Genomic DNA, 57,671 nt, shown 5'->3' with positions numbered 1-57,671 from the left:
ATCGATCTCTTTAAATAGTTCATTTATTGTGGATTCTGTGGTATTCTTATCCATAATGGTTTCTCCTTATTCTTAGGATTTGGATAGGACTGCCAATCCTAATTATAAGGAGTTTTTTTATATCCAAAAAGATGAAATTTAACATAAAATTGGGCTTGACAAATTAAAATTAACTTAATGCAATGCTACTGTATAACTATAAAAAAATAAGAGGTGAATTTGACATGAAAAAAGAAATTTTAGCAACTAATAATATCGTTCTTAACCAAAAAGCAAAAGATAAAATTGACGCAATTAAAATGGCAGGGAAAATCCTAGTTGATAACGGTTATGTAGAAGAAGAGTACATTAGTAAAATGCTAGAAAGAGAAGAATTGAGCTCTACATATATGGGCAACTATGTTGCAGTTCCGCATGGAACGGAAGAAGCAAAAACATCTGTAAAATCTTCAGGAATTTGCGTGATACAGTTCCCCGAGGGAGTTGATTTTGGAAATGGAAATATCGTTCATATTTTGATAGGTATTGCAGCAGTAAACAATGAACACTTGGATATTTTATCTAAAATCGCTATTTATTGTTCGGAAGAAGAAAACGTTCTTAAAATGGTTAAAGCTACTTCTAAGGAAGAGATCCTTTCCTTCTTTGAAGCGATAAATTAGAGTTTTTCACCCAATGTGATCGTCAAAATCATTCAAACACTGAGATTCATCGTTTATATCAGGGTACCAATAAGTTGTTTATTTTTGTGATTCATTACCATATTTTGAGATTCAGTCAAAAAAGTAGAAAACACTTACGAAATCCTGGTAAAATGTTAGCTGTTATACAAAACATTACAGGAGGTTCGGTGTTTTCAGTGCCAAACATTTTAGGTTACTAAACAAGAGATTTATGAAATTATTTCATTAATGTTAAAAATGTCTGTTATGAAGAACGGTGGACCTATTGCGGGTTTATGACCTCTTATGTTCGCGATTCTCGAACAAGAAAAGCAAGTAAAAGATCTTATGGTATTAAATAAATCTTTGTATTAATTCGAATACTCAAGTAGCAAAAAGTCTCCTATTAAAATAGTCTTTTTCTAAATTTATTTTTAATCAAGGATCTTCAATTTTTAACAACGTCTCTTCCGGATTCCTGTCTTGTTTTAGAACAAAAAGTCCTGCAACAGGTCTTTGATCAATAAAACTACTAGGATCATTTACGTTTTCTTCTAAAAATAATGAAATTTGTCGTCGACCTCCAATCGTGCAAAAATCCTAGGGGATCGACGACTCTTATAAAATTCCATTGAGCCTACACAAATCAAAGGATTGATTAAATGTAACACCTTCGCTAAAATGAAAATAACCAATAAACTATTTTAAGCCAAATACTTATCTAACAACAATTTGTGGGGTTTTTATCTTAACTAGAAGGAATTGAAACTGGGTAGAGATCACACTGCCTATCAGCCAGTCCATTTGTTTTTATCTTAACTAGAAGGAATTGAAACCCAAAATTGATTTCGGAACCGTCAATTTTTTCACCGGTTTTTATCTTAACTAGAAGGAATTGAAACATTTCAAACGGCGCTTCATAGTCGCTTATGAAGTACTGTTTTTATCTTAACTAGAAGGAATTGAAACATAAAAAACTTACACGTGCTCAGCGTATCGCAGCAAAGTTTTTATCTTAACTATGAGGAATTGAAACTCGTTCATTCCGCCACCTCCACTTCTACACCCACAGCGTTTTTATCTTAACTATGAGGAATTGAAACGATGTCGCTGTAAATACCCAGTGTCCTTTGCATTCCGTTTTTATCTTAACTACAAGGAATTAAAACACCCCCGAATCTTCGGAATCTGATCGCCGCCGTTTTTATCTTAACTATTAAGAATTGAAAACCTCTTAGATTGGCGTTCCCTGTTTCAGCTAGGTGCGTTTTTATCTTAACGATGAAGAAAAATTTTAAACCAAAAAGCACGGCCTATGCGGTCGTGCTTAATCAATTTTTATGGTCAAGGAAACGGATGTAGCGCTGAAACATCCATGAGCCAGCGATGCCTTTGTTGAAACATTTGTAATGACTGCTCCTTATTTATGTGCGATGAAACAGCTTGCACGTCTCTGTATTTTTTGCTTGCAAACGATAGAAAGAAACGAAGAAGCCCATTCTTCATTCCGATCACGGTGGCATTATCTGATGAAGCGGTATCAACAAGTTTTATAAGAACAATGTTCACCCAAGAAGAAGGTTATTAACTTTCTGGTTAATATATATTGTCTACATGAGCGCTTACTAGGCGCTCATTTTATTTACTGATAAGCGATCAGATCAGGAAATTCATTTTATTTCCAAAATTAATTGTGTCCAAACCACAAAAAATACTAAAAAGAAAAAATAATCATTACAAACAAATAATGTAAAAAATACTCCAAATTACCTATGAATGTGATAAAATGATAATTAAGGTAAAAAGTGTATAATATTCAATTATTTAGGTGAAAAATGCTTGCTTTATCTTTTGCTATATTACTATGTTTTATTTTTACATTTTCACCATCTGCTGATGCTTATCGAGCCACCAAAACTGTAAATCGCCGCCCTGTTCTTTTCTAACCAAAGCGTTAATCCCGATAACAATGTTACAGCGAAAGCCGATTTGCCTTATTTGTCTGACTGGAAAGGTTGCGGAAATTATAAAGCATATAGTTCTACTACTAGAACCGGGTTTAAGAAGTTAACTCATCAAGTTTCGTTTTATACAGTTGGAGGAAGTGTTTCCTTTAGCGGAGCCGGAGCAAGTGGTAGTGGATCTAGTCCTGGTTATTCAAGAAGCACAACTACAAAATCTTATAGCAGCTCTGGAAATGTTTGTGGAAGCGGTTTAACAATATATCTTGGCATGTACACTACTACTATAGTTGATTATAGTAATAGAACATACACAGCTACTGCAAAAATCTAATATTAAGAGCAGAATATCTACACTTTTTACCTCATTTCCAATATAAAGGCTAATAGGTTAGGAGATATGTTTATATGAAACAAAATATCTATTTGCTTATAGTATGTTTTTTCCTGCTTACAGCTTGCAGTGAACCTTATTTTAAAAATCGGCCTATTCATAGTAATAATTTTATTAATACAATCAATTCTTATATGAAAGAAAGTAATGATGGAAGTGTTTTTGAAGTAACCAGTCAGTCTGAGGAAATATCTGATTTGAAAAATAATAGCTCGATATTATATCTTGGCAAAATAAATGATAAATTACAGCCTAGTGAATGTAAGCAAGAACAAAATAATTTTTATTGTAAGATTTTATTATCAATGTTAAAAAAAGATAGTTTATTCTCAATAGAAGAAATTAATAAGGTTCGTTCATTTTTTGATTTATATTTTCTTTATAATATGATGGAATATATTGGTGATTCAGAGGGGTTAGAAAAAATAAAAAAAGTATTTATGAAGCTGGAGAATCCAGGCAAGGCTGATCAAGTGGAGTATTATTATTTTCTAATATTGGATTATAAGATAAATAACACGGTTGCAGATATGAAAGATAAAATTGAAAATAACATTTCAAGTTTTACTGAACAAGACCTTTTAGACTTAGACTATAATAAACCAATTCTTCTTCATGCCTCTATTATTTTAAGCAATCTATATGATCTTGAAGTAAATTTGGACCATTTAAAAGACATATATGAAAAGAAAGAAAACCAAATAACAATATTATTCAGAGATGAAATTACTTATTGGGTTCATTTAATGATCGCAAAAGAACTAGAGCAACACTTTGAGAACAAAAAGTTTATGACTAATATATTATCAGAAACAAGACCTTTTCATACGTACTTTTATTCATTGGAGAGTATAAGAAATCTATATTTAATGTCGAATGTATTTGCTAGTAAAGAAATTTCTGATGTTGATAAATATTTAAATGTACTAAGCCATCACATAGATAGTTTTAGTCAGGAATTGAAAAACAATAGAGATCAAAGTTATTATCAATATTCATATTATTTAAACTATGCAGAAGAAGTGATTGGAAAATCCTCTCGTAATCAAGAAGCTGCTGAAAATACAAACTGCCGAGACATAAAATTATTTAATGAAATGTATTACTGTTATAAGGCAACTGGTGAGATGGCTACTTCTGAAGCTGTTGGTATAGAAGAGTCAGATGACTTACTTACAAAGGTACTAAAGTACGATATCATTGACCCTACTCCCAAAGATATCGAAGAAATGAAAAAATTATATCCTGAAATTTTAAATAATGAAAGTAAAGACTTCTATATTATATTAAATATTTATACTAGTCTAGTTCAAAAGCATAACCTTGATATAGATAAGGAATTAATTAGAAAAAAGGTAGAGCAGTATGAATGTTATTTAGGATATTGTGAACCAAGAGGTAACTATGTTTTTGAGTTAAGTGTGTATTTGAATAATATCCTTAATATATTAGAGGGTGATGAATTTGCACAAAAATTCCGTTGACAACTATGAGGATATTCATGTTAGTGTTAACAACATTAACTTTCAATATGGCGAAAAAATAATCTTGAGAAATCTCTCTCTTGAGATAAATGAACCTGGTTTATATGCTATTTATGGAAAAAGCGGGTGTGGGAAAACCACTTTTATCAATATTTTATCTTTAATACAAAAACCTCACTCAGGAACCATTAATTTATTCCATAAACAAATTAATTTTGAGGATGTTGAATTAGTTGATGACTTGCGGAAAAAAATAGCGTATTTCTTCCAAGATTTAAATTTAATAGAGACTTTAACAATTAGAGAAAACCTTCAAATTATCTCACTTATAAACAGCCAACCTTTAGATAACGAAAAACTAAATAAATACAGCAGGCAAATACAAATGGAAAACAAGTTAGATATTCCAGTAAATAATCTCTCTGGTGGTGAAAGACAACGAGCAGCTTTTTTAAAAGTATTGGTATTTGAATATCCGCTTATTTTATTGGATGAGCCAACGAATAATTTAGATGAAGAGAATATTCAAATCATAATGGATATTTTATCTAGTATAAAAAAAGATAGGGTCATTTTAGTAGTAACCCATTCAAAATTTGTTGTGGAAAATTCAGACAAATCATTTGATTTTATTCAATTAAATAAAGGATTGAAAGAACTATGTTAAAACATGATTCGGTTTTTTATTATATAAAGCAAAAATATTTAAAAAGTTTAAGAAAGCTTGCGATACTAAACTTTTTATTACTAATATTGATTATATTTTCGATCTTTACAGTATTTATTTCTGCTGAGAACATCCATAATAATATATTAAATAATGATAAATTATCAATGGTACTGATCAATGGATATACAGAAACAGGAGAATTTGAGTACGATACTAACTTAATTTTAAAATTGCCTCATGTTAAAAATCTTACCTATGATTATGAAATTCCTCTTATTTATACTTCGGAAAAAGAGGAGGTAGACTCTATATATTGTTTGCCTCTTAATGAAACTACTAGAGAAGCAATTAGTTTTGACGTACAAGTTGATGACAATGCTTTAGTGCTACCAGAACATTTTAAAAATCAAAAATTAATTTTTTCTGATATGAATCACAAGCCCGTTAAAACTACAAATTATTATTATGAAGGATCAGGCACATATTTTCTAAAGGATCAATGTTATCTCGCTCAACCTTTATATAATAAAATGTTGGCAACAATTAATAGCAGTAACTATTCAGATGTTAAATCACTTATTGTGAACTTAGAAAAAACAGAATATATATATGATTTTGTCAAATCCTTTCATGAAATGTTTAATGAAGATGAAGTTTATGTATATTATCAATCTGAAGGTTTGGAGAACTTAGTACAAAATTCGAAAGTCTCTTTCCATTTGCTTTTGTTTTTCCAGCTAAGCTTACTTATTGTAATTGTCATTGTATATAAAAACAGCTTAAATTCTCTCATCAAGTTAATAAATCGTGATTTACTGTCTCTCTATTTAAACGGAATGTCTAGCAAAGAAATCACATCCCAGTTTTATAAAACAATCGAATCAGGAAACAAAAAAGTTTATATTTTCTCTTATGGAACGGTTATTTTATTTGCTATTCTTCTTTCTAAGGCGCTAAATAATGAAATATTAATGATAATTACCGTTGGTTTATTAATACTATTAAGTTTATTCATTTTGCTAAATAAATTGTTTGTAAAGTATGTTATTTCCAGCATATTAGCGAAGGAACTATCAAATGAGAATATTGTTTCTCAGCTGCGTAACTAGTCTTTAATTAATTAACATTTAGAATGACAACGGGGACGACTAACCGTTGTCATTTTTTTAAATCCAATAATTTCACTTTTTCTGATAGCACATGCTGCAAATTTTCATTTATCTGAAACAGAAAATCGTGTGTAACTGGATCGTTGCAGACTAGAAAATTGCGTCACCAATTAGTCCATATGATTGTGTCAAAAGGGAAATAGAAAAGAGCCACATTGCTTCCCCTTCCTTTGTAGAATTTACAATGGACCAAAAATAAGGAGGAATGCAACAATGGCTTTACCGCAAATGATGTAGTGTCAAATAATCCACTTATCTATTTTCTAATTCAGGATCTTTAATTCTTTACAACTCTTCTCGATTTCTGTCCGAATAAAAAGTCCTAAAAACAAGCCTTTGATCAGTAAGAATACTGGAATCATTGACATTCTTCTTTATAAAAATAATGAAAATTTGTCGTCGACCTCCAATCGTGCAAAAATCCTAGGGGATCGACGACTCTTTTAAAATTCAATTGAGCCCACGCAAATCAAAGGATTGATAAAATTTGACTCCTTCGTTAAAATGAAAATAACCAATTAACCATTTTAAACGAAATACTTTTCTAACAACAATTTTTTGGGTTTTTATCTTAACTATAAGGAATTGAAACTCAAAACCATATTCCCTTTGCAATCTGTTATAGAGGTTTTTATCTTAACTATAAGGAATTGAAACAATCATTCGCTGATTTTAAAGAAAGTGCAAATTCTGTTTTTATCTTAACTATAAGGAATTGAAACCAAAATCCAACACAGCGCCGGCAAACCCAACGGTAGGTGTTTTTATCTTAACTATAAGGAATTGAAACTAATCAACTACAAAATTTTGTAAAGCGTACTTATGGTTTTTATCTTAACTATAAGGAATTGAAACAAAAAGCACTGGAACAAGCAACAAAAATATATTGCTGTTTTTATCTTAACTATAAGGAATTGAAACCGTTCCATTTCTTCCCGCTTCATTTTCAGCTTTTCGTTTTTATCTTAACTATAAGGAATTGAAACACCCACCAGTGAGACACTTTTAAAACCAAAAAACCCGTTTTTATCTTAACTATAAGGAATTGAAACATGTCACTAACAAGTGTATTTCTCAATTCTGAAATCCGTTTTTATCTTAACTATAAGGAATTGAAACTATATGGGGTTCGATATGATGACGGTCGTTTAATGGTTTTTATCTTAACTATAAGGAATTGAAACTCCTTTCCGAGCAATCTCCCAAGCAAGCGTCATTACGGTTTTTATCTTAACTATAAGGAATTGAAACTAAAAATCTTGCAAAATCAGTTTGCGTAAGGTAATCATCGTTTTTATCTTAACTATAAGGAATTGAAACAGTCTGGAAGGAAACACTTGACACAAGCCACCTTGTGTTTTTATCTTACCTACAAGGAATTGCAACACCAAACTAAAGGCCTTTACGTTTGATGCCTACCAATTGCTCCCTTTATAGACCCCGCTGTTAAAAAATAAGGAATAAAAAACTTTGCGGCGGTCATATGATACATTTGAGATATAAAAATATTGTGCCGATATGATGTTCAAAACAGTAAAATTGATGCAGGTGTTTGCTTATGAAATATGATCAAGGTGTTTCCTTGTCTTCTAGATACAGGCATGGCATCACGATCCCCATAATTGTAGATGTAAATCCTGCTGGGAAGTTTGAAAATTGGACATTTCCTTCATGATTAGACGGATGACCCCCATTCCAATGATGAAGAAGCTGTTTAAGGCGCCACACCCTGTTCCGGTGAAAGAGGATGCCGGTACGGTTGCCGCTTTGACAGAAAAAGATTGTTCAAAAGAATGCTACTGGATGTACTTGTTAGCCAATGGCGATTCAGCTCCAACCTTCTTGTTCTGGCCTCTCTAGATGAAAAAGCTCATTTCATCCATCCTGCTGAGAGCTTTATGGTGTGCAATTCATTTGTGAAACGATTTCATTGAATGGTGGCCCATATTTTTTTGAAGCTTTTATTCGCCTTTTTCCTGCAAAAAATTTGTTAATCCTTATTGTTTAAAGAAGGAAAAATTACCCCTTTGTCGAATGGAGTAGGAGAAGAGAGGTAAACGTCGAAACTTAAGCAAATTCGTTGCGTTTACGGTTCAAGACTTATGAAAAACCGAATCAACAGCAGGTTAGAAATTGTCGTGCCTCATTCCCAAATGTAAACGGTGAAGGAAAATATTTTCAGCATTATGAGTGGCAACAAGGCTGTTCAAAAACTAAGCTATATAGGGGGGTGTTGAAAGTCGAAAAAGATGAAAAATATTTAAGGGCGAAAAAAAGAGTGGAAAATTTGAAAGCCTTTTATATGCATTTCATTTCTTATGTTTTAGTGAATTCTATGCTTTTTCTTTTTAACTTAATTTCGGATCCCGGTAATTGGTGGTTTCAATATCCGCTTTTTGGCTGGGGGATTGGACTTTTAGTACACGGCGCCTCAACGTTTGCATTTGGCATATTCGGGGAAGAATGGGAAGAAAAAAAGATAAAAAAATATATGGAAAAAGACAGGTAGAACATTTTAAAAGCGTTCGGAATCGAACGTTTTTTTGTGGAGAGTATTAAAATGGAACATCTAAAAGATGCACCCTGTGAGGTGCATTTCAAACATTACAGTATGGAGAGTTGAATTATGTTTCGTCTATTTCATAAGCGGTGCTTTTTGTGTAAGCGAAAAACAAAAACTTCCTATCATTATGTAGACCATAACGGAAATAGTATGAAAGTTTGTCCGGAATGTGCAGTATATGCGGAAAGAAGGGCATTTAGAAAAAAAGTGTAGGCACCTTTTGGAAGGTGCTTTTTCTTTTCCTTCAAAACTCAACTTCAAAGGAGGGAGCTCTTTGTTAAATACTGCACAAGCAACGGGTAAGGACAAGAGCCAAAAGCGCTGCTAAAATCGATTGGAAACCGCTGCAGAATCAATGTTGAAGCGAACAGCAGCTGATAAATTAGCCAAGATTAAGTTTAGTAACCCATAAAATAATTATGTAAACTAATATAAAAAAGAGTCGACTCATTCATCATATGGATATAAATGGATGTATTGCAACTGGTGGGGATTAACTCAAAGTATGGATATTGTTGAGGAAACAGGTTGGAATGGGTTGATAAAAAGAAAGCTTTCTGATCTTGGAGGATGGCCGCAGACAACATCCCAGAGGATGGCGAATCAGAAGACGAAAAATTCCTTTTGTATACATTGAAACATCCAGAGGGCACAAAAATCCTTTGTTCACAATAAACGCATCGGCATTTTGCAAGGGAATAGTTGCTTGGTCTGTATCGGCTTAATTTATGGTGTCTCCAATGAAAATCTGAACATTAGTGTACTTTTGAAATGCGAAATAATGATGGAACCTCTTGAGGTTATGGCATTAAGGGAATTTAAACAAAACAACGCCCCCCTTAATAAAAGAGGGCGCATTGTAATGTCATTTAGCAGCACTTAGAAGGGTATCCTGGATCAACAATTACGTTTCTTGTAATTGGTCTATAAATATGTCTAGGAACATTGACAATATTGAAACGATTAATCCTTACAATTGGATGAATATAAGGAACTACACGTGGAATGAAACGGTCGCGAACCACATGTTTAGGCGGACAGATAATGGGTCTAGTATGACCAAACATTGGAAACTCACCTCCTAGAATATCTATATACATTAAATGTATTAGCAGGGCTTTTTGAAACGGACAAATATCACAAGTTATATAAAAAATTCATCTAGTTGTAAAAGATTGGGTATATTTGGTATATGAGGGGCATTCAATCTACACATTTTGAAGAAAAATTTTTGTTCGATGTGTTGACGTTAAAAGACGTCCAGATATCCCGCTTTATGTAGAAAGCTAAATTTGGAATGATCGGGATCAAATCCATTTGCCAGCTGCTATAACAAAAAAGAGTTCAGCAACAGAAGAGAAAATAAACTGTTATTATGTTTACTAAGGACAGGAGAAACTCATTAAGTGAGGGGCTATAAGTTTTCGTGTAACCGATTTATCAGCTCCATCAGAGCGGAGTATTATGATTTAAACGGCAAATTGCTAAATGTGAACGGCTCATTTCTTTGTTCTACAAAAACACAGATCCAACGCTTTTATGCCATATTATGCAAAAAATTGCTATGGAGACTTCCCAACTTTTTAACAGCAGCATTGGAATTCCACTTCTTTCAAATAATTGCTTAGAGAGAAAAGCTATCGTCTAAAACGGCATTTCTTCTGTTAAGAAAAACGGTAAGCTGCTTTATTTTTAGCCTGCCGAAACAACCTATACAAGTTGTGAAATAGGGTTTTAACATGTTACCGTACATTCGTCAGGATGGCCGTCCGGGTTTTCACATTTTAACATGTTACTGCACATTCAAAAGGGACTGTTTCCCGGGGTGGATCGGGACTGTATAATTGAAATCAATCTATACTTTGGCATTAACAAATCAACGACCGGTGAGGCAGAATTTTTTTGCCTAAATTCATAAAAACATAAATTTCTACTTGACAGGTAGGATTAATATGTTTTAATATAATGTTAAATTTACTGGAAAATTAAAAACGCCGACTGGTTCACTAGAGGCTCCATTCAAGATGGATTTTCTTGATTTGGGAGCCTCTTAGTTTTTAAATTCGCAGCAGGAATATAAATGATCCGTATAAGGCACAGAGGATGAAATAGTCTTAACAAGATCAGACTTGCACTAAGAAAGCTGGTGCAGCGAAATCGGATAACCATTAAAAAAAACGTAAAAATTTTATGATAAGGAGAGGATCACATGAGTAACCTTCTTCGTCAGGCTGTAGAAATCAGAAGAAAAAAATTGATCAACAAACTGATTGTCTTAAATGCATTTAAGAATGAGGAGATGCTTTGCAAATTAACGTTATCAGAATTAGAATATGAATATAAAAAAACCCAAAGGGATTCCCATCCGCATAGTGAAACAGGGTTGATTCGTTGGACGAGCAAAAAGTTATAATTTTCATCAAAAAATACGCATGATTCTTTTAAACCCGTACATTGGAAAAGGAAGGACAGTGAATTCTCCTCAAAGCATGGGTAAGTGAACTGAATTTTCCAAAAGGTCTTCAACCCTTCTCAATTATTCTGCTAGTGATTTGCAAATCAAAACGCTATGGAAAATTCCAAAAATTTTGAATGAGGATTTATCGAAAACGAAATTTTACGCAATAGCTTTTAGTAAAAATTTCTATCTGCTTTTGTACCTTTAAATACTACTATATAGATAGTATTAGTATGATTTAATAAACTACCAGCTGAATTATTTGAGGCTCTTGATTCGAGATAGGAGGAAATCTTGATTTAAGAGCCTCTTAGCTTTTCATTTTAGTGTAAGGATTATAGATGCCGATTGAAACAGCGTTCTTCATTTTCGCTAAATCCGCCTTTAAATTTTTAACATATATAGATGCCGATTGTGCCATAGGAACAATAGAAAAAATGTACATATGGAGCTCGGTTACGCAGAAGGGGGGAATAAGGCTTCAAAGGCTATTGCAAAGCACAAAATAGCGTCCTCAAACGGTTTAAAGATTTTGTACAACTGAGAGGGGAAGCCGTTTTCATCATCGGCAGCCTGAATCAAATGCAGATCAGCTTGAGTTTGAAAATGAACAATAAAAAATCGCAAACGAGCGTTATTACATAGAAAATAGCAAACAAGAACTTTCAACGACTAATGTAATGAAGTGTCAACCATTACATGAAAAATAGGGGAATTTTCCGGCAAAAACCATGAATTTCAACCTTACAGTTTTGGCTTCATTGGCCAGACATTGAGAAAAGGATAAACTTGTGATCAATCAAGTTCGGTTTTTGCTCTGTTTTCAGATCAGCACATTGAGATGTGATCTATCTACTCCGGTTTTGACCGAAAATAGCAAAACAAAAAACAAAGTTCATTTGATCTTCTGGCAGCTGTATGGCCTGCTGTTTATATGAATTAGACGTTTAAATTCTGACAACATTGAAGTTTGTGACAGCTCGCCATTACGGAAAGGCGTAACGGAAAAAACGCTCAGTTGAAATTTCCAACAAAAAAAGGCATCCGTGATGGATACCCTTTTTCATTATTTTTGTACTAAGGAATCTAGAATATCATCGATGATTTGCGAATTGGCAATAGAGCCTGTGTACAACCAGCTTTTTTCAGGAGAAAATTCAAAAACGTTGCCTGCTTTTACAGCCGGAATGCTTTTCCATAGAGCATCACTTAAAGGTGCTGCATTGGAACCGTCACTATTAATTAAGAACAAATAGTCAGCATCCAATTCTACTAATTTCTCTAAAGAGATAGAGCTCCAGTTATCTGCTGAGTTTGCTGAAATTTCTTTTACAACTTTTGGCACTTTTAATCCTAAGTCTCCGTACATGACGGCACCGCTTGAAAGTTTTTCATTTACGATAAAGAATTGTCCGCCTACTAACCAGACTGCTGCGACAGAAGGATTTCCTACTTTTTCTTTAATTGTCTCTTTCGCTTCGGCTACTTTGGCGTCATATTCTTCTAGAGCTTTTTCCGCTTCTTTTTCCTTTCCTAATACTTCGCCAATAAGCTTCAATTCTTTGCGCCAATCGCTGTTATCTTCTTCACCAATAACAAAAGTAGGGGCGATTTGATTATATTGTTCATATTTTCCGCCTTCTACCATACTAGCAGAGTCCATTATAATTAAGTCCGGATTCATTTTTTGAACTGCTTCAAACGGAAGATCATGAGGAATGGTTGGAATTCCTTTCAGCTCATCTTGCAGATAATCTTGTACGGTTTTCCCGTCGTTTACACTCCATTGTGCGACAGGTTTTACGCCAAGGGCAACAAGATGATCTTCAAGATAGCTGGCAATAATTCTTTTTGGATTAGCAGGAACTTCCACTTTATTTCCCATTCCATCTGTTAATGTTCTTGTTTCTGCTGACTTTTCATTCTCATTTGAAGCTTGATCCGATCCGGAAGAGGAGTCGGTTCCTTGTCCGCCGCAAGCGGTTAGTGATAGAGCTAATAGCGCAGCTCCTATTAGAGAAAATAACTTTTTCTGAAATACCATTTCTAAACCTCCAACTCATATGATAAAATAAATTTTTGGGAAGCAATAATGATAACCATTTTCAATTAAAATATATCTCTGCCACTTTGTCAATCTTAATTTTTATCATTTGGAGGAAAAATGGTTTATGGATTCAACGATACATACGAAAACTGCTTCAGAATCTTTACATAAAAGCAAAAATAGATGGATTGCTCTTATCGTTCTTTTCATAGGCATCATTGGCCTATTTCTGTCAGTTGTCATTTCGATTCGTTTTGGTGCCGCGGATTTGAGTTATCGGGATGTTCTTGGTGCGTTTTTTGCCTTTGAAGAGGACAATCAAGCTCATGTCATTGTCAGGGAATTGCGTTTGCCCCGTGCAGTCGCAGCCATTCTCGTCGGTTCTGCCTTGGCTGTTTCCGGTGCTATTATGCAAGGAATGACTAGGAATCCATTAGCCTCTCCTTCTATTATGGGTGTAACGGCAGGATCGTCCTTTCTCATTGCCATTGCGCTGGCATTTTTACCGGGAATCTCTTATTTCGGTCTATCAATCTTTTCTTTTATAGGTTCAGGTCTTGGCGCTTGCCTTGTGTTCGGCATTAGCTCCCTTTCCCGCGGAGGAATGACGCCTGTGAAGCTGGCTTTGGCCGGGTCAGCGATTACATCGCTCCTAACCTCCTTATCGACTGCGATAGGAATTAAATTTAATATTGCAAAGGATATCAGCTATTTTTTTGCGGGAGGAGTTTCTGCTGTCCAACCAACCCAAGTCCATTTTCTTTTGCCGTTCGTCATTTCCGGACTTTTGCTGGCCATCTTACTGTCGCGCTCTATTACCGTCCTTAACTTGGGCGAAGAAGCTGCCAAAAGTCTCGGGCAAAATACAAATGTGGTAAAATTTTTAGGAGCGGTCACGGTGCTGCTTTTAACAGGGGCAGCTGTTTCAATTGCTGGAGTGATTGGCTTTGTCGGACTCATCGTTCCTCATATTGCACGGTTTTTAGTCGGAACGGATTACCGTTGGATTATTCCTTGTTCTGCCGTTTTAGGCGGGATTTTATTAATTGCGGCTGATATTGTCGGACGCATGGTGAATGCTCCGTTTGAAACTCCTGTTGGAGCGATAACTGCCGTTGTAGGGGTTCCCTTCTTCCTCTATTTAGCCCGTAAAGAGGGGAGGGTGTAGCATGTCAAAAAGATTAATAAACTTCAAAACATTGTTTTTTTCAACTATTTTTTTCATCATTATAACCGCAATCATAAGCATTAATGCCGGCTATATACAAATACCTTTTCATGAGGTCATTGCCGCCTTATTAGGAAATGGAACGGATCAAAATGAATTGACCATATTCCAATTCCGTTTGCCTAGAATATTCATGGCATTGCTCGTAGGGATGGGAATCTCCCTTTCAGGGGCTATCCTCCAAGGGGTTACGCAAAATCCGTTAGCGGATCCGGGAATATTGGGGATTAATTCAGGAGCAGGGTTTGCCGTTGTATTATATATGTTCTTTTTCCAAGGAGCTTCCTTTTTGAACGGCTGGGCTTCCGTGTATGTATTGCCCATAACGGCTTTAGCAGGCGCTTTTCTTACCGCCGTCTTAATCTATTTTTTATCTCGAAAATATGGACATATTACACCGATAAGACTTTTATTAATGGGAATAGGGATGAATGCGGCATTCAATGCCGGCATCCTCATCTTCCAAATGAAAATGGAACCGAATGATTTTACAAGAGCACTTACTTGGCTGTCGGGAGCCATCTGGGGTGCGAACTGGAACTATGTGTGGGCGCTGTTACCATGGTTATTGATCCTTATTCCGATCGCGATTTATAAATCAAAGGTTCTCGATATATTGCTTTTAGGTGATTCAACAGCAACAGGGGTAGGAATAAACGTTGCAAGAGAACGCAAGATTTTATTAATCATTGCCGTTACACTGGCAGGAGTTTGTGTAGCGGTTGGCGGAGGGATTACGTTCCTTGGCTTGCTTGCCCCTCATATTACAAGACAACTAGTCGGGCCAAAGCATTCGAAATGCTTGCCCCTTACTGCCGCTTTAGGAAGCTTCATTCTTTTGGCTGCAGATACATTAGGACGGGTTATCATGGCTCCTTCAGAGCTGCCTGTCGGGATCGTTGTTTCCATTTTGGGGGCGCCTTATTTTATATATTTGCTAATAAAATCAATTTGACGCTATATACAACAAGATTTCATTGCACCGCTTCGTCTCAAAAAACTATACGAATTTGGCTAAAAGCGGCCCGGTTAAATGAGGGAAGGGACAAACACCTCCAGTGTCGAATGCATCAAATAAATTCGATGAATGGAGGTGTTTGTTTTATCCAAAAGATCGAGCGGTCAACGTTTTTTTCATTATTGCAGCTTGAAGCTGCGCTTGTTCGTTATAAAAAACTGTTTTCTGCCGGCGAAAGGATGATCGTTTGCCATGCTATCCCGCAATTAATACAAAAGCAAGCCAGGCGAGCCCAGGTCCAAGCGCTACGACTACAACAGCAGAAAGTAAAAGCTGTTTAAAAAATACATTCTCTTTTACCCCTTGTACGTTTGCGAGCAGCAATGCACCGTTAGTGGAGAAGGGGCTTATATCGACGATGCTTGAAGAAATGGCAATGGCTGAAACGACACCGATGGAAGAAATGGTCGGGTCCTGTAAAATGGGTGCTGCCAGCGGGATGATAGCTGCCAGAAACCCTGTTGTCGAGGCAAAAGCTGAAACGATGCCTCCTACGTATGACGATGCAAGGGCTGCGATTACCGGATTTCCTACTTTTGCGATTAAGTCAGTCATGTAATCAATCGTTCCAATTGTTTCTAAAACGCCTACGTATGTGACAATACCAGTTATTAAGAGAATCACAGACCAAGGCATCCGTGATAGAACGCCCTTTTGCTGCTTTGGAGCAATTAATGCTAGCACTAATCCTACTCCAAGCGCTGCAAAGCCGATATCGATATCGAACATAAGAGCGAGGACGACGAGTGTGATGATCCCTAAAAGTGTGATGCCTTTGTAAAAAGTTAATCCATTTTCTTGTGATTTATTGTTCTCATTTGCGGAGGACCCTTCAGCTCTAGACGCTGCATCTTCTTCGGCAGCAGTTCGCTTTTTTAGCAGCCGAAGTCCTCCCAAAACGATGAACACAATCACAGAAGCAAATACACTGAAGATAAAAGCGTTTATGAAAAGCAACCCCGGCGAATGAGGAAGATCTCTTGCCTGCATAACGCCGTTAACAATCACTCCATAAGGATTAAGCAGTGAGAAGGATCCCGCTGTGGAACCAATCACTAACAATAACCCCATCAAGAGAGGATTAATGTTGTATCGTGCGGCAAAACGCAGCGCAATCGGCGCTAGGATCGCAATAGCAGCAGGTCCCAAAGTGCCGACGCTGGTTAAAATAGCGCAAAGCAAAAACATAATCCATGGCACGAGACCTAGATTACCTCTGACTAGGCGAAGACCCCATCCGGTAATCAAATCAACTGTCCCGTTTTTCTCAACAATTGAAAACAGATAAGTCACTCCAGCAAGAGTGACGAACAATTCAGCCGGAAAACCGCTGTAAATGTCGTCAATATTTAATCCGCTGATTACAACTCCGACGATAAAAGCAGCTACGAACCCTAAAACACCGAGGTTAATTGGCAAAACTGAACCTACAATAAACATCAACAGAAGCACAATAATTCCAATGAGCTCAATACTCATATTGATTTTTCCTCCTAAGCTTTGGAATGAAAATAGAAAATCCTAAAAATTTGAAACCGCTTTCTAAAAACCCCAGCTTACTAAATCGACGATCGACAATGCATTATAAGAATATGAATGGCTAGAATAAAGGTGACTTTTTATTTGAATATTCTGAAAAATATAATTTCAAATCATAAATCGCACCTCTCGAAAAAATAATTGAAATGTATGCTTTTTATTTTGAATGACATACTGAACATTTCGGCGACTTCACAAGGAAATCGGCTGCTTATCCTATTTGTTAGAAGGCGGTCCAAGGGCAAAATAAAGAGAGAACAGCATTCATAAGATAAAGTGTTTTTCGCACATTCCCTCCTTTTCTCCGTTTTTCATTCATCACAGATTATTTGCAGCTATTCATTCATTTACAAAAATGTTTACGAAAGCAAAATGAAAAATATGCATCTTTGTCAATTGTCGACAGGATGTACGAAGCGATGAAATATTCGTAATAAAAATTTGAATATTCTTATTTATGAAGTCATTTATAATGAAAGGGATCACATTAATTTTTATATATGGAGGAAGGAGAACTTCTATAAATTTCGAATAAATTAGAGCAGTGCAGCAAACGAAAGATTTGCGGAAAATCTTCCAATACAATGCCGACTTTACAGAATTTTTCGATTTGTATTTATAAACAAGTTATAATAGGATTATAAAAAATAGACAGTCGACATTATAGAGAGGAAGAGCGGGAATGAAAAATAATCAATTATTTTACAATCATTCGTTGTCCCACAAAATAGCGGAAAAAATAACAAACCAAATTATGGCGGGGGAGCTGAAGCCCGGAGAAAAAATTATTGAATCCACTTACGCAGAAGAGTTTGGAACGAGCAGGGCGCCTATTCGAGAGTCGCTCTATTTGCTGGAAAATGAAGGGTTAATAGAGCGAATTCCTAGAAAAGGCGCTGTAGTGAAAGGCTATACGGAAGATGAAGTTTATGATCTTCTTGAAATGAGAATCGTATTGGAAAGCCTTGCGATGAAAAGAATTAAAGTCCGCGGGGTAAATGAAGAAATTCTTAAGAAAATGGGGCAATTGGTACAAAAGATGTCAGAGGTTGATGACGAAAAACAGTATGCCAATCTGAACCAAGAGTTTCATATGCTCATCATTGAAATGAGCAAAAGCGAAATTATTAAAGAAATGTATTGGAGATTAGGACGTCCTTTGCTCGTACTTCAAAGAATATCGTTTCTTGAAGAGGAGCATATAAAAAAGTCTTTGAAGGAACACCGCATTATTTTAGATTTGTTAAAGGAAAACCTGATCGATGAAGCGCTTGTTTTGCTTGAAAATCATAATCATAGCGTAATTAAAAGGGTCGAAAACAAAACGAAAAATAAACAATCGTACTAGCAGCAAAAAAGGGAAAACAACGAGCGCTGTAAATGTCTTGAAACGAACAGCATATACATGATTTTCGGGAGTTCATATGAAGGAGTGAAGCCCTTTTCATATAAGCTCCTTTTTTTATTTTTCAGCTTATTGACTGGGTCATAATCAAAACATGGTTTTCTCAGCAAACGCAAAATAAAAATTTGAAATTTTTAGAATTTTCATTGACTTTTATAACATGAGGGGATATCATGGTTGTAACAAGATGATTGTCGACAGTCGTCCATTTTCTAGGAAGAGCTTTTTTTGAATTCTGATGGTGTTGTTAAAAAATATGAAGACAAGAGATAGGTGATTTTTAATGAGGGTAACGATTAGTCAGGTCGAGGCGGATGGGAAAATTATACTTCAGGAAAGTGCCGGGCTTGCCATTGTAACGATCCAACGTCCACACCTAAAAAATGCTATAACATCGGGGATGTGGAGGGAGCTGGCGGAAATCGGAAGGCTGATTCCTGAAAACCCGAAAACACGAGTGGTGATCCTGCGCGGAAGCAAGGATCAATTTTGTTCAGGTTCTGATTTGAAAGAATTTAACCAAATGTCGATTAACGAAGCGCACGAAGCTTTCCGCTTAATGGAACAAGCCATTTCGGCGTTTGAAAAACTTCCGTTGCCAACCATTGCCGCTATAAATGGTCCGGCATTAGGTGCAGGATTTGTTCTATCTTTAGCGTGTGATCTTCGGGTTGGGACCTCTAAAGCTAAAATGGGAATCCCAGTCGGACGGCTGGGAATAACGTTAAACCAAATGTTTGTAAAACGGATTGCAGATCTGATCGGAGGGAGCCGGACGATGGATTTAGTTTATACAGGTCGACTGCTTGATGCTTCAGAATGCTGTCAATTGGGATTAGTTAATTACATGGTTCCGGATGATGAGGATGTGGATCATTTTACATTACGTTTGGCGAAAAAAGTTATGGAGCAGTCACCGGCGTCTCTTCTTGCTGTTAAAAGATCTGTCGCCTACAATAAACCGGCACTTTCATTTCCGTGGGATACAGGTACGGCGTCCAGTATTGACGCAAATGATTTTCCTGAAGGTGTTCGTTCCTTTGTAGAAAAAAGAAAACCGAATTTTAAAGGGAGAGGTTGACATGCTGCCACTTGCAGGAATTAAAATTATTGACTTAACAAGAATATTGAGCGGCCCTTTTTGCACAATGACATTAGCTGATTTAGGTGCCGAGGTGATAAAAATAGAAAGTCCGCAAGGGGATGATACAAGGCAATGGGGTCCTCCGTTCATTAAAAATGAAAGCGCGTACTTTCTCAGTGTCAACCGCAATAAGAAAAGTGTTGTTTTAAATTTAAAAGATCCAAAAGGAAAAGAAATTTTACTGAAAATGGTAGAAGAAGCGGATGTTGTTGTTGAAAACTTTCGACCCGGCACATTAAAAAAGCTCGGAATTGATTATGACATCTTAAAGCAGCATAACCGCAGAGTTATTCTTGCTTCGATTTCCGGCTTCGGTCAAACAGGACCGTATTCAAAAAAGCCTGGTTATGATGTCCTGGCTCAAGGAATGGGCGGGTTAATGTCCGTTACAGGCGAACCAGGCGGTACACCAGTTAAAGCTGGATATTCTTTGGCAGACATCGGCGCAGGCATGTGGGCCACAATCGGCATACTGTCAGCACTTTGGGAAAGAGAGCGTTCAGGTCAAGGACAATGGATCGATGTCTCCTTGCTCGACACGATGGTTTCTTGGCAAACGTACCTTGCCGGCAATTATTTTGCGACAAACAATGATCCAAAGCCGCTGGGAGGAGCTCATCCGAATATTGTGCCTTACCAGGTTTTTGAAGCTTCGGACGGCCACTTTATTCTTGCAGTAGGAAATGACAGCCTTTGGAATTCGTTGGTTGACGTATTGGATGTGGAAGCTCTTAGAGACCAGAAATTTAAAACGAATCCGGACCGGGTTCAAAATAGAGATGAACTGATTTCCATACTTGAAGAAATATTTAAAAGAAAAGCGAGAGACGAATGGGTTGACATATTGGAATCAGCGAAAATTCCATGCGGACCTGTTAATAAGCTTTCGGACATTTTAAATGATGCCCATATCAAGGAAAGGGAAATGGTCGTTGAAATGGAGCATCCTTCCCTCGGCATCTTAAAAATGCTTGGTGTACCTGTAAAATTATCGCGCACACCGGGCAGGATCAAAACGGTCCCTCCAGCTCAGGGGGAGCATAGTGAAACCGTTCTAAAGCAAATGGGCTACAGTGAAGAAGAGATAGAAACATTTATAAAAGAGGGGATTATTATCCCTCAACAAAAATGTGTGTAATTCGATAAAATTTAGTCGACAATCGACTAAAAATATTTTAATAATTTGCTAGTTTTTTCAAGTAAAAAAACTTCCTCTGTTTCATTGTGTATGATGCTCGATCCAAGGCCTATTTTTTTGAAATTCATGAATATTAATAACCCACATAACAATCGGAGTCCCGAAACAAACATTTGCTGTCATACGAACTGAATTTTCCTGTAAATAGACAGAATAGAGTTTCCGGTTTGCCGGATCCGGTCCGCCTTTAAGTGTTACGGGCATTTTCCTTCAGGTTGAAAGATTTTTAAGAAAGGGGTATTCACCCAATGCGCGTATTCGCTCTTGTTGGCCGCAGCGGCACGGGAAAAAGCACCAGCGCACTTTCTTTCGCACATAGTAAAAACATACCGGCAATGATTGATGATGGATTGTTAATTTATAAAGGGAGAAAAGCTGCAGGGAGTTCAGCGAAATATGAAAAGAACTATATAACCGCTATTAAACGGGCTGTCTTTTTTTATGAGGATCACCGAAAAGAAGTCCAAAATGCTATTAAAGCACTTGATATTCATTCGATTCTTATTATTGGTACGTCTACAAAAATGGTTGATCAAATTGCGGAAACATTGCAATTAGGAAAAATCACCAAATATTACAAAATTGAAGAAATTAGATCGTCAAAGGAAATCAACATGGCATTATATGTGAGAAAAACAGAGGGGAAACATATTATTCCGATTCCATATGTACAAGTCGAACAAAATATTTTAAAGAAGATCATTATGAAGGGAAAGAAAATTTTTTCTACCCAAAAAGAAGAGATTGGCGAAACAACGATTATAAGACCACGGTTTCATCAAGGAACCATCCACATTTCTGAACACGTTTTAAAACAAATCATTTCCCATGCCTGCACTTCGGTAGAAGCAGTAAAAAAATGCCATCGGATAGATATTGCATTAAACGAGCTGCCGAATATAAAAATCACCCTCACCATATTTTATCCATTGGATGAAGCGTTACCAGTCATCGCAGAAAAGATTCAACAAAAAGTTGCTGAAGATTTTTTAAAGTTTTTAAATATAGAGTTAAATAGCATTACTATTCATATCAGTAAATTGTCGATGGAACACTCTTATTCTGCATCGATGATCCGGACTGCGCGTTATGATTTTTGGGCTGATAAGTTATGCAAAATTAGGTAATCGTAGCTGAGCAAAGGGGTGCCATATGATCAAAAAGTCAGTCATTATTATAAAAATGGCAAATGTAAAAGAACGGATTATACAGTAAAAGGCATATTGAAAAAATAAATTCATATAGAGCAAGTATTATATTTTTAATGCTGACAGCACAAATGCAAATGCTCCAGATAAACCTAGCATCATTTTGAATTCAGGATGCTCCTGAAGCTTCTTTTTAATAGAGAGTAAGCCTATAATTAAAGAAGGTAAAGTAACCCCCCACCAAAATAAAGCCCATTCAATCGGCAGAAAACCTTCCATAATATGCATGGCGATGGCCTGTTCCGGGATAAAAACGAATAGAAATGATTGGGAGCTTCCTTTTCGGCCCAACAGCGATGAGTGTTGTTGGATTTATTGTTCTCTTTTTCCAATCATTATTTACACAAATTTATCTCTTGTTAATCCGCCATTTTCAAACATTTTTAGCTGATTGAAAACGCCAGTTTATTCATCGTGAAGAATACTCAAAGTTTTCAATAAATAGGGAAATATACAATTTAAAACAGATGATGTGTCTTGTACGATTCTTGGTTTTGCACTTTTTGTTATTTTGGAAAATGAAAAAAATTGACTTTGTCCTCAGGGACAGAAAGAATATAAAACGCCTCAAACTAATTCGTGGGCACAAATAAATCTTTGAGTATCTTCGGGACAGAAAGAATATAAACTCCTCAAACAGCAGGAAGCTAAATGGAAGCGACCTTTCACACTTATCATATGTAGCTGTTTATTTACTTTAAAAAGATTAGTAAAACCGGGCGTTCAATTTTCACGCCCGGTTTTCCTTAATGCCCTCCATGCCCGTGTCCGTCTTCCTGAGCAATTTCAAGCTTGTCATCTAGAATTCCTTGTGTTTGAAAGGAAATTTGTTTTTGATCTCCGATGATAAAACCATGATTGTAAGGACCTGTTGTCGGGTCATCTTGAAAGGTTGGCTTGATGCTTGCCAAGAAATCATATGTTTCTTGTTGAAGCTGTCCTTTGTTTAACCAAATCATCGGTGCATGTTTGCCGAGATGTGAAAACGGCGCGGCAGCTAAAGCAAGCTCTGGTGAATCTGTTGAAATAAAAGAAACACCATGGCCCGGTTCCGTTATACCCCATCCGAATTGAGTGTCTTTATCTTTAAATTTGGCAAATTCAATCGAAGTGGTTACAGGGTCATTTCCAGCTATTCGATGAACAGTCCCGTATTCTTTCAATTGATTTTCTACATCTTTAGAAATAACCTTCTCTGGTCCTAAAATATAAATGTTTGCTTTCTTGTTCCGTTTCTTAAGCGCATCTTTCGTTTCTTTAGGAAGCTCGTGTTCAGCAGCAAACAGTATAGGCTCAGGCATATGGGAAATCCAATTAACGGCTGGTATGGAATATAGTTTATGTTGATCCTCTGAAGAAACGATGATCACGCTTTCTGGATAGCCTTCGGATACTTCTGCATAAGCTTGATCGACATTTCTTGCGAATTCTGCGGGATTTTTTCCTTTGATCTGTTCTATTTTATAACCTGACAACTGGTTGATGACATTGTTTGAAACATCTCCTAACACAACAATTTGAGTGCCGTTCCGGTTCCCAGTCGGATTTAACCGTTTGATTTCACTCAACACTTTATCGGGAATGTTATCTTGATGAATCAGTAAGATCGGGCCGTTATTTGGATGATGGATTAAGTCAGCTCCGGCTAATGTTGTTTGCCATTGACCAACAGGCGACAGAATAACGGCTCCGGGTTGATTTTCTTTATGTGTGGCAGGCCAAATGGTTTGGGATACGTAAATGGATGCACGAATTGGATCGGCAACAGGAATTCTCGTTATATTTTTCGTGTTTTGAACAATTAAGCTTTCTTCAGCATTAGGATTAAATTGTGCGGGCGCTTTGGAAAAGTCTTGATTTTTTGTGCTCTGAGTGTCTTTTCCGTTATGATTGGCATGATCATTCATATTTTCGTGGTCCATTTTTTCATGATTCATGTCTTCCGTATGTTCTCCTGTATGGCCGTTGCTGCTTCCGTTGGAACATGATGCAGAAAAGAGCATGAAAGCTGTTAAAACGGTAAGAAAAATCAGCAGCTTACTATTTTTTTTCATTCTAATTCCTCCTCCTAACATTTTCTTTGCATCTGTTTTAACAAAAAAATGTGCAAAAATGATGGAGACGGTCCCTTTTTGATCCTGTAAATTTTTTTATGCGAAAATTATTTACTCGCCAAAAGGTGTGCCCGCATTTGGCATCCGCTCACTGTTTTAAAGTTCGGACGGGGGAGGACAGATAAGCGTTGGATGAAAATGATATAATGAAAAAATGAGAACAGAACGTTCGGTTAAAGGCGGCGAAGAGCTTTCCTTTTTGAAGAGAAAGCTAGTTGGCTGATAAGGAAGGGACAAAAAGTGAAAAAAATTTCGTTTAAATTAGGGCTGCTATTTTTCGTATTTGTTTTGGGAGTCGAAATCATTTTATTTGTCTCATTGTACATAACTTTGGTCAATTCAAGAATTGAGGAGGAGTTTGAGCATCTATTGGCGAGAGGGAATAACCATCGCGATGTGCTGGAAAAAAACTTTGACCATTCCACGCTGGAGCATGTGACGATGATGGAATCGGAAGCGGTGACGGATGTAGTGATTACAAATGAGAAAGGCAATATATTGTATTATTCCGATGACATATTGCCTTTTGCCAAAAAAATTGTAAATACAATGGACAGAACGATTCCGCATGACGGAATAATCGTGCAAAGAAATTGGCAAAAAGAGTCGCATATAGCGACAGTAAGCCCGATACGTATTGACGGCAAGATCAAAGGGTATGTCTATATGTTTCAAAATACCGATGCTATTCAAAAAATGATCTATAAGTTAAAGCATCATTTCGTTTTGGTTGGATTTCTTTCGGTATTTTTAACCATTTTGACGATCGCTTTTTTATCAAAAGTGATAACAAATCCCCTTATTCGTATGAAACAGGCAACCGAAAAATTGAGCAAAGGCGATTTTTCTGTTCGCTTGCAAGTGAAAGGGGAGGACGAATTGGCGGAGCTGGGGGAAGCGATTCAAACATTGGCGAGAGATTTGGAATATTTAAAAAAAGAAAGAAAAGAATTTCTTGCCAGCATTTCTCATGAGCTCCGAACCCCTCTTACATATGTAAAAGGGTATGCAGATATCGCAAGAAGGCCGAATCTAAAAGAAGAGGAGAGGAACCGCTATTTGGCCATTATTTATGAAGAAGCGGAGAATATGCAAAAGCTTGTAAAGGAACTGTTTGAATTAGCAAAGATGGATCAACATTCATTTCAAATCCATAAGGAACCGGCCAACTTGTGTGATTTCTTAAAGAAATTACATGACAAAATGCTACCTGCGTTTCATGAGAAAAACATGTCACTTATCTATAAATGTGAAAAAAACATTACCGTCCAAATTGACCAAAAGCGATTTGAGCAGGTGATGATCAATTTGTTGGACAATGCTTTAAAATATTCCGATGAAGGCTCAGTTGTATCGATTGAAGCAAGAGCGGAGAAAAACAGCATAGTGATCATTGTTTCAGACGATGGAATCGGAATTCCAGAGGAAGATTTGCATCATATTTTTGAACGATTTTACCGAGTGGATAAATCAAGATCAAGAACAAGCGGCGGTACTGGTCTCGGATTGGCCATTGTTAAGGAGATCGTCGAAGCGCACGGAGGAACGGTTTACGCCGCCAGTGAATACGGAAAAGGAACAAACGTTGTTATCACGCTGCCGGAGGTATAAGGATGTACACGATTTTGCTCGTTGATGATGAAAGAAAAATGTTGGACTTGCTGGAGCTTTATCTTTCCCCTCAAGGATATCATTGCGTCAAGTGCGAATCAGGACTATCAGCCATCCGATATTTAGAAAACAACAAAGCTGAACTTGTCCTGCTCGATATTATGATGGCGGAAATGGATGGCTGGGAAACCTGCCGGAAAATAAGAGAATTTTCAAACGTTCCTATTATAATGGTAACAGCAAGAGACCAAACATTCGACATTGTTAAAGGCCTCAAACTCGGTGCGGACGACTATATAACAAAACCGTTTGACGAAGCTGAACTGCTTGCTCGCATCGAAGCGGTGCTGCGTCGTTCCGCAGGAAAGCGTTCAATTATTGATGTTCAAGGATTGGTGTGGGATCAAGAAGAACATAAAGTCCATTTTCAAAACGAAGACATATTATTAACGCCGAAAGAATTCGATATTTTAGGGCTGCTTTTAAAGCACCCGAACAGAGCGTTCAGCAGGGAAGAAATCATTGTGTCCTTATGGGGATACGATGCCGAGACCGAAGAGCGAACCATCGACTCTCATGTAAAAAATATCCGCGAAAAACTGAGACAAGCCGGTTTTCCGATCGATCAATTCCTTCGCACTGTTTGGGGAGTAGGGTATAGATGGGGAAAATAGCTGTATTGCCGGATTAGCTTTTTTTAATGCTGATACGGCAAGAGTGCATACATCTTTTATATTTGTTAATAGGCAGATGAGAGCCAGCTTATGTCTGGCTCTTTTTTATGTTTTGGAACCAATTTACAGATCATCTGTCATTTGCTTTCCGACCTTTAGCAAGAATAATTTTGTTCGAACTGTAAAAAACTACCCACAAATAAATGAATTAAAAAAGGGGTAAGTTATATGGAGCGCTTTGAGGAATTGAACAAAAATTATATAAATGGTGAATGGGTCGAAGGATTAAGTGAAAGAAAATATGAAAATTTGAATCCATATGATGGAACTGTCATTCAAACGATTCAACTGGCGACTTCACAACAACTTGAACAGGCATTTTTAAACGCAAAGGAAGCTCAAAAAGAATGGGGAAAAACATCGTCAGAAGAACGAGAAGAAGTACTGCGGAAAACCGCGGAATTTTTTAAAAAAAATCGTGACGAAATTGTAAAAGTGATCTCCCGTGAAACAGGCGGAAGCTTCATAAAGGCTAACGTTGAACTTGACTTGACGGTAGGGCTTGTGGAAGAAGCTGTGAAAATGGCCAAAAAACTAGACGAAGTAAGGGAAATTGAAGCTGATGTAAAGGGGAAAGTGAATCGTGTTTATCGTCTTCCTTTAGGAGTTATAACATCCATCTCGCCTTTTAATTTTCCGATGAATTTATCCATTCGGACAATTGCTCCTGCTATTGCACTTGGAAACAGTGTCGTTCATAAACCGGATATTCAAACAGCCTTGACAGGAGGATCAATCATTGCGAGGGCATTTGAATATGCAGGACTGCCAAAAGGTGTTTTTCAATGTATTTTAACGGATATTGATGAAATTGGCGATGACATGCTCACTTCGCCGCATTCACAGCTTATCAGCTTTACTGGTTCAACGCCGGTTGGCAAGCATATTGGAAAAATTGCCGGCAGCATGCTGAAAAGGGTTGCCCTTGAACTAGGCGGAAATAACCCGTTCATTGTTTTGGCAGATGCAAATGTAGACCGTGCTGTTGATGCAGCTATTTTTGGAAAGTTTATACATCAAGGTCAAATTTGTATGATTGTGAACAGAATTATTGTTCATAAAAATAAATATGATGAGTTTGTACAAAAATTTGTGGAAAAAGCCAAATCGTTGCCATACGGAGATCCGGCTGACCCGAAAATAATTATTGGACCGCTTATAAACGAAACACAAATTGAAAAAGCTTTAAATATTATAGATGAAGCAAAAAAAGAAGGAGCGAAAATTGCATTGGAAGGGCAGCGAATCGGAAATATTTTAACTCCGACTGTATTTGTGGATGTTGATAACAACAGTAAACTGGCCCAAACTGAGTTATTTTCACCAATTGCTACGATCATTAAAGCGGAATCAGACGATCATGCCATTGAAATGGCGAATAATACAGAATATGGTTTAAGCTCTGCTATTTTTACAGAGGATTTAAGTGAAGGGGAACAATTAGGACTTCAAATTGAAAGCGGAATGACTCATATTAATGATCAAACAGTCAACGACAGCCCGACAATTCCGTTTGGCGGAACAAAGTCGAGCGGAATGGGTAGATTCGGAAATCCTTGGGTAGTAGAAGAATTTACGATGACAAAATGGATTTCGATTCAAAAAGAATATCGAAAATATCCTTTTTAACAACATGCCGGATCCACCAAGCAGCGTTGACTTTAAAAGTTAGTGCAGATGAGAAATGTAAATTAATGGATAGACAAAACAATTCATACGTATATCATTTTTTAGCTGGGCAAATTATAATGACGAAATAATAATCATGAAATGAAGATGGAGGAAATAAAATATGAAAGCAGTTACATATCAGGGAAAACAAATGGTTGCAGTAAAAAACGTTGACGATCCCATCATCTAAGATCCCGAGGACGTTATTGTCAAGATCACATCCACAGCCATTTGTGGCTCTGATTTGCATTTATACGAAGGAAATTTTCCACTACCCATCGGGTATGTAATTGGCCATGAACCGATCGGCATTGTGGAAGAAGTCGGACGTGAAGTAACGAAAGTCAAAAAAGGGGATCGAGTTGTAATTCCTTTTACCGTAGCTTGCGGTACTTGTTATTATTGCAAACATCATTTAGAAAGCCAATGTGACAATTCGAACCCTCACTATGATTCGGGAGGTTATTTCGGATATTCAGAAAAATTCGGCAACTACCCTGGAGGACAAGCAGATTTCCTTCGTGTTCCTTTTGGAAATTATACACCATTTGTCATCCCGGAGGATTGTGATTTAGAAGATGAAAAATTGCTGTTTTTGTCCGATGTATTGCCTACAGCCTATTGGAGCGTCGAAAATGCCGGAGTAAAAAAAGGAGACACAGTCATTGTATTAGGATGTGGACCAGTTGGCCTTATGGCGCAAAAATTTGCTTGGATGAAAGGTGCAGAAAGGGTGATTGCGGTTGATTATATCGGCTACAGGCTGAATCATGCAAAAAAAATAAACAAAACAGAGGTGTTTGATTTTACAGCTTACGATGACATGGGCGAGATACTGAAAGAAACAACGAATGGAGGAGCAGATGTTGTGATAGACTGCGTTGGAATGGATGGAAAAAAGTCGCCTCTAGAGTACATTGAACAGAAATTGAAATTGCAAGGAGGTACTATAGGCCCAATACAAATTGCTACGAAAGCGGTCAAAAAAGGAGGGACCGTACAAATAACGGGTGTTTATGGCGGTCTGTATAATTTGTTTCCATTAGGACCATTTTTCAGCAGGAACATTACTTTGAAAATGGGCCAAGCCCCTGCGCGGGGTTATATGCAGGAGCTTTTTGAAAAAATTAAAAATGAAGAGTTTGATCCGACCGACATTATTACACATACCCTCCCATTAGAGGAAGCAGCTCACGGTTATAAAATATTTCATAACAAACAAGATGATTGCATTAAAGTAGTTTTAAAACCTTGAATTTGAAAAGAACTGGGAAAAATGTTTGAATTCCAGCTCATCACATTTGGCTGCAACTTTTTTTGGGTCATATTGCCATCTAGCCTCTTCTAAACTGCAGCTGATCGTCAAATTGCATTTATTTGCAGCTAAGCTTTTCGATAAATGCAACATGTTTACATTTTGTTGAATTTTCGTTTGAATTCCTTTTGTCAATTGGTCGATATTTTGCAAAATTTAATCGGTGGAACCGTTTTTTCCATAAAAATTATTGTGATCAAATATTTGATCCCTTTTTTAAAATTGCCACCCGGATTCCATCATCAACGAGCTGCAAAAGATCTTGGTCAACCTGTAAAAATGATGATCTCATGTGTAGGGGCATAAAGATGCGCTAAAGTGCCAATGCAATCATCAGCTACGTTTTGGTTAAATGATTCTTTTGTTAATCCATATGAATCGATATAATGATTCCATATCATGTATTGAACAGGAGAGGGAAAAAATCGTTTATGAAAAGGTACATTCATACGAAAGCAAAATAGGCGAAAAAATAGAAAGAAGGATGAAGGTGCATGAACGTTTTTGAAGCTATACAGAAAAGACGTGAAATGACAAAGTTTCTAGATCAGCCTATACCAAATGAACGGTTGGAGCAAATTTTAGAAGCAGCTTATTTAGCCCCTTCTGGGAACAATCTGCCTTCCAGGGAGTTTATACTTATAACAAATCGTGAAAAGCTTGATGAATTGGCAAACGCCACGCCTTTTGTTTCTTGGTTGAAAGAGGCGAAAGCGGCCATAGCCGTTACAGGCTGCCCGGAAGTGAGCAAATATTGGCTGCAGGACGCCTCGATCGCATGCGGTTTTATATGGCTGACTGCAACTGAATTAGGTTTAGGGGCTGCTTTTGGTGCGATATATCACTCACAGGATCAAGCAGAATCAAAAAAACGGGAAGACTTTGTCCGGACAGCCTTAAACATTCCATCAGACCGCCGCGTAGTTGCAATATTAGGTTTAGGTTATCCTGAAAAGGAACCGCCCGCAAAAGAAATGGTTCGGAAGGAATCTATTATTCATTATGAACGGTTTCAAACGTAATTACGTTTGCGGAAATTTTGAAAAACCTTTTTCCAAGCAACATATGTAAGGAAAAAGGTTATACGAGTGTCATAGCATTTTATGGAATTTTTTGAAAATCGAGCTTTTCCATAAACTCGACAAACGCTTTCACAAATTTCAGTTGGATCGATTCCTTGTGATAAAACATCCAAGTTTTTCTTAAAATGGGCTTCCCATTTTTCGATTTCAGATCGATTTTATAAATATCGTCGGCATCATCTAAAATCAAGCTTGGCAAAATAGCGTAACCTAATCCGTTCAACACCATTTTTTTGCACGTATCTGCTTTATCGACTTCGATGCTGATCAATGGTGGTTGGGAGTAATTCTCAAACCACCAATTGTCCACTGCCGTTTTTAGCAAGGGATCCATCCGGTAATCAATTCTCGGCAAATTTGGAAGCTCCCGGAGATCTATTTTGTCTTTAGAAGCAATACAAATGGATTCCTCAAATAGTAATCGTTTTTGATCGTTCCAGCTGTAAGCTCCTTTTACGAAAGCGACATGGACTTCGTGGCTGTGGATCAAATGGGCTATCTCGCTGCTCGAGCCTGTCAGGACCTTAAATTCAATGTCGGGATACTCGTTTTTAAAAAGCTTTAAAAGACCGGGGAGTTTATAATCTGTAAAGTAATTGGAAACCCCTAATCTTAATGTGCCGGTTACTCGGTTCTCCATGTTCACAACATTTTCTTTTATTTTTTGTATTTTCAGCAGCATTTGATTCGCACATTTCGCTAAATATTCTCCTTGCGGGGTAAATTCAACTCCCCGCCTTCCTCGATGAACAATCTGTACACCGAATTCCTTTTCAATTTGCTGAAGCCGGTTTGTTAAAGCTGGTTGAGAAATATATAAATTTTTTGCAGCTTTTGTAATGTTTTTTTCGTTGTAGAGAACTTTCAAAATAAGCCAGTCTCGATCATCCATCGTCATCACCTCTCTTTTTCCATCAATAATTTTTATAATCATGCATAGATTATTGATATTTTATTTATATCTAAAAAAAGTATACAATATGTTTGTAGCAAGTTCGAATGCCGCAAGATATTTTGTTTAGAAAGAAGGATTGAAATGATACGAACGAAAGGTTTCTTGCGCAATGTTTCGTTTATTTTATTCAGCAGTATTGGAGGATTGCTTTTATCTCTAACAGGCCTTTCCATTGGCTGGATGCTCGGAACATTGGTGATGGCAGGGGCTTTTTCATTTTGGAGCCATACCAATTCAACATCGTCCGATGACAAGTATGTTTTGCCCCGATTTTGGATGAATGCTGGGCAATTTATTTTGGCGATTGAATTAGGGCAAAAAATCAATTTAACGGTTATAGATATTTTTAGAGATCATTGGATGTCCATCATGACAATGCTTCTCTTGTCCATTGTTTTCTCGCTGCTGTCTGGACTCGTTTTGTGGAAGTTCAGTCATACAGATTTATTGACTAGTTTGTTCGGAACGGTGCCCGGGGGCTTGTCTGTTATACCAGGCATAGCAGAAGAAGTCGGGGGCAACATTGGTGTCGTCAGCATTATACAAACGATGCGGGTATTTTTAGTAGTGCTTGTGATCCCGTTTCTTGTTTCTTCATTTGCGGTCCATTCTGAGAAGCTTGAAGTTTCGAACAACCAATCAGCGTTCATTTTTCCTAGCTTGGAAATGGACGAAATGATTTGGACGGCAGTATTGGCACTAGGGGCATTGGCAGGGTATTACATTGGAAAGCGGCTGAAGTTCCCTGCACCTTGGCTCGTTGGCGGAATGCTTGGTGCTGCTAGTATTCAAGCAGCCGGCTCATCATTTGCAGGCCACAACTTGACTCCATGGTGGCCGAACATTTTGATCATAGCGGCGCAAGTTTTCATCGCTGCAAGCATCGGCTCGAAATTTCATAAAAAGATGTTTACAGGGCTAGGGAAAACAATGGCGGTTGCTTTATTCAGCACGATTGGTTTAATTCTTTCCTTGTTTATTTGCGCTTTTATTGTTTCAAAGCTGACTGGAATAACCTTTGTCACAGCAGTTCTTGCATTTGCGCCGGGCGGTATTACGGAGATGGCTACAACAGCCGCTGTACTTCATGAAGATTCAACATTTGTTGTGGTCGTTCAAGTACTGCGCATTGTGTTAGTATGCATCGCAGTACCTCCATTGATCAAACTGCTCCATCAAAGAAGATTGCGCAATAGAGCACATTCGCATGCAGCAAGAAATATTTGATTGACATTAGGAACTTAAGACATGAAGCTTTTCAAGACTGACAGCTTCAAGTAAAATGGTAAGCGATGAATCTAATAGAAAGAGTGGTTGAGATGAAATATTTTGTCGTATTATTGCCGATGAAAGATGAAGAAAAAAGCAAAGCGTTTCGGAATGATCACTTGAATTATTTAGAGCAGAAAGGAAAAGAAGGAAAAATATTTGCAAAAGGCAGATTTACCGACGGCACAGGCGGTATGGTGATTTATCGCGCCGGCTCTTTTGAAGAGGCCGAAAAGCTTGCGAAAGAAGATCCATATGTTGTGACTGGCGCTAGAGGGTATGAGATTCACGAATGGGAAATGGTCAGCGACGCAGTGCTCCCAAATTAAGATTTTGATAGGAAAGCCGTTGTAGAATGATAGAACATTTGCATCGGTGCTGTCCGTTAGTCTCTAAAATAAATCCCTTAGAGAAAAAGAGCTGTTTTTCTCTAAGGGCTTTTGTATGTTTACGATTTTTCTCAAAAAAACAGTTCGCAGATGCCGGCTGCTTTCAATATGCTGTGGGCTGAAGGCACAATTCTGATAACATTTATATGCAAAAAACAATCATCAGAATTTTCTTGACTTATTTGTTATTATTATCGATAATGATAATAATAACATAAATAAAGGAGAAATTAACATGATTGAACAATTTATCAGCTTTCAAAGCTGCGGATATGAGTTAAAAGGAACGTTATCCGTGTTACAGAACAGCCAAAAAAAGCCGGCTATTCTCATTCTTTCCGGTTCTGGTCCGTTGAATCGCGACGGCAATGATGCAAAAGGAAAATTCCAGTTGAATATATATAAGCAATTGGCATCATTTCTTACTTCTTTAGGATTTATCGTGTTGCGATATGATAAAAGGGGAGTTGGTGAAAGCGGCGGTGATTATTTATCTGCAGGAATGTGGGATTTCGTCCGGGATGCAGCTAGCGCTGTACAATTTTTAAAACAACATCCGCTTGTTGATGAAAATCGGATCATTGCCTTGGGGCACAGTGAAGGAACAACATTGGCAGTTGCTTTAAACACCTTGGAGAAAATGGATGGGCTCATTCTTCTCTCAGGGGCAGGGGAGAGGCTGGAAGAAGCTTTAACAAGACAGAGAAAGCTTGTGTATGAAGCTTTAAGCAATGTAACAGGTTTAAAAGGAAAAATGATCCGCATGTTTAACATCGAGCAAAAAAACGAAAAAAAGGCGAATGCCCTTTTTGAAAAAATCATGCAATCTGATCAAGATGTGATCAAAGTTGGTTTTCAAAAAATAAATGCTAAATGGTTTCGGGAGCATTTGCAATACGATGTGCTCGAAGATTTAAAAAAAATAGAATGCCCTGTTTTGGCCATTACCGGTGACAAGGACGTTCAAGCTGATCCGGAAAAGCTCAACCGCCTTCCCGCTATAGTGAAAGGGGAGTTGGAATATTATATGATTCAAAATATGGATCATTTATTGAAAAAACAAGAAGATGAGATTAATATGTTGAAAATGAAAAATAATTATATCAAAAATGCGGATCAACCGCTTCACGAAGAGCTTTGCGACCATTTGCAAAAATGGTTGAACAAACGGTACAATGAGGTGTTTTCATGATTGAATCAAAAGCTGCTTTAATCTTGCATCCGGTACGGATTCGGATCATTCAAACATTGATCGGAAAACGCTTGACTGTGCAGGAAATAATGGAGTTTCTGCCGGAAGTTCCGCAAGCATCCTTGTACAGACATTTAAAAAAACTTGAAGAAGCAAAGCTGATTGAAATCGTTGAGAAAAGAAAGATAAGGGGAACAATAGAAAAAGTTTATGCCTTGCCGGATGAAACGATTGGGCTCGAAGACAGCGATTTGCAGCATATAAGCAGAGATGAACATTTGAACATATTTATGAGATTTATCGCCAATATTTTAGCGGATTATGAGAGATATTTACGACAAGAACAAATCGATCTCCTAAAAGATGGGGTGGGATTTCGGCAGGTTCGCTTTTATGCAAGCGACGAAGAGTTTTTTCAATTTGCTCAAACTGTCAACCGGGCGATGAAAAAGCTAATGGAAAACCAGCCTGCTCCTAACCGAAAAAAAAGAATTTTTACATCTATCATCATGCCGGAAGCAGAAGAAAAATTAAAATAGTGCAGTCTTTTTTATCCGCTTTGATTGAAAATGAAAAGCTAATCAATATGGATCAAAACAGGAGGATTATGTTCTGAACGAGCTATAACTAGAAAAATTGGGGAAGCGATCTGATTGTTGCTTCGGAATTGTCATGGGGCTGTCCAGAAAGTCAAAATCCACTGAAAACGAAACATCATAAGCATTGATATATCAACGGATCAACGTTTCAAAACATTAAAGGAGCGTCTATAAGCCGGAAAATCGACTTATTAGACTGCCCCATAAAGTTTCAAAATTAATGCATGTGGAGGAATTTATGTGGCGAGCTGGAAGAAAGTTCGGCTTGGTGATATTGTTCAAATAAATCCTGAATCATTAACGAAACAATTTCCCTTTCAAATGATCGATTACATCGATATTTCGTCTGTTGGAACAGGCGAACTGAGGGAGACATCGCAATATTTGATTCATGAAGCGCCCAGCAGAGCAAAAAGGCTGGTTCGAGCAGGCGATACAATTCTTTCGACCGTCCGTCCGAATCGAAGATCCTTTTTGTTTTTAAAAAATCCGAAAGAAAATCAAGTTGTATCGACCGGTTTTGCGGTTCTTCGGCCTACGGAGCATATTCATCCGAGGTATGTGTATTACCTTATTTCCAATCAATCTTTTACAGATTATTTAGTTTCTCAGGAACAGGGAGCTGCGTATCCGGCTGTCAGCATGGATTCTATTAAAAATGCGCTCGTATTGCTGCCGGACATGCGGACGCAAGAGAAGATTGCGGACATATTAGGAACAATTGATGATAAAATTGAACTGAATATCAAGATAAATAAAACGATCGATGAAACGATCATGACACTTTACAAATACTGGTTCATAGAGTTTGGGCCTTTTAAAGATAGAGGGTTCGAAATTTCTGAATTGGGAATGATTCCGAAAGGATGGAAGGCAGGAACATTAGGTGAAGTTATAGAATTACAAAATGGATATGCTTTTAAAAGCAAGGAATGGAAATGTGAAGGCATACCAGTAATAAAAATAAAAAATATTGTCCCGCCTTTCATCAACAAAGAAGATGCAGCATATGTAGATCCATCTTTATTCCATCGATTAGATCGTTTCAAAATTACACAAGGAGATCTTCTCATTGGGCTAACAGGCGCTGAAATCGGGAAATGCGGCATTTACTATTTTGAAGAACCCGCATTATTAAATCAACGTGTCGGCAAATTTTATTCTAGCGTGCACGAAATGAACACATTGCCATTTGTCTATGCCATAACTAAATTGCCGGATTTCCGCCAAAAAATTTTAGATCGGTCTACTGGATCTGCACAGCCGAATGTCAGCGCGGATGAGATAAAAAAAATGAAAATTGTGCTTCCGCCGGATGATATTTTAAAAAAATTTATACGTTTCACCAGCAATTATTATGCGATGATGATACATAATGCCAATGAAAATGACCGGCTCAAAAAATTGCAAAACGCTTTGCTGCCCCGGCTTTTATCAGGGGAGATGGATGTATTAGATGCTGAAAAGCATGTTGCTAACATGCTGTAAAATGATAAATAAGTTCCAAAAGAGGGGGATTGTCCCCCCCTTTTTGGAATACTGCTACTTATCTTTCCAGTTCAATAGGAGATCCAGCATGTTTAGTATGAATTTTTGATCTTCAACCGGCCTTGCCTGAAGTTTTGTAATAATTTGCGACAAAGTATAATCTGGTTTTTTTGAATTTGGTTGAATAGATTTAAATAATTCCTCTAAAGAAACCTCAAGCGCCGTTGCGATTTTGTTAATACTTTCCAATGTTGCGTTTTTTTCACCTCTTTCTAATTGTCCAATATAAGTAGCATGTAGATTTGCTATATCTGCTAATTCTTCTTGACTCCACCCTTTCTGCTTGCGAAAATTTCGGATTCTTTCTCCGATTATTTGCTGTATTTTAGTCATGAACCGTCACTCCTTGGGGATAATAGTGATTCCTTTTTACAATCTACTATGAGAGTTAAGCCCCCAAGAGACTATTGATATTAAAAGTATTAAAATATATACTAAAAATATGAAATATAACATATGACATTATCCGGAATAGGTCTATAGATAGACGTCTAGGAGGTTCTTCCATTGGTTAAATGGGAAATTAGAAGGATAAAAGAAATTATAGATAACAAGTCATTTTGTCATTTTTTTCAACCTATTTATGAATTAAAAGAATCAAAAATATATGGATACGAAGCTTTGCTTCGCTGCAAATATTTTTCCGATCCGGAAATTTTGTTTCAAATCGCCCGTGAATGCGGTTTTTTATATGAACTGGATACTTGCTCCATTCACAATGCAATAACATCGATGGGAGACCTGCAGCAAAAGCTGTTTATTAACGTATTTCCATCGACGATTGTTCATCATTCTTTTACCCAATTTATAAAAAAAATAAACCTTTTTTTTCAGTCGACCGAAAAAGTAGTTTTTGAAATAAATGAAAGTGAAAAAATCGAAAATATTGAATTGCTGAAAAAAAATATTCAATTTTTAAAAGATGAAGGGTATAAAGTTGCCGTTGATGATTTCGGAAAAGGTGAAATATCTTTAGAAACCATTGTCGATTTAAACCCGCATTATATTAAAGTCGATCGTTCTTTAGGCCAAAATTTATATAATTCGGGCAAAAATCAAGATGTTATTAAAAAGCTTTTATTTCTTTGCGAACGTACCAATATGAAGCTAGTTTTAGAAGGAATTGAGAAAAAAGAAGATTTAGACACGGCTAAAGCATTGGGGGTTCATTACGCTCAAGGATACTTGTTAGGCGAGCCGAAGCCGATGAGGGAAAATACAAAAAAATAATTGCTGCTTATTCATAGTAAATGAATTAGAAAAATAAATTTTATCGGATCGAACATATAGACTATTTTCAGATTATTTTTGCTTCATTGACGTAAAAGAACCGCACTAAATGAACGATAAAATTAATGAAAACGCTTAAATAAAGGATTATCGGTTCATTATATTTTTGACCATATACGTTCGATGTTAGCTAAAAAAATACATATTTGACAATAAATGGGTTCATCACCAAAAGATGTACTTGATTTTTACGTTAAAATGTGATAGAGGTCTCTAGACGGACACGCAAAGTAAAACGCTGGATATTTCGATACCCATATCCTCGCCTTTTGATCAATTTTATTTTGTTGTTGATTCCTTCCATTGGACCATTTGAGTAAGAAAAAACGATGCAAGAAAGCACTGCGTCTCTTCGGGTGATGAGTGCCTTGGCAATACTGCGTACGGCGGCACAGTCGCTAAAAAGGTACCGGTCAAACCATTGGGTCAAACGAGTTTCGGCTTGCTTTCTTGTTTGGCTTTTGGATACGTAACGGAAATGTTGAAGTGCTTGATAGACATCACGTAAATAAGCACTTTCTTGGCACCATTGTCGAACTTCCTGTCTCTCTTCTTCTGTTAATTTTTCTGGACGTTGGCTTAACAATCGGCACACGCGGCGAACGCTTCCATGTTTGGTTCCGCCTTTGGCAAGGTATTTGCGACAACGTTCCAGTGCATCGGTGAATAACTGAATCACATGGAAGTGGTCAAGAACATGGATGGCTTTTGGACATACCTTTTCAATGGCTTTTCTCATGGCAGGAGCCAAGTCGCTGACAACATACTTCACTTTGGAGGCGACGGGTTGAAGCGCCTCCACAATGGCTTCTTCATTTTTTCCAGAAGCAATGGAAAGGACATTCCGAGTCTGTGTGTCCATCACCGCTACTCCGTAATCATGTCCCTTTCGGAAAGCGAATTCATCCACACATACTACTGTAGGATTCGATGTTGGTAAAAGAGCCGGGGCATATTGATAAAACCAGCGTTCTACTGTCGTATAGGCGAGTTGTAACAAGCGAGCGACTTCTTGAATCGTTTTTCCGATGCATAACTGGGCGACCCAATGTTGAAACGATTCCGTCGCGATACTGTGAGACGGAAGTCCCGGATAAGAAACGGTGAACGTCAGAAAACAGGCTTGGCAACGCCGTCTTTCTATGGGAAGTTCAATCCAAAATAAACCGACCGTATTTGTATAGCCATGAATCCATTGTTTTCGTTTCGATGATATTTTGGTTGTCCGTCCGAAGCAAGTCGGGCAGATCGGACAATGAGGAGGGAGGGAAAGTTCAAAAATCCATCGTTCTCCCTCTTTTCGTTCTCCATGAATAAGAAAGCCTGGTAAAGTGATCAAATCTTTGATAAACTGAGATTGCATGCGAAATTTCCTCCATGGTTGATGGTTTGGTCACCTTTACCATACAGGAAATTTCGCATTTTTTGTACCCTTGATCAGAAAACAACCTGATTGTCAAGTACATTTTGTGGTGAAGAGCCAATAAATGATTAACTCAGCTTTCGCAGTCCAAAATCTTGTTTAAATGCTTGATGTAAATGGTTTTGGGAAGTACAAAATTATCATTTGACATTTTTTAAAACATAAAGAAAGACACCTATTCTTTTGGTAAAATATTGGTGACGAAACCAAATCCAAAAGAAAGGTGTCACCACTATGATAACGAATAAAGACTACTTTGCGCAATTACCAAAAGAAATTAAACAAGGATTTTCCGAATTAAATATTGGATATCATTTAAGAAAAGCGAATATTACGAAACTTTCCGGGTATTCTTGTCTTACTGTTTTCAAACTGATTTTTCTTTTAGTCTTCCAATATAAGAACTGGTTTCGTGCTTTTATGAGTAAACGATCTCAGGATCTGCCCGGAAAGGATACAGTCTATCGCTTTTTAAATACACCAACCTATCATTGGAGAAAGTTTCTGCTTTCATTAAGCAGTGAAATGATCCGTCTGCTTCAACCATTAACTTCAAAAGATCGTGTCACAGCTTTTGTGATTGATGATTCTGTCTTTTCAAGAAACCGTAGTAAGTCGGTTGAACTGTTGGCTAAGGTTTTTGATCACTCTACCCATCAGTACTTGAAAGGGTTTCAAATGCTTACCCTTGGCTGGACCGATAGTTTTACTTTTATTCCCGTTGATTTTGCTCTTCTAAGTTCACCGAAAAAGGAAAATCGCCTGCAAGAAATCAATACCAATATTGATAAACGAACATCTGGCTATAAGCGTCGCCAGGAAGCTCTGAAATCAAAACCGGACGTGGCTTCAGCTTTACTTGATCACGCGCTTGAAAAAGGGATTGTAGCTGACTATGTTCTCATGGATTCCTGGTTTACACAAGCGCCTTTAATTGAGAAGATTACGAACAAAGGGTTATTTGTCATTGGCATGGTGAAGCAATTAAAGCAGCGATACGTTTACAATGGTGAACGTTTCACACTGAATCAACTTTACAAATTGGCAAAACCTCACATGGGTAAAAAAGACATTCTCGGATCCGTTTATGCTACTTTAGACAATGGAATTCCAGTAAAAATTCTATTTGTACGAAACCGTAATAAACGGAGCGAATGGCTTGCCATTCTCAGCACAGATACAACATTAGAAAATGAAGAGATCATTCGTATTTACGGCATGCGTTGGGACATTGAAGTCTTCTTCAAATGCAATAAATCCCTTTTAAATTTAGAGAAAGAATTCCAGGGACGTTCCTACGACATGTTAATTAGCCATACAACCATTGTTTTTACACGATATATTCTCATTGCTTGGCAAATGCGAAAAGAGGAGGATCCTAAGACGATTGGCAACCTTTTTTACATCCTTTGCGAAGATGTAAAAGACATAGATTTTATTACTGCCCTTCAATCACTTATTGACCTTTTCCAAACTTTGGCGGAAGCCGAGGTTTCTTTGAACATGGACATCTTTAAAAATCAAATGAATAAATGGTTGGCCACTATACCTAATTATATCAAGCAATGCTTAAATATTTCTGTGTGCGAAAGTTGAGTGATTAATTAACTAAAAAAAGTATGTTTAGAGGCCGATAATTAAAATGTCAAGCAACCAATTTCGGATTTGGGGAGTGAAAATGGATGGAAATGAGTTCGTAACGCTTTTCTAAGAGGAAAGAACTAAGTCTTTAAAAAAATTATGGCATAACAAAGGGGTAATGATTTTCATGAAAAAGAAATTTCAATTCACGATACGTATGAAGCTAATGACCATTTCATTTCTATTATTAACGATTCCGTTAGTCATTTTAGGCTTGTTAAGCTATCAGAAAACAACTTCCAGTATAAACAAGCTGGGGGAAAAGAACTTAAAAAATAGCGTCGAAATGACCATTGAGTTAATCGATGCGTTAAATAAAGAGGTTGAAAAGGGAACATTGTCTTTAGAAGAAGCGCAGGAACAGGTAAAAGTTGCGATATTGGGGGAAAAGAATGCTGACGGCAAACGGTCAATTAATAAAAATTTTGATTTAGGCGAAAACGGATACATGTATATTATCGATCAAAAAGGAACTCTTATTGCACATCCAGTTATAGAAGGCAGACAAGGCTGGAATGACGAAGATTCCAAAGGCGTAAAATTCAATCAAAAAATGATTAAAACCGGAAATGAAGGTGGCGGTTTAACTTATTACGAATGGGCTTTGCCTGACAACGAAAATCGAATTGAAAAAAAAGTCGCCTATTCAAAAACTGATCCTCATTGGGGATGGGTTGTATGTGCGGGCACGTATTTAATGGATTTCAATCAGCCGGCTAATGATCTTCTCGTTTTTTTAATGATTGTCATTGGCGCAACGATTGTGATTGGATTTTTCATCGTATGGCTGTTTTCAAACAGCATTTCCAAACCAATACACGCCGTATCTGAGCGCATGCATTTGCTGGCTAATGGAGATTTAACACAAGGTGAAATAAAAATCCGTTCGAAAGATGAAACACAAAATCTGGCACATGCCATAAATCAGCTGCAAAATAAACTGAAAGAAATGATTACAAACATTTCGAATGCTTCTGAAGTACTGACAAGCCACAGCGAGGAGATGACCCACTCTGCAAATGAAGTGAAGGCCGGATCAGAGCAGGTTTCAACAACCATGCAGGAATTGGCATCAGGCGCTGAAACGCAAGCAAGCAGCGCGAGCGACATGGCAGCAAAGATGGAGGTATTTGTCGAAAAAGTTCAAGATGCCAGCGAAAAAGGGGAGCATATTGAATCAGTCTCCAGAGAGGTGCTTGAAATTGCCGGCAAAGGAAATAAACTAATGATGTCTTCTACCGAACAAATGTCGAAAATTGACGAAATTTTTCAACAATCTGTTGATAAAGTGCTCGGTTTAAACGGACATTTGCAAAAAATTACAAAACTCGTATCAGTCATACAAGGAATTGCGGACCAAACGAATCTTCTAGCATTAAACGCAGCGATTGAAGCGGCAAGAGCAGGCGAAAACGGAAAAGGCTTTGCAGTAGTTGCAGATGAAGTAAGAAAGCTCGCTGAACAAGTTTCCGTCTCAATCTCAGACATAACAAGCATTGTCGACAATATCCAAAATGAATCAAAGAATGTAGTTGATGCTTTAAAGAGCGGCTATCAGGAGGTTGAACAAGGAACAGAGCAAATTAAAAATACAGGCGCAACATTTCAAACGATCAACAAAGCTGTTACGGACATGGTTCATCATATTCAAACAATTGCGAACAACTTGACGGAAATCGCTTCCAACAGCCGGGAAATGAACCGTTCCATCGAGGAAATAGCCTCGATCTCCGAGCAATCAGCAGCAGGTATTGAGCAAACCTCTGCGGCAGCCGAACAAACAAGCAGTTCTATGGAAGAAGTGGCGAACAGCTCCGAACAACTAGCGAAGCTAGCCGAAGAGCTGAATGAATTTGTACGGCAATTTAAGCTTTAGAAAATAGAAGAATGTGTTTGATTTTTTTGATATCAGAAGATGTATTTGGGTGGGGATAAATGTCCTCACCTTAAACTTTTGAGCGATACATAGACCAGCTCCCTGCAAAAAGGGGGATAAATGTTCAGTATTGCTGGCATTTAGAGGGGGAAGACAACTTGCATAAATGTCAGATCAAATACAGACCTTTCTTTATTAGAAAGGAGATCAGTCGTAAAAGCATACATTTGATTAGAGATTAGTTCTTAGTGTGCACGAATTGCACAGTCTTTTTGAAAAAACTTTTGTCTTATTGCTCAAATTCCCAATATTCCACATCACATTTTCTCCATTTAAACCGCCTTTTTGCTGCGTGAACGATAAATCTATTATAATCATATGTAGAAGTGGAAATAAAGAGAGAAGATTCTCCTCATACAAGCTCATGCAAACTTTCAAGCAAGGCAAATCGTTTTATTGAAACATCTTTTGGTTTGACAGCAAAAAAACTTCTAAAAGTTTTGCGCCAGTTTAAGAAATGGTTCATTGAGAGAACGATTGTTTTAACACGAGTTAGTTTTGAGGTATTTTAAATAAGTTCAAATCTTTTCGAGAAAACGATCACTTTAACTTGAATTAGCTTGCTGATGAGGAGGTTTTTTCAATCAGCTTGTTTCATGCGAAAATGGTTCACTAAGGAAGGATGATTTCATGATCATAGATGATTTTGACGTGTTTTTATTTGACCTAGACGGAGTGATTTACATAGGAGAAAATCCGCTTCCTGGGGCAGTTGAATCTTTGCGGCGCTTGCGTCAAGAAAAGAAAATGATTCGGTTTCTTACAAATGATCCTTGTACTACGAGAGAAAAAATTGCCGGACGGCTCAAGCGAATGGAGATTACAGCAAGTCCAGAGGAAATCATTACATCCGCTTGGTTGACAGCTCAATATTTGCGAAAACAAAATATTCGCAGTGCCTACGTGCTGGGGGACGATCATTTACAGCACGAGTGCAGTCAAGCAGGAGTAATGGTTGTAAAGGGTGAAGAGGAGGCAGAAGCCGTTGTTGTCGGCTGGAGCGGAAATGTATCTTTGTACGATATTCAGGAAGCGGTAAAACAAATACATAATGGTGCGAAGTTTATTGCAACGAATGCCGATATGAGTTTCCCTACTTCGAAAGGTCCTTTGCCTGCAACAGGAGCTGTTGCTGAAATGATACGAGCATCAACCGGGAAAAAACCGTACATTGTCGGCAAACCGAATCCATTTATGTTCCAGAAAGCGATTGAATCGATTTCGTCTAAAGCAAAAGTGGTTATGATCGGCGATAACCCGTTAACTGATATATTAGGTGCTCATCAAGCAGGGATTCAAGCGATTTTAATTTCCAACGGGAAGAATGCACCGTTTCCATCTCCCGGGGATTACCGCAATCCGGATGCGGTGATCGGAAATTTGCAGTCTTTATTTGATGATCGTGTCAAAATTAAACAATGGAATACGCGTGATTTTGCATGGCCGGAGCGGATCGAAGCAGGAGTGGCGGGAATTATTTTTAACGAACAGCAGCAAGTTCTCCTATTAAAACGGTCGGATAACGGACTATGGGGCATTCCATCAGGGCATGTAGAGCCGGGAGAAAAGGTGGAAGAAGCAATTATAAGAGAAATTTATGAAGAAACAGGTCTTGAAGTGGAGGTAACCCGGTTGATCGGCATTTACTCAGATCCGGATTCACAAATTTTTTTATACCCAAATGGCGAAATCAGCCACTTTATTACAACCTGCTTTGAGTGCAAAATCATTGGAGGGACGCTGCGTCAAAAAACAGATGAAACGCTTGATGCACGATTTTTCGCTCCAAACGATCTGCCGGAAAACCTTTTAACGATGCATCCGAGATGGCTGCAGGATGCATTGGAAAAAGAGCATGCTCCATATATACGATAAAAGCCGGAATACTGTTGGGGGAAAAATTACGTCTTTTTCAAGTTTCGAGCAGAAGAACCTTATTATGAATTTCATTTTACACTGTTCCTAAAGCTAGAAACAAAAGGCTTATTAGATGTGCTATCTGCAAGGAAAGGCTGCTATTTTTCGGCAGCCTAGATAGTCATGCTAGGACTTTTGTTCATCTATTGTTTTTTTAAGAGAAAACTAGTTTTTGGCGGAAAACGAATAGGAGGATTTCTGATTTCTTTTACCGATTATTTCGATTTCCGCCATCGTTTCGCTTGAGATTTTTGAGTTATTTTTAGCCGATTTTATCAAGCGTTAACATGTTTATATTTGCTTTTGTCGACGAATATGCATTCATTTGGTAGATGAATAACATCGCTTTCTATTAGGTTGGGAAAACTAGCAATTTTTTTGTTTTGATTATATGTAAAATGATAAATAAATTTCGAATGAATCTTCCTGTATTTGTGCTTCGGTGAAAAACCAATTCCACTTTCTCTTTTCTTCGCTTATTGTCAATTTTACTTGATTAGCGAATGCTTGAACGCATAAATGACGGCTTGGGTGCGGTCTTGAACGCCCAGTTTGCTTAAAATGTTGCTGACGTGAACTTTGACGGTTTTTAATGAAATGAACAACTCATCTGCAATTTCTTGATTTGATTTCCCTTGAGCCATTAAAAGCAGCACTTCCATTTCTCGGTTTGTTAATTCTTCATGAGGATGGCGGTTTTGTTTTTTATTCATTCTTGCCATCATTTTCGTTGTCACTTCAGGCTCTAAGACAGATTGTCCCTGATATGTTGAACGGATCGCATCGGCGATTTCGTCTGCTTTTGAAGTTTTTAACATATAGCTGACAGCACCGGCTTCAAGGGCAGGGTAGACTTTTTCATCATCGAGAAAGCTTGTGACAATAATGATTTTTGCCTCTGGCCATTGATGAAGTATTTCTTTTGTCGCTTCAATCCCGTCCATTTCCGGCATGACGAGGTCCATTAAAATAATATCAGGCTTTAATTGTAAAGCTAGTTCAATGCATTTTTTGCCATTATCAGCCTCGCCGACGATTTCTATGTCAGGCTGGGACGATAAAAAAGCCGAAACGCCGATTCTTACCATTTCATGATCATCAACTAGTAATACTTTAATCATTTTTATCACCTTCATCTGTTAACAACGGTACTTTTATTTCCAATCTAGTTCCTTCATGAGGGACACTGACAATTTGCAATGTTCCGCCGATTTCGGCTGCACGTTCATACATGTTTTGCAAACCATATGCTCCTGATTTTGCCGATTGAACGTCAAATCCTACACCATCGTCGACAATCCGTAAAATGGCCATATTTTTCCGTTTGATCAGCAATACTTCAAGTGTATTCGCTTTGGCGTGGCGAAGAGTGTTTGACACCGATTCTTGCAAAATGCGGAATAAATGGTCTTCAATCCCTTTATCTAGAGGAAATTGCTCTGTCTTCCATTGGATGTTCATCGGCACCTTTTGCCGCAGCTCTGTGAGCAGTTCTTCAATTCCAGTTTGCAAAGATTTACCTTTTAAAGGGACAGGCCGCAAATGCAAAAGAAGAGCGCGCATTTCAAGCTGGGACTGCTGAATAATTTCTTCAACTAAATGGATTTGTTTGCTCGTTCCTTCATCGATTTTTTCCTTGTTTCCTTTAACAGCAGAAATGAGCATCGAGGCTGCAAACAAGTTTTGACTGACAGAGTCATGCAGCTCGCGTGCCAGCCTTTGCCTTTCTTGTGAAATGATTTCTTCCAATCTTTTTTCTTGTTCTTTTGCGTTTTCACCTGCAAGTTTTTGCGTTAATTTCGTCTGTTCAATGAGATGATGCTGCACTTGGTCAATTCGAAGGTTGATTTCATCTAATTCTTTAATGTTTATATGTTCATTTTGTTCAACCGTTTCTCCTTTTGTTATTTTTTTTAGTTTGTCTTCAATCTTGTGTAGTTTATCTTTAAAAGGAAGTCCGAATAGAATGCCGAAAAGCAAGCCGATGGCGCTGCTGATTACGAACGTGAAGAGGATAAACGGAATATCAAGAATTTTTTGTTTCCATAATAATGTCCAATTAGGAAACAGGAACGTAAGCAAAAGCGAAACAGTGAAAAATAAAAAAGTGACTACTGATGTTACTAAGCAGATAATAATTTGTCTTTGCAATACATTCATGTTCTTTTCACCTCTATTCTGCCAAAGGTTATAGAGGTGATAATTTTCACTTTTTGGGCAGATTCATGATAGTTTTTGGACTCATATCGAATTGTTTCGTTCCATACATTCGGTTCACTATAATCAAAAATGGAGTAGGAGCCGATGAAACCGGAATGGTGGACGGACACTTCCAGCTCGTAAGGAACAATTATTTCGATATTGCCGATAAGCTTTCGGATGACAATCACCGCTTCACCTTTCGGAAGAATCGTATAGTTTAAATCTATTACTGTATCGCCGATGCCTGTTTGAATGTTGACATCGTTCCATTTGTATATTTGTTCTTCGGTTCGCTGCGTTCCGAACAATCTGTTTTGAAAAAGAGGCGTTTTGGAAAATGTCTCTTCTTGCGAGAGGATTGGATCTGCTTCTTCAATTTTAGGAGACTTTTTAGCAGCTACCTGCTTGTTTTGAACATAGTGAAAAATAAAGTAAATGAAAACAGCAAATAGAAGCAGTCGGAATGTAAACATATTGAAAAAAGATAGAACGCCGCCAATTATTCCGATCCAAAATAACAATAATCCTGATTTTTTCGGCATTCTTTTTCTTCCAATATATACGCAAAAAATCATCATCATTAGGAAGAAAAGGGCCTCACCATTGAAAAATAAAAGCTCTGCGATGAATAAGATGATGCCAATGACGAAAATCCATTTTGTAAAATCTATTTTCGATTGATGAAACACGAGGCTCCTCTCCTTCCTATTAGTGTGAACATAAATATGGAAAGGCGTAGAGAACTACGCCCTTATAGCATAACAATTTACGTTAAGAATTTGAATCCGTTTCTTGATTTTTTAATTCTTTTTCAAGCTTTGCGATTCTTGCATCAAATGTTAATGTATCGTATCTGTTGTTGATTCGATTTTCCAGTTCATCAAGGTAATTCTCTATTTCAGCAAAGCGAACAAAATGGTTCTTTTCGGAATTATGCTGCTCAAGAACTTGGTTGATCCGGGAGTAGGCGCGTGCAATATTTTCTCGTCCCATCAGCTCCATGCGCTTTATATGCATATCTTTTAATTTATGTTTCATTTCTTCATATTTATGTTCTAAGTCAATGAGCTGTTTCGTTGCTTGTTCAAGCGCTTGTTTTAATTTTGATGCACGCTCCTCATACTGCTGCTGCTCGTTGATGGCAAATTGATGCAATTCTTCTTCTTGCGCTTTCAACGCAATTTCGGCTTGATATTTTCTTTTTTCTTTTAAGTGTTCAGCATGGTTGTATTCTCTTAACAGCTCTTGTTTTAATAATCGTTGGCGTTCGATTAGTTTTTGAACCTTTTCAACTTCCTTTTCACATTGGCGCAAATATTCATTTAATAGCGCAATTGGATTCCTTTGTTCCTGTTCATTCAATAAATCATGTAAATCGGCCATAATCACATTTTTTAATCTCGTAAATATGCTCATTTTTTCTCCTCCATTTATTGTCGTTTTAGTGATTCCCATTGGTTTTCAAAATTGGTGAATGGATCGTCTGACACATACGGATCATTCGATTTTTTCCAATTATTAAAAATGAGATAAAGCACATATGCGGCGATTAAACCGAGAATAGCTGGGACATTTGCAGCTGAAACAGATAGTGCAATCAGCCCGACAATCCCCCAAAACCATTTTTTTGATTTTTTGTCGGATTTCACAAATTGTTTAAACGAAAAGTATAGAACAAGCAAACTGATAAGAAGTCCGACGATTGAGCCGAGATTGGCGATTAAAACTATTGCGGCTATTGCACCTGCGATGAACAAACCGATTTTTTTCATAATTTGAATGACCTCCTTTCAATTTTCATCTTACCTTTTGTCGTCGCTGCTCATAACGAACCTGAGGCATATTTTGAACTACGACTTGAGGCGTATTTCGATTTCCTTTCAATGATTATGTTCTGCTTAGGATCATGGTTAGAAGGGAGGACGGGGCATGGGATACATTGATCAATCTGTATAAAAAGCACGCCATTATTGATTTAATGCGATATTACACCGTGATGAATTTGTTAATGATCTTGTTGCTTTTCTTCCTTAATCTAGCGGATGTGCCTTGGCATTTAATTTTATTCGCCTTGCTGCTCGGGTTGAATTTTTTGCTGATTGGTGCGTTATTGATTTTATTGGTCAAAAATGTTGAAATGGCGTTCGGATTCATTGCCATTTATACGGTTGTCGAATACGTGACAAACGGCGAACTTATACCATGGCCGCACTTTTTTTACAAATTCAACTCGATGGTTGACGGAAATAAAGCGTTTGTTTATGCAGCAAATATTTTGAGCATCGTGATCGCAAGCTTGCTGATAAGAAGAAAATTAACGGAGTAGGAAAATTGTTTTAAAAAGCGGTTTGGGGAAATAACGCTCCAATTTTAAGGATTTTCATTGCTATGCAATTGAAAACATCTGTAAGGCCATTTGTGATTGACGTACACTTTGCTGTCGGCCAAAAAGGGGAGTAAGTATGCAGACAAGTTGTTAACCAGCTTTGAGTAGTAATCGATGAATTTCACACTGAACGTCAAAAGAAAACGGAATATGGAAAAAGACGCATGCAAATCGTCAAAATGATTACAAAATCAAATGAAAAATCCTGCCAAGCTGCTTCGGTTTTTGCAGATGATCGTTTGGCAGGAATGATTTGAACTCTAAAGAGGGGGCATCCTTCTTCATGGGTTACACAGTTTTCCGCTCAATTAACCGAAAGGGGAGAGTCATCTTCTTATTTGTTTGCTCCCGTTTTTCTTTACAATGAATAATCGATTGCACCGCAAGCTTCCCCATTTTTCTTATTGGGATTTCAATAGTAGTGATTCCCATGATGTCGGCAATAGGCTGATTATCAAAGCTTAAGATGGCAATGTCTTGAGGAATCTTTATTTTATATTGTTCAGCACTTAATAAGATACCTGCTGCCACTTGATCGTTTGTAACAAAAAAGGCAGTCGGTTTTTTCTCTAAATGCTGAAGCTTTTCCATAAGCTGTTTGCCGTCAGTGATCGATAGGCATTTGTCGAAGATCCACTCGCTTCGAATCGGTTCGCCTAATTCCTTCATTTTTGTTTTATAGGCTTTTCTTCTTTTTTTACTGTTTGGCCCTTCCATTCGTCCTAAAGTAAATGCAATTTTCGTATGACCTTTCGAAATTAAATAGTCCAAACCAAACTGAAATGCCTGTTCATGCGGAATGCTCAAAGAAGGGAAATGGCTTTGGTCTGAATCTTCGCAAAGAACGATCGGTCCAGCATTTTTATATTCTTTCAATACATCAAAGGAAATGGCTCTTGAACAAAAAATGACACCATCCAATAAGGTTCCCCGCAACAATTCCAATGCTTCAAGCTCTTTTGCTGGTTCATAATTCGTTTGAAAGAGAACAAGCTGCAAATGATGCTTGATCGCTTCCTCCGAAATCCCTTCCACAATGCTGCTAAAATAAGGATGATCGATTTTAGGCAGGACGACGCCGATCAAATTTGAAAAGCCTCTAGACAAGTGGACTGCATGAATGTTCCGTTTATAGTTGATTTCTTCTATCACTTTTAAAACCGCTTCTTTTTTTTCGTCACTGACATATGGATGATTATTTAAAACTCTCGAAACCGTTGTAACAGAAACACCTGCAAGCTTTGCAATATCACGAATCGTTGCCATGAAATATCCCTTTCTTTTAAAAATCCTTGACCTGAAACGCGTTTCATACATTATGTTGATGTTGACAAAGAGATGAGTTTGAGGGGGGGAGGAATATGATGAAAGGATTACTTATTTTAATTGGCTTATGTCTTCTCGAAATCATCTTAGCAAAATTGGCGTTAAAAGACAAAGATGCTTCGCTGATGGATTTTGCTGAGTTCTTTGAATTAGATGATAAAAAAGAAGATCAGAAATGATACCTGTCCGGTTACGGTATTCAACTTCATTTGTCTACATTTGCTAAAGCCATACGGATTTACTAATATTAAATTGCAACGGTCATTCCGATCAGTCTGCAAAAAGCAATTTGCTTTTGCATGTTTTCGGTTTATCTGAAAGCAGCTGGCGGATGCCGGCTACTTTCAGGATGTTGCGTGTTCATCACCAATCTTAAATTCGACTGTGTTTGCCGAGCCATCACAAAAAAAATTTATGGAACGGCCGATAGCCCTTGCTACGGCAAGAACAACAATTTCTGTAACGATTTTGCGCGCAAGAGGAGAGGGAGGTTTCTCTTCGCATTCAAACGCTGCTCTTGCGATTGCTTTCATTTTGGTAAGGATGGTATTTTAGTGAATACGGAACGAAAAGAGATGAAAAATTCAACAGATCAGCTTTTTGACAATAAATGAAAGATTTGATAAAATTATTTCGAATTAAAAATAATTTAATTCGAGATATTTTAATTCGAAATAATGACCCGTTAAAATAATTGATTTACAAAAATGAATCGCGTAAAGAAAATAATAAAGTCCTGCGGTAATATGTCAAGGTGAAAAATCATAGAAATTGGAAATTCCCTTGTCCGATGATCCGAAAAAAGGCAATACTGAAGAAACCCAGTATTGGTACATGTAATAAACTGGGTCTAAAGGTTGATATTGGTATACCAGATCGATCCTCTTATCGATCTTCCCCCTTTCTTGGCGTGTAGATTTGACCGTTGCGTAGCAGCGCATCGATCACACGCACGAGTTTTCTAGCGGTGAGGACGAGGGCTCGTTTATGTTGGTGTTTGGGCACTTCCTCATACTTCTTCCGGTAGTACGCACGAAACGTCGCATCATGCCGTTGCACCGAGTTGGCAGCCTCCACTAGGTAGTAACGGAGATAGCGATTGCCGGAACGAATGAGGGAGGTGTCCTCGGCTTGAAAACGGCCCGATTGGTGCTTGGACCATGTCAAGCCGGCATATTTTGCCAAGGCGGCCTGGTTGTGAAACCGCTCGATTTGCCCGATTTCGGCCAGGATGCCTGCGGTATAAACCGGTCCGATGCCTGGGATGGTTTGCAGTGTGTTCGGAATGCCTTCAAGATGGCGGGTAATGGCTTTATCGAGCTCTTTGAGCTGCGATTGCAGGCTGCGGATTGATTGAATCGACAGCCCTAACAGCAAGTCGATGGAATCCTCGACACACTTGGACAACCGATACGACGAACGGGCCGCCTTTTGAATCGACTTGGCGATGCATTCCGGATCGGCAAAGCGATTGCGCCCTTTTTGGCGCAGGAAGTCGGCCAACTGCTTGACATCCATTTGGCAGATGTCATCGAGGCTCCACGACTCAAGCAGCAGTTCGAGAATGGCATGTCCGAAGATCGAACTGTCCACCTCTTGGGTAAAGGAACTGCATTTGTAAAACAAGTGCTGGAGAAAATACTGTTTCTCACGGGTTAACTGGTGGACGAGATGATATCGCATGCGTGTCAGTCGCTGAAGCGCGAGAAACTGCTCCTTGAGGACAGCCGTCATCTTCAGACGGCCGAAGCGAAGCCGATCCGCAATGATCCAAGCATCGATGTCATCCGTTTTCTCCAAGTCGACATAGGCTTCTTTAAACTTGCGAATGAGCTTTGGATTGATCGTAAACACCTTGACGTTCCAAGCCTGCAAGGCCTCCTGCTGGTGGAAAAACATAGCTGGATGCCAACTGTAGACCGAGGTGGCTTCCATCCCGATCAGAATTTCGGTTGGCTTTCGCTTGTTAGCCCACAGGAGGATTTGATCCCGAAGGAAGGTGGCGCCCAGAAGATGATTATCCACTTTGAAGCGTGCGCACGTATTTCCTTCATGATCCATAATGCAGGTGGCTAAGTCGCGTGAGCTCACGTCGATCCCGACGTAGAGTTTCATGAGATCACCTCCTATTGTTGTAGGATCGAGGGGTAGGACTCTTCGGGATGCCCCCGGATCGCGCCTGTTGACCAGTCACCCTCGCATATGAGAACTCACGTTGGACCATGGGCTGCCCTGGAAGCTGCTCCTTCCAGCATGGGGAAAACCAACGGGAACAGCCTGCGGGTTAGACGTCCAAACAGGGGCCGAGGAGACAGACTTTACAAGTAGTCAAAGCTACAGGAGTGAGAAGAGTATCCCCGATGATCCTAAGACCATTATCCAGGAACATTGCGAAAAGTCCAACCCCGGTACGCTGAACCCTTTGTGGGAGGGGCGCGCCCCTCCCACAAAGGCAACCACCCAAGATATGCGATTGTCAAGGAGCGTATCGGACTGGAAATTCGATAAAAAAACTTTCTGAAACTTAGTATACGAGGAGAATCAAAGATGAAAAAGAAAACAGCTGGAATTCATCATATTACTGCTATTGTCGGCCATCCGCAGGAAAATATTGATTTTTATGCCGGAGTTTTAGGGCTGAGGTTAGTTAAAAAAACTGTGAATTTCGATGATCCCGGCACGTACCATTTTTATTTCGGGGATAAAGAAGGAAAGCCAGGGACACTGATTACTTTCTTTCCTTGGCCTGATGCGTATCAAGGAAAAATCGGCAATGGTCAGGTGGGTGTAACTTCTTATGTGATACCAGAAGGTTCCATGAGCTTTTGGCAAGAAAGACTAGATAAATTTAGAATTCCGTTTACAATGACAGAACGGTTTGGTGAGTCACTGCTTGTATTTCAAGACCCGCACGGTTTGAACATTGAGCTAGTGGAACGAAAAGAAGGAGAATTAAATCAATGGGAATTTGGCCATGTCACCTCTGATGTTGCCATTAAAGGATTTGGCGGCGCCGTATTATATTCATCATTTCCTGAAAAAACGTCAGAGTTGTTGGAGAATATTTTTGGACTTCAACGAATTGGAAGGGAAGGAGATTTTATTCGTTTTCAGTCTCCAAGTGAAATCGGCAATGTCGTTGATGTAAAAATTACTTCTTCCGGACGCGGCATCATGGGGGTTGGAACAGTCCATCATATCGCGCTTCGGGCAAAAGACGACAACGATCAACTAGAATGGAAAACATCTTTAGAATCAAATGGATACAGGGTAACGCCAGTTCAGGATCGAAAGTATTTTCATTCTATTTATTTTAGAGAGCATGGTGAAATTTTGTTCGAAATTGCAACAGATCCTCCGGGTTTTGCAATTGATGAATCTTTAGATGCACTTGGAAAAGAATTAAAGCTTCCGGAGCGTTACGAAAAGTATCGGGAACGGTTGGAAAATAAGTTGATGCCAGTGGAAGTCCGTAACCTTGACGAATAAGAAAAGTAATGCTTAATAAACGCTGAGAAGGAGAAAAAACGATGAAACATATTTTTCAAAAAGGAAGCAATCCGGCAAAACCGACTCTCCTATTGCTGCATGGAACCGGCGGAAATGAATTTGATCTTCTTCCCATTGCAGAAATTATTGATCCAGAAGCATCGATTTTAGCTGTGCGCGGAAATGTAATTGAAAATGGAATGCCGCGTTTTTTTAAAAGACTTGCCGAAGGAGTTTTTGATGAAGAAGATCTTGTTTTCCGTACAAAGGAATTAAACTCTTTTTTAGATGAAGCAGCACAAACATATCGATTTGATCGAAATTCTGTAATCGCAATCGGTTATTCCAACGGAGCAAATATAGCAGCCAGCCTTTTATTCCATTTTCGGGATGCGCTAAATGGAGCCATCTTGCATCACCCGATGGTGCCGAGAAGAGGGATGGATCTGCCGGATCTTTCAGGAAAAAACGTTTTTATTGCAGCTGGAAAGCGTGATCAAATTTGCTCTCCTGAAGAATCAATAGAGCTTAAAACATTTTTAGAAAATAACAACGCAAATGTGCACTTGCATTGGGAAAACGGAGGACATGAGCTGACTTTATCAGAAGTTCAGGCAGCATCCAATTGGTACCGGCAGCTTTATCAAAAATAAGCTGTGAAAGATACCAATAAAAGCAAGTAAATTGGATCAAAATGTTGCCAGCAATCAATTGGCCGTCATTCCAAAATGTTTATAACAAAATGCGGAAGGAAATTGGGCGTGCTCTTCCATTTGTAAATGTTTGTCATTCTCAAGGCTCGTACATCATATATCAAAAGAGCTGCTTAATTCCACGCAAAGCGGATCAAAAATGATCCGTAATGCAAAAAGTTTCGTCAAAGTGCGGGAGTTCTTATATTTGAAAAAATGTTTATCAACTTTGAACCTTGTGCATCAAATATATTAACAGAGCTGCCGAATTCCACAAGATTTACAATAGAAAATCGTGAGCGTTCGGTGGATTTTATGAAATCAAGATAAGTATTCGCAAAATAAATGTTTTGACAGAGGCATTAATTTGCAATTTTTCAGTAATGCTTTATTCTGTTTTAATTAATTGATATAATTGCCGAAAAAAAGAATATCCTTCTAAATAAAAAGATTGAAAGTAAAGGACGGAATTGCTTTCAAGCAAACAGTGGGGCTGTCCGATGAGTTGCTAAAATGAAAGATTTTGAGAAATACAACTGCGAAGGACAAAAATAATGAAATAAAATTTATAAATGTTCTTTATAGAGGCAATGAAGTCCAACAAGAAGCGATTGTATGTGCTGAATGTCCGTCATAAAACTTTTGAAGCACCTAATGAAGAAAGAGAGCAAAAGAAAAGTCCTTCATAAGACTTCTGAAGGATATAAAAAAGATTGAAAAAATTGTATGTCCGATAAGTCTAAAAAATAATGCTCCCAAAAGTCAGTTAACCCTACTTTTGGGAGCCTCTTTATTTTGTTATTGCAGCAGGCAGCAATCTCTTAAGATATTTTTATGGTGCTTTAGACAACTTCAAGAATTTGAACATAATGGAACAAACAATAAACAGTCGAGCAACTGCTGCTTGAAAATGAATAAAAGAATCCTTTCATAATTTCATTTATAAAGCCATAATAATATTTAATAGCTTATTAGTTAAAAAACTGATTTTTCTGATAGAATTTGTTATAATGTTAATGAAAGGAGTTGAAATATTGTGACAAAAAAGACTAGATTAGGCAAGACCGATATATATGTGAACCCAATCGGGCTTGGAACAAATGCTGTTGGCGGGCACAACATTTTTCCAAACCTTGACGATGAAACTGGGAAAGAAATCGTTCGTACAGCTTTGGATCATGGAATAAATTTTTTGGATACGGCATTTTATTACGGTCCTGAGCGTTCGGAAGAAATTATCGGTGAAGTCGTCAAGGAGTTTGGCCGTCGTGATGAAGTAGTCATTGCTACTAAAGGTGCTCACAAATTTGTAGACGGAAAAGTTGTTCTTGATAACTCTCCCGATTTCCTTCGCGAGTCGGTCGAGGGCAGCCTGAAACGCTTAAAAACGGATTACATAGATTTATATTACATTCATTTTCCGGACGAAACGACACCGAAGGATGAAGCTGTCGGTGAATTGAAGAAGCTTAAGGATGAAGGGAAAATTCGTGCGATCGGTGTATCGAATTTCTCGCTCGAACAATTAAAAGAAGCGAACAAAGATGGGTATGTCGATGTAATTCAGTCCGAATATAACTTATTTAAACGACAAGCAGAAAAAGATTTGCTTCCTTACACGGCGGAAAATGGAATATCGTTTATACCATATTTTCCACTTGCCTCAGGTCTATTAAGCGGAAAATATTCGAAAGATGAGAAGTTCAATGATTCACGTGCACAAAATCCTTTGTTTCAAGGGGAAGCATTTGCGCGTAATCTCGAAAAAGTCGAGCAATTGCGTCCAATCGCAGAAGCGAAAAATGCTGAAATTGCTCACGTTGTGCTAGCATGGTATTTAACGGTCGATTCCATCGATGCGATCATCCCTGGTGCGAAGAAGCCGGAACAGGTACTTGACAATTTAAAAACGTTAGATGTCCAGTTAACAAAGGAAGAAATAGAGAAAATCAGTCAGATTTTTCAATAATTTTGTAAAAAAGCTGTGATGGAAATATCCCATTCACAGCTTTTAATAGGACTTTCTCATTCGTCAGAACGTTTAGAGAAGAAGCAGGAGTGGTAATATGAGACGTGTTTGTGTTTTTGCAGGATCGAATCCGGGAACAAATCCTAAGTATAAAGAAGCAGCTATCAAACTGGGAGAAGAATTGGTAAAAAACAGGCTTGAGCTCGTATATGGAGGCTCCAGCATTGGTCTGATGGGAGTGATTGCAAACACCGTATTAGAGTTAGGAGGCACCGTATTGGGCGTTATGCCGACGAATTTATTTCAAGGAGAGGTTGTCCACAAGCATCTCACTCAGCTTTATGAAGTCAATGATATGCATGAGCGGAAAGCAAAAATGGGAGAGCTTTCAGATGCGTTCATTGCTCTTCCCGGAGGCTATGGTACTTTTGAGGAAATATTTGAAGCGGTTAGCTGGGGGCAGCTTGGGATTCATGAAAAGCCTGTGGCGTTGTTAAATATCGATGACTATTACACGCCGGTAAAACAGATGATTGAGAATGCGGTAGAGGGAGGCTTCATGCCTGAAACGCATAAACAGTTTATGATTTTTGCAGACAATCCCTCTATATTAATAGATAAACTTCGTGCGTACAAACCGCCTTTGAAGACAAATAAGTGGATCGAACTAGATCGATAAATGAAAATATCAGAACTTTACTTCGCCTTTAGCTTTCTGATCAGTTTGTCTAAAAATGACAAGCTGATCAGAAACGTCAATGTTTAGTCGTTTA

48 protein-coding genes, 2 pseudogenes and 2 CRISPR repeat arrays (2 of these 52 only partly in view) are annotated in these 57,671 nt (G+C 37.9%); of the genes and pseudogenes, 33 read left to right on the top strand and 17 right to left on the bottom strand.

The features are described from left to right. A protein-coding gene (locus NSU02_RS10960; RefSeq protein WP_339192832.1) for an IS4 family transposase crosses the window boundary here: on the bottom strand, window positions 1-54 show its beginning. Its footprint begins 1,197 nt before the window's first position; 54 of the gene's 1,251 nt are visible here — the first part of the coding sequence; the start codon lies at window positions 52-54; the stop codon falls past the left edge of the window. Between the two features lie 170 nt (window positions 55-224). Between NSU02_RS10960 and NSU02_RS10955 the strand changes: the two genes are divergently transcribed. The 6 genes from NSU02_RS10955 (at window position 225) to NSU02_RS10930 (ending at window position 8,849) form a co-directional block, all read left to right on the top strand. Continuing rightward, entirely contained in the window at window positions 225-662 is a 438-nt protein-coding gene (locus tag NSU02_RS10955) for a PTS sugar transporter subunit IIA (RefSeq protein WP_339192880.1), read from the top strand. Between the two features lie 739 nt (window positions 663-1,401). Further along, window positions 1,402-1,958: direct repeats of the CRISPR family, unit length 16 nt; unit sequence GTTTTTATCTTAACTA. Window positions 1,959-3,031: 1,073 nt separating this feature from the next. Beyond that, on the top strand, window positions 3,032-4,501 hold the full coding sequence (locus tag NSU02_RS10950) for a hypothetical protein (protein WP_339192879.1): 1,470 nt from the start codon (window positions 3,032-3,034) through the stop codon (window positions 4,499-4,501). Beyond that, window positions 4,482-5,168: an ABC transporter ATP-binding protein gene (locus tag NSU02_RS10945; RefSeq protein ID WP_339192877.1), complete on the top strand. Its 687-nt coding sequence runs from the start codon at window positions 4,482-4,484 to the stop codon at window positions 5,166-5,168. The genes NSU02_RS10950 and NSU02_RS10945 overlap by 20 nt, the downstream gene beginning before the upstream one ends. After that, a complete protein-coding gene (locus NSU02_RS10940) occupies window positions 5,162-6,280 on the top strand; it encodes a hypothetical protein (protein ID WP_339192876.1) in 1,119 nt (372 codons plus the stop codon). Before NSU02_RS10945 ends, NSU02_RS10940 begins: the two co-directional genes overlap by 7 nt. Window positions 6,281-6,902: 622 nt before the next feature. Then, window positions 6,903-7,726: direct repeats of the CRISPR family, unit length 30 nt; unit sequence GTTTTTATCTTAACTATAAGGAATTGAAAC. 285 nt (window positions 7,727-8,011) lie between these two features. Next, window positions 8,012-8,200, top strand: a complete 189-nt coding sequence (locus NSU02_RS10935; protein ID WP_339192874.1) for a hypothetical protein — start codon at window positions 8,012-8,014, stop codon at window positions 8,198-8,200. A 373-nt stretch (window positions 8,201-8,573) separates the two neighbouring features. Further along, entirely contained in the window at window positions 8,574-8,849 is a 276-nt protein-coding gene (locus tag NSU02_RS10930; RefSeq protein WP_066251567.1) for a 2TM domain-containing protein, read from the top strand. A gap of 923 nt (window positions 8,850-9,772) precedes the next feature. Here NSU02_RS10930 and NSU02_RS10925 read toward each other — a convergent pair. Continuing rightward, window positions 9,773-9,970: a hypothetical protein gene (locus NSU02_RS10925; protein ID WP_082829623.1), complete on the bottom strand. Its 198-nt coding sequence runs from the start codon at window positions 9,968-9,970 to the stop codon at window positions 9,773-9,775. A gap of 1,142 nt (window positions 9,971-11,112) precedes the next feature. On the opposite strand from NSU02_RS10925, the gene NSU02_RS10920 reads away from it, so the two are divergent. Next, the gene (locus NSU02_RS10920) at window positions 11,113-11,316 is read left to right on the top strand and encodes a Fur-regulated basic protein FbpA (protein ID WP_130158730.1); all 204 of its coding nucleotides are present in this window, start codon (window positions 11,113-11,115) and stop codon (window positions 11,314-11,316) included. A 1,111-nt stretch (window positions 11,317-12,427) separates the two neighbouring features. Here the strand turns inward: NSU02_RS10920 and NSU02_RS10915 are convergent. Next, window positions 12,428-13,405 (bottom strand): ABC transporter substrate-binding protein, encoded by a 978-nt coding sequence (locus NSU02_RS10915; RefSeq protein WP_066251568.1) that lies wholly within the window; start codon window positions 13,403-13,405, stop codon window positions 12,428-12,430. Between the two features lie 127 nt (window positions 13,406-13,532). On the opposite strand from NSU02_RS10915, the gene NSU02_RS10910 reads away from it, so the two are divergent. Then, window positions 13,533-14,576 (top strand): iron ABC transporter permease, encoded by a 1,044-nt coding sequence (locus NSU02_RS10910; RefSeq protein ID WP_339192873.1) that lies wholly within the window; start codon window positions 13,533-13,535, stop codon window positions 14,574-14,576. A gap of 1 nt (window position 14,577) precedes the next feature. Beyond that, a complete protein-coding gene (locus NSU02_RS10905) occupies window positions 14,578-15,591 on the top strand; it encodes an iron ABC transporter permease (RefSeq protein WP_339192872.1) in 1,014 nt (337 codons plus the stop codon). 258 nt (window positions 15,592-15,849) lie between these two features. On the opposite strand, the gene NSU02_RS10900 is transcribed toward NSU02_RS10905, so the two are convergent. Then, entirely contained in the window at window positions 15,850-17,133 is a 1,284-nt protein-coding gene (locus tag NSU02_RS10900; RefSeq protein WP_339192871.1) for an SLC13 family permease, read from the bottom strand. Window positions 17,134-17,875: 742 nt separating this feature from the next. On the opposite strand from NSU02_RS10900, the gene NSU02_RS10895 reads away from it, so the two are divergent. From NSU02_RS10895 to NSU02_RS10880, 4 genes are all read left to right on the top strand, one after another. Further along, window positions 17,876-18,541 (top strand): GntR family transcriptional regulator, encoded by a 666-nt coding sequence (locus NSU02_RS10895; protein WP_339192870.1) that lies wholly within the window; start codon window positions 17,876-17,878, stop codon window positions 18,539-18,541. A 340-nt stretch (window positions 18,542-18,881) separates the two neighbouring features. Beyond that, on the top strand, window positions 18,882-19,679 hold the full coding sequence (locus NSU02_RS10890; protein WP_339192869.1) for an enoyl-CoA hydratase-related protein: 798 nt from the start codon (window positions 18,882-18,884) through the stop codon (window positions 19,677-19,679). 1 nt (window position 19,680) lies between these two features. Further along, window positions 19,681-20,880: a CoA transferase gene (locus NSU02_RS10885; RefSeq protein WP_339192867.1), complete on the top strand. Its 1,200-nt coding sequence runs from the start codon at window positions 19,681-19,683 to the stop codon at window positions 20,878-20,880. A 308-nt stretch (window positions 20,881-21,188) separates the two neighbouring features. Further along, on the top strand, window positions 21,189-22,067 hold the full coding sequence (locus tag NSU02_RS10880; protein ID WP_339192866.1) for a hypothetical protein: 879 nt from the start codon (window positions 21,189-21,191) through the stop codon (window positions 22,065-22,067). A 129-nt stretch (window positions 22,068-22,196) separates the two neighbouring features. On the opposite strand, the pseudogene NSU02_RS10875 reads toward NSU02_RS10880, so the two are convergent. Together NSU02_RS10875 and NSU02_RS10870 are read right to left on the bottom strand one after the other, a co-directional pair. Then, window positions 22,197-22,376, bottom strand: a pseudogene (locus NSU02_RS10875) (energy-coupling factor ABC transporter permease); the annotation flags it as partial. Window positions 22,377-22,894: 518 nt separating this feature from the next. Beyond that, entirely contained in the window at window positions 22,895-24,151 is a 1,257-nt protein-coding gene (locus tag NSU02_RS10870) for a cell wall-binding repeat-containing protein (RefSeq protein ID WP_327859273.1), read from the bottom strand. Between the two features lie 351 nt (window positions 24,152-24,502). Here NSU02_RS10870 and NSU02_RS10865 point away from each other — a divergent pair, with 351 nt between their 5' ends. From NSU02_RS10865 to NSU02_RS10845, 5 genes and pseudogenes are all read left to right on the top strand, one after another. Continuing rightward, on the top strand, window positions 24,503-25,873 hold the full coding sequence (locus NSU02_RS10865; RefSeq protein ID WP_339192865.1) for an ATP-binding protein: 1,371 nt from the start codon (window positions 24,503-24,505) through the stop codon (window positions 25,871-25,873). A gap of 2 nt (window positions 25,874-25,875) precedes the next feature. Then, a complete protein-coding gene (locus NSU02_RS10860; protein ID WP_339192864.1) occupies window positions 25,876-26,547 on the top strand; it encodes a response regulator transcription factor in 672 nt (223 codons plus the stop codon). 228 nt (window positions 26,548-26,775) lie between these two features. Further along, on the top strand, window positions 26,776-28,236 hold the full coding sequence (locus NSU02_RS10855; RefSeq protein WP_339192863.1) for an aldehyde dehydrogenase family protein: 1,461 nt from the start codon (window positions 26,776-26,778) through the stop codon (window positions 28,234-28,236). Between the two features lie 163 nt (window positions 28,237-28,399). Next, window positions 28,400-29,533: pseudogene (locus NSU02_RS10850) on the top strand (zinc-dependent alcohol dehydrogenase). Between the two features lie 554 nt (window positions 29,534-30,087). Continuing rightward, a complete protein-coding gene (locus NSU02_RS10845) occupies window positions 30,088-30,615 on the top strand; it encodes a nitroreductase family protein (protein WP_066251605.1) in 528 nt (175 codons plus the stop codon). Between the two features lie 79 nt (window positions 30,616-30,694). On the opposite strand, the gene NSU02_RS10840 is transcribed toward NSU02_RS10845, so the two are convergent. Next, a complete protein-coding gene (locus NSU02_RS10840; RefSeq protein ID WP_066251606.1) occupies window positions 30,695-31,567 on the bottom strand; it encodes a LysR family transcriptional regulator in 873 nt (290 codons plus the stop codon). Between the two features lie 144 nt (window positions 31,568-31,711). Here NSU02_RS10840 and NSU02_RS10835 point away from each other — a divergent pair, with 144 nt between their 5' ends. From NSU02_RS10835 to NSU02_RS10815, 5 genes are all read left to right on the top strand, one after another. Then, window positions 31,712-32,857 (top strand): AbrB family transcriptional regulator, encoded by a 1,146-nt coding sequence (locus NSU02_RS10835; RefSeq protein ID WP_066251609.1) that lies wholly within the window; start codon window positions 31,712-31,714, stop codon window positions 32,855-32,857. A 92-nt stretch (window positions 32,858-32,949) separates the two neighbouring features. Next, window positions 32,950-33,228, top strand: coding sequence for a YciI family protein (locus tag NSU02_RS10830; protein ID WP_066251612.1), 279 nt, complete (start codon window positions 32,950-32,952; stop codon window positions 33,226-33,228). Window positions 33,229-33,523: 295 nt separating this feature from the next. Beyond that, window positions 33,524-34,480 carry an alpha/beta fold hydrolase gene (locus NSU02_RS10825; RefSeq protein WP_327873789.1) on the top strand — a complete coding sequence of 319 codons (957 nt, stop codon included), beginning with the start codon at window positions 33,524-33,526 and terminating at the stop codon, window positions 34,478-34,480. Continuing rightward, window positions 34,477-35,019, top strand: coding sequence for a helix-turn-helix domain-containing protein (locus NSU02_RS10820; protein ID WP_339192862.1), 543 nt, complete (start codon window positions 34,477-34,479; stop codon window positions 35,017-35,019). Before NSU02_RS10825 ends, NSU02_RS10820 begins: the two co-directional genes overlap by 4 nt. A gap of 300 nt (window positions 35,020-35,319) precedes the next feature. Further along, window positions 35,320-36,567, top strand: coding sequence for a restriction endonuclease subunit S (locus NSU02_RS10815; RefSeq protein ID WP_339192861.1), 1,248 nt, complete (start codon window positions 35,320-35,322; stop codon window positions 36,565-36,567). A 54-nt stretch (window positions 36,568-36,621) separates the two neighbouring features. Here NSU02_RS10815 and NSU02_RS10810 read toward each other — a convergent pair whose 3' ends face one another. Next, on the bottom strand, window positions 36,622-36,960 hold the full coding sequence (locus NSU02_RS10810; protein WP_063387802.1) for a helix-turn-helix transcriptional regulator: 339 nt from the start codon (window positions 36,958-36,960) through the stop codon (window positions 36,622-36,624). Window positions 36,961-37,134: 174 nt separating this feature from the next. On the opposite strand from NSU02_RS10810, the gene NSU02_RS10805 reads away from it, so the two are divergent. Further along, window positions 37,135-37,857, top strand: coding sequence for an EAL domain-containing protein (locus NSU02_RS10805; RefSeq protein WP_339192860.1), 723 nt, complete (start codon window positions 37,135-37,137; stop codon window positions 37,855-37,857). A 253-nt stretch (window positions 37,858-38,110) separates the two neighbouring features. Here the strand turns inward: NSU02_RS10805 and NSU02_RS10800 are convergent, their stop codons facing one another. Then, window positions 38,111-39,280, bottom strand: a complete 1,170-nt coding sequence (locus NSU02_RS10800; protein ID WP_021292746.1) for an ISL3 family transposase — start codon at window positions 39,278-39,280, stop codon at window positions 38,111-38,113. A gap of 294 nt (window positions 39,281-39,574) precedes the next feature. Between NSU02_RS10800 and NSU02_RS10795 the strand changes: the two genes are divergently transcribed. The 3 genes from NSU02_RS10795 (at window position 39,575) to NSU02_RS10785 (ending at window position 44,792) form a co-directional block, all read left to right on the top strand. Then, window positions 39,575-40,936 (top strand): transposase, encoded by a 1,362-nt coding sequence (locus NSU02_RS10795; RefSeq protein ID WP_094245175.1) that lies wholly within the window; start codon window positions 39,575-39,577, stop codon window positions 40,934-40,936. Between the two features lie 172 nt (window positions 40,937-41,108). Further along, window positions 41,109-42,857, top strand: coding sequence for a methyl-accepting chemotaxis protein (locus NSU02_RS10790; protein WP_339192859.1), 1,749 nt, complete (start codon window positions 41,109-41,111; stop codon window positions 42,855-42,857). Window positions 42,858-43,547: 690 nt separating this feature from the next. Beyond that, window positions 43,548-44,792 carry an HAD-IIA family hydrolase gene (locus tag NSU02_RS10785; protein ID WP_339192858.1) on the top strand — a complete coding sequence of 415 codons (1,245 nt, stop codon included), beginning with the start codon at window positions 43,548-43,550 and terminating at the stop codon, window positions 44,790-44,792. Window positions 44,793-45,322: 530 nt separating this feature from the next. Here the strand turns inward: NSU02_RS10785 and NSU02_RS10780 are convergent. The 5 genes from NSU02_RS10780 to NSU02_RS10760 all read right to left on the bottom strand — a co-directional run bounded on the left by NSU02_RS10780 (window position 45,323) and on the right by NSU02_RS10760 (window position 48,808). After that, window positions 45,323-45,955 (bottom strand): response regulator transcription factor, encoded by a 633-nt coding sequence (locus NSU02_RS10780; protein ID WP_063387805.1) that lies wholly within the window; start codon window positions 45,953-45,955, stop codon window positions 45,323-45,325. Further along, the gene (locus NSU02_RS10775; RefSeq protein WP_063387806.1) at window positions 45,948-46,994 is read right to left on the bottom strand and encodes a sensor histidine kinase; all 1,047 of its coding nucleotides are present in this window, start codon (window positions 46,992-46,994) and stop codon (window positions 45,948-45,950) included. The genes NSU02_RS10780 and NSU02_RS10775 overlap by 8 nt, the downstream gene beginning before the upstream one ends. After that, window positions 46,991-47,725: a cell wall-active antibiotics response protein LiaF gene (liaF, locus tag NSU02_RS10770; RefSeq protein WP_063387807.1), complete on the bottom strand. Its 735-nt coding sequence runs from the start codon at window positions 47,723-47,725 to the stop codon at window positions 46,991-46,993. Before liaF ends, NSU02_RS10775 begins: the two co-directional genes overlap by 4 nt. An 82-nt stretch (window positions 47,726-47,807) precedes the next feature. Beyond that, complete coding sequence (locus tag NSU02_RS10765; RefSeq protein ID WP_063387808.1) at window positions 47,808-48,452, bottom strand: PspA/IM30 family protein; 645 nt, start codon at window positions 48,450-48,452, stop codon at window positions 47,808-47,810. Window positions 48,453-48,466: 14 nt separating this feature from the next. Next, window positions 48,467-48,808 (bottom strand): flagellar basal body rod protein, encoded by a 342-nt coding sequence (locus tag NSU02_RS10760; RefSeq protein ID WP_339192857.1) that lies wholly within the window; start codon window positions 48,806-48,808, stop codon window positions 48,467-48,469. A gap of 134 nt (window positions 48,809-48,942) precedes the next feature. Here NSU02_RS10760 and NSU02_RS10755 point away from each other — a divergent pair, with 134 nt between their 5' ends. Next, complete coding sequence (locus tag NSU02_RS10755) at window positions 48,943-49,362, top strand: hypothetical protein (RefSeq protein WP_144598030.1); 420 nt, start codon at window positions 48,943-48,945, stop codon at window positions 49,360-49,362. 348 nt (window positions 49,363-49,710) lie between these two features. On the opposite strand, the gene NSU02_RS10750 is transcribed toward NSU02_RS10755, so the two are convergent. Next, window positions 49,711-50,688 (bottom strand): LacI family DNA-binding transcriptional regulator, encoded by a 978-nt coding sequence (locus tag NSU02_RS10750; RefSeq protein WP_063387811.1) that lies wholly within the window; start codon window positions 50,686-50,688, stop codon window positions 49,711-49,713. Between the two features lie 95 nt (window positions 50,689-50,783). On the opposite strand from NSU02_RS10750, the gene NSU02_RS10745 reads away from it, so the two are divergent. After that, a complete protein-coding gene (locus NSU02_RS10745) occupies window positions 50,784-50,927 on the top strand; it encodes a hypothetical protein (protein ID WP_161939811.1) in 144 nt (47 codons plus the stop codon). Window positions 50,928-51,633: 706 nt separating this feature from the next. Here NSU02_RS10745 and NSU02_RS10740 read toward each other — a convergent pair. Continuing rightward, entirely contained in the window at window positions 51,634-52,863 is a 1,230-nt protein-coding gene (locus NSU02_RS10740; protein WP_027725928.1) for an IS110 family transposase, read from the bottom strand. 432 nt (window positions 52,864-53,295) lie between these two features. On the opposite strand from NSU02_RS10740, the gene NSU02_RS10735 reads away from it, so the two are divergent. The 4 genes from NSU02_RS10735 (at window position 53,296) to NSU02_RS10720 (ending at window position 57,577) form a co-directional block, all read left to right on the top strand. After that, on the top strand, window positions 53,296-54,237 hold the full coding sequence (locus tag NSU02_RS10735; protein WP_144598032.1) for a ring-cleaving dioxygenase: 942 nt from the start codon (window positions 53,296-53,298) through the stop codon (window positions 54,235-54,237). 41 nt (window positions 54,238-54,278) lie between these two features. Beyond that, window positions 54,279-54,890: an alpha/beta hydrolase gene (locus NSU02_RS10730; protein ID WP_094245877.1), complete on the top strand. Its 612-nt coding sequence runs from the start codon at window positions 54,279-54,281 to the stop codon at window positions 54,888-54,890. Between the two features lie 1,075 nt (window positions 54,891-55,965). Next, window positions 55,966-56,898 (top strand): aldo/keto reductase, encoded by a 933-nt coding sequence (locus NSU02_RS10725; RefSeq protein WP_094245876.1) that lies wholly within the window; start codon window positions 55,966-55,968, stop codon window positions 56,896-56,898. A gap of 97 nt (window positions 56,899-56,995) precedes the next feature. Next, on the top strand, window positions 56,996-57,577 hold the full coding sequence (locus NSU02_RS10720) for a TIGR00730 family Rossman fold protein (RefSeq protein ID WP_066251226.1): 582 nt from the start codon (window positions 56,996-56,998) through the stop codon (window positions 57,575-57,577). A gap of 83 nt (window positions 57,578-57,660) precedes the next feature. Here the strand turns inward: NSU02_RS10720 and NSU02_RS10715 are convergent, their stop codons facing one another. After that, on the bottom strand, window positions 57,661-57,671 hold the end of the coding sequence (locus NSU02_RS10715) for a lysophospholipid acyltransferase family protein (protein WP_066251223.1). It continues 574 nt past the right edge of the window; only the last 11 of its 585 coding nucleotides appear in the window; its start codon lies off the right edge, out of view — the gene reads right to left on this strand; the stop codon is at window positions 57,661-57,663.

This window comes from Aeribacillus sp. FSL W8-0870, assembly GCF_037963755.1.
Classification (GTDB): Bacteria; Bacillota; Bacilli; order Bacillales; family Aeribacillaceae; genus Aeribacillus; species Aeribacillus composti.
This window is presented reverse-complemented; position numbering and strand designations above follow the sequence as displayed.

Bases quoted from the DNA above. Each gene is read 5' to 3' on its own strand.
- NSU02_RS10860 (WP_339192864.1), top strand. From the start codon at position 25,876: ATGTACACGATTTTGCTCGTTGATGATGAAAGAAAAATGTTGGACTTG.
- NSU02_RS10760 (WP_339192857.1), bottom strand. From the start codon at position 48,808: ATGAAAAAAATCGGTTTGTTCATCGCAGGTGCAATAGCCGCAATAGTT.
- NSU02_RS10795 (WP_094245175.1), top strand. From the start codon at position 39,575: ATGATAACGAATAAAGACTACTTTGCGCAATTACCAAAAGAAATTAAA.
- NSU02_RS10895 (WP_339192870.1), top strand. From the start codon at position 17,876: ATGAAAAATAATCAATTATTTTACAATCATTCGTTGTCCCACAAAATA.
- NSU02_RS10755 (WP_144598030.1), top strand. From the start codon at position 48,943: ATGGTTAGAAGGGAGGACGGGGCATGGGATACATTGATCAATCTGTAT.
- NSU02_RS10925 (WP_082829623.1), bottom strand. From the start codon at position 9,970: ATGTTTGGTCATACTAGACCCATTATCTGTCCGCCTAAACATGTGGTT.
- NSU02_RS10840 (WP_066251606.1), bottom strand. From the start codon at position 31,567: ATGGATGATCGAGACTGGCTTATTTTGAAAGTTCTCTACAACGAAAAA.
- NSU02_RS10890 (WP_339192869.1), top strand. From the start codon at position 18,882: ATGAGGGTAACGATTAGTCAGGTCGAGGCGGATGGGAAAATTATACTT.
- NSU02_RS10915 (WP_066251568.1), bottom strand. From the start codon at position 13,405: ATGGTATTTCAGAAAAAGTTATTTTCTCTAATAGGAGCTGCGCTATTA.
- NSU02_RS10745 (WP_161939811.1), top strand. From the start codon at position 50,784: ATGATGAAAGGATTACTTATTTTAATTGGCTTATGTCTTCTCGAAATC.
- NSU02_RS10940 (WP_339192876.1), top strand. From the start codon at position 5,162: ATGTTAAAACATGATTCGGTTTTTTATTATATAAAGCAAAAATATTTA.
- NSU02_RS10780 (WP_063387805.1), bottom strand. From the start codon at position 45,955: ATGATTAAAGTATTACTAGTTGATGATCATGAAATGGTAAGAATCGGC.
- NSU02_RS10730 (WP_094245877.1), top strand. From the start codon at position 54,279: ATGAAACATATTTTTCAAAAAGGAAGCAATCCGGCAAAACCGACTCTC.
- NSU02_RS10920 (WP_130158730.1), top strand. From the start codon at position 11,113: ATGAGTAACCTTCTTCGTCAGGCTGTAGAAATCAGAAGAAAAAAATTG.
- NSU02_RS10935 (WP_339192874.1), top strand. From the start codon at position 8,012: ATGATTAGACGGATGACCCCCATTCCAATGATGAAGAAGCTGTTTAAG.
- NSU02_RS10790 (WP_339192859.1), top strand. From the start codon at position 41,109: ATGAAAAAGAAATTTCAATTCACGATACGTATGAAGCTAATGACCATT.
- NSU02_RS10720 (WP_066251226.1), top strand. From the start codon at position 56,996: ATGAGACGTGTTTGTGTTTTTGCAGGATCGAATCCGGGAACAAATCCT.
- NSU02_RS10905 (WP_339192872.1), top strand. From the start codon at position 14,578: ATGTCAAAAAGATTAATAAACTTCAAAACATTGTTTTTTTCAACTATT.
- NSU02_RS10835 (WP_066251609.1), top strand. From the start codon at position 31,712: ATGATACGAACGAAAGGTTTCTTGCGCAATGTTTCGTTTATTTTATTC.
- NSU02_RS10785 (WP_339192858.1), top strand. From the start codon at position 43,548: ATGATCATAGATGATTTTGACGTGTTTTTATTTGACCTAGACGGAGTG.
- NSU02_RS10955 (WP_339192880.1), top strand. From the start codon at position 225: ATGAAAAAAGAAATTTTAGCAACTAATAATATCGTTCTTAACCAAAAA.
- NSU02_RS10830 (WP_066251612.1), top strand. From the start codon at position 32,950: ATGAAATATTTTGTCGTATTATTGCCGATGAAAGATGAAGAAAAAAGC.
- NSU02_RS10825 (WP_327873789.1), top strand. From the start codon at position 33,524: ATGATTGAACAATTTATCAGCTTTCAAAGCTGCGGATATGAGTTAAAA.
- NSU02_RS10735 (WP_144598032.1), top strand. From the start codon at position 53,296: ATGAAAAAGAAAACAGCTGGAATTCATCATATTACTGCTATTGTCGGC.
- NSU02_RS10855 (WP_339192863.1), top strand. From the start codon at position 26,776: ATGGAGCGCTTTGAGGAATTGAACAAAAATTATATAAATGGTGAATGG.
- NSU02_RS10800 (WP_021292746.1), bottom strand. From the start codon at position 39,280: ATGCAATCTCAGTTTATCAAAGATTTGATCACTTTACCAGGCTTTCTT.
- NSU02_RS10870 (WP_327859273.1), bottom strand. From the start codon at position 24,151: ATGCTCTTTTCTGCATCATGTTCCAACGGAAGCAGCAACGGCCATACA.
- NSU02_RS10880 (WP_339192866.1), top strand. From the start codon at position 21,189: ATGCGCGTATTCGCTCTTGTTGGCCGCAGCGGCACGGGAAAAAGCACC.
- NSU02_RS10900 (WP_339192871.1), bottom strand. From the start codon at position 17,133: ATGAGTATTGAGCTCATTGGAATTATTGTGCTTCTGTTGATGTTTATT.
- NSU02_RS10820 (WP_339192862.1), top strand. From the start codon at position 34,477: ATGATTGAATCAAAAGCTGCTTTAATCTTGCATCCGGTACGGATTCGG.
- NSU02_RS10750 (WP_063387811.1), bottom strand. From the start codon at position 50,688: ATGGCAACGATTCGTGATATTGCAAAGCTTGCAGGTGTTTCTGTTACA.
- NSU02_RS10775 (WP_063387806.1), bottom strand. From the start codon at position 46,994: ATGAATGTATTGCAAAGACAAATTATTATCTGCTTAGTAACATCAGTA.
- NSU02_RS10845 (WP_066251605.1), top strand. From the start codon at position 30,088: ATGAACGTTTTTGAAGCTATACAGAAAAGACGTGAAATGACAAAGTTT.
- NSU02_RS10765 (WP_063387808.1), bottom strand. From the start codon at position 48,452: ATGAGCATATTTACGAGATTAAAAAATGTGATTATGGCCGATTTACAT.
- NSU02_RS10950 (WP_339192879.1), top strand. From the start codon at position 3,032: ATGAAACAAAATATCTATTTGCTTATAGTATGTTTTTTCCTGCTTACA.
- NSU02_RS10740 (WP_027725928.1), bottom strand. From the start codon at position 52,863: ATGAAACTCTACGTCGGGATCGACGTGAGCTCACGCGACTTAGCCACC.
- NSU02_RS10885 (WP_339192867.1), top strand. From the start codon at position 19,681: ATGCTGCCACTTGCAGGAATTAAAATTATTGACTTAACAAGAATATTG.
- NSU02_RS10810 (WP_063387802.1), bottom strand. From the start codon at position 36,960: ATGACTAAAATACAGCAAATAATCGGAGAAAGAATCCGAAATTTTCGC.
- NSU02_RS10910 (WP_339192873.1), top strand. From the start codon at position 13,533: ATGGATTCAACGATACATACGAAAACTGCTTCAGAATCTTTACATAAA.